56 protein-coding genes (2 of these 56 only partly in view) are annotated in these 54,616 nt (G+C 67.2%); 27 read left to right on the top strand and 29 right to left on the bottom strand.

Annotated features, from left to right (window positions below; translation table 11 throughout):
• Both D2V04_RS15925 and D2V04_RS15920 read right to left on the bottom strand, forming a co-directional pair.
• Window positions 1-129, bottom strand: the 5' end (the start) of a protein-coding gene (locus D2V04_RS15925; RefSeq protein WP_182849793.1) for an acyl-CoA thioesterase. The gene continues 270 nt to the left of window position 1, outside the view; only the first 129 of its 399 coding nucleotides appear in the window; its start codon is at window positions 127-129; the stop codon falls past the left edge of the window.
• Window positions 126-2,249, bottom strand: a complete 2,124-nt coding sequence (locus D2V04_RS15920; protein WP_119514686.1) for a S9 family peptidase — start codon at window positions 2,247-2,249, stop codon at window positions 126-128. The genes D2V04_RS15925 and D2V04_RS15920 overlap by 4 nt, the downstream gene beginning before the upstream one ends.
• Before the next feature lie 37 nt (window positions 2,250-2,286).
• Between D2V04_RS15920 and D2V04_RS15915 the strand changes: the two genes are divergently transcribed.
• From D2V04_RS15915 to D2V04_RS15890, 6 genes are all read left to right on the top strand, one after another.
• Window positions 2,287-4,104: an aminopeptidase P family protein gene (locus D2V04_RS15915; protein ID WP_119514918.1), complete on the top strand. Its 1,818-nt coding sequence runs from the start codon at window positions 2,287-2,289 to the stop codon at window positions 4,102-4,104.
• 71 nt (window positions 4,105-4,175) lie between these two features.
• Window positions 4,176-4,571 (top strand): VOC family protein, encoded by a 396-nt coding sequence (locus tag D2V04_RS15910; RefSeq protein ID WP_119514685.1) that lies wholly within the window; start codon window positions 4,176-4,178, stop codon window positions 4,569-4,571.
• Window positions 4,568-4,963, top strand: coding sequence for a cupin domain-containing protein (locus D2V04_RS15905; protein WP_119514684.1), 396 nt, complete (start codon window positions 4,568-4,570; stop codon window positions 4,961-4,963). The genes D2V04_RS15910 and D2V04_RS15905 overlap by 4 nt, the downstream gene beginning before the upstream one ends.
• A 201-nt stretch (window positions 4,964-5,164) precedes the next feature.
• The gene (locus D2V04_RS15900) at window positions 5,165-5,860 is read left to right on the top strand and encodes an EF-hand domain-containing protein (RefSeq protein WP_119514683.1); all 696 of its coding nucleotides are present in this window, start codon (window positions 5,165-5,167) and stop codon (window positions 5,858-5,860) included.
• A 48-nt stretch (window positions 5,861-5,908) separates the two neighbouring features.
• Entirely contained in the window at window positions 5,909-6,643 is a 735-nt protein-coding gene (locus tag D2V04_RS15895; RefSeq protein ID WP_119514682.1) for a response regulator, read from the top strand.
• 2 nt (window positions 6,644-6,645) lie between these two features.
• Window positions 6,646-8,076 carry a sensor histidine kinase gene (locus D2V04_RS15890; RefSeq protein ID WP_119514681.1) on the top strand — a complete coding sequence of 477 codons (1,431 nt, stop codon included), beginning with the start codon at window positions 6,646-6,648 and terminating at the stop codon, window positions 8,074-8,076.
• 44 nt (window positions 8,077-8,120) lie between these two features.
• Here D2V04_RS15890 and D2V04_RS15885 read toward each other — a convergent pair whose 3' ends face one another.
• The gene (locus D2V04_RS15885; RefSeq protein ID WP_119514680.1) at window positions 8,121-9,638 is read right to left on the bottom strand and encodes a sensor histidine kinase; all 1,518 of its coding nucleotides are present in this window, start codon (window positions 9,636-9,638) and stop codon (window positions 8,121-8,123) included.
• Between the two features lie 147 nt (window positions 9,639-9,785).
• On the opposite strand from D2V04_RS15885, the gene D2V04_RS15880 reads away from it, so the two are divergent.
• The 5 genes from D2V04_RS15880 (at window position 9,786) to D2V04_RS15860 (ending at window position 14,307) form a co-directional block, all read left to right on the top strand.
• Window positions 9,786-10,952 (top strand): isovaleryl-CoA dehydrogenase, encoded by a 1,167-nt coding sequence (locus D2V04_RS15880; protein WP_119514917.1) that lies wholly within the window; start codon window positions 9,786-9,788, stop codon window positions 10,950-10,952.
• Window positions 10,949-11,374: a hypothetical protein gene (locus tag D2V04_RS15875; RefSeq protein WP_119514679.1), complete on the top strand. Its 426-nt coding sequence runs from the start codon at window positions 10,949-10,951 to the stop codon at window positions 11,372-11,374. The genes D2V04_RS15880 and D2V04_RS15875 overlap by 4 nt, the downstream gene beginning before the upstream one ends.
• On the top strand, window positions 11,371-12,978 hold the full coding sequence (locus D2V04_RS15870; RefSeq protein ID WP_119514678.1) for a carboxyl transferase domain-containing protein: 1,608 nt from the start codon (window positions 11,371-11,373) through the stop codon (window positions 12,976-12,978). The genes D2V04_RS15875 and D2V04_RS15870 overlap by 4 nt, the downstream gene beginning before the upstream one ends.
• An 88-nt stretch (window positions 12,979-13,066) precedes the next feature.
• Window positions 13,067-13,585, top strand: coding sequence for a hypothetical protein (locus tag D2V04_RS15865; protein WP_119514677.1), 519 nt, complete (start codon window positions 13,067-13,069; stop codon window positions 13,583-13,585).
• 89 nt (window positions 13,586-13,674) lie between these two features.
• The gene (locus D2V04_RS15860) at window positions 13,675-14,307 is read left to right on the top strand and encodes a TetR/AcrR family transcriptional regulator (RefSeq protein WP_119514676.1); all 633 of its coding nucleotides are present in this window, start codon (window positions 13,675-13,677) and stop codon (window positions 14,305-14,307) included.
• A gap of 9 nt (window positions 14,308-14,316) precedes the next feature.
• Here the strand turns inward: D2V04_RS15860 and D2V04_RS15855 are convergent, their stop codons facing one another.
• On the bottom strand, window positions 14,317-16,053 hold the full coding sequence (locus tag D2V04_RS15855; RefSeq protein ID WP_119514675.1) for a bifunctional metallophosphatase/5'-nucleotidase: 1,737 nt from the start codon (window positions 16,051-16,053) through the stop codon (window positions 14,317-14,319).
• Between the two features lie 188 nt (window positions 16,054-16,241).
• Between D2V04_RS15855 and D2V04_RS15850 the strand changes: the two genes are divergently transcribed.
• On the top strand, window positions 16,242-16,742 hold the full coding sequence (locus D2V04_RS15850; RefSeq protein ID WP_119514674.1) for a hypothetical protein: 501 nt from the start codon (window positions 16,242-16,244) through the stop codon (window positions 16,740-16,742).
• A 6-nt stretch (window positions 16,743-16,748) separates the two neighbouring features.
• Here D2V04_RS15850 and gyrB read toward each other — a convergent pair whose 3' ends face one another.
• Window positions 16,749-19,289, bottom strand: coding sequence for a DNA topoisomerase (ATP-hydrolyzing) subunit B (gene gyrB, locus D2V04_RS15845; protein WP_228766492.1), 2,541 nt, complete (start codon window positions 19,287-19,289; stop codon window positions 16,749-16,751).
• 110 nt (window positions 19,290-19,399) lie between these two features.
• Here gyrB and D2V04_RS18240 point away from each other — a divergent pair, with 110 nt between their 5' ends.
• The 7 genes from D2V04_RS18240 to D2V04_RS15810 all read left to right on the top strand — a co-directional run bounded on the left by D2V04_RS18240 (window position 19,400) and on the right by D2V04_RS15810 (window position 26,538).
• On the top strand, window positions 19,400-19,858 hold the full coding sequence (locus D2V04_RS18240) for a hypothetical protein (RefSeq protein WP_119514673.1): 459 nt from the start codon (window positions 19,400-19,402) through the stop codon (window positions 19,856-19,858).
• The gene (locus D2V04_RS15835; protein ID WP_119514672.1) at window positions 19,855-20,781 is read left to right on the top strand and encodes a cation diffusion facilitator family transporter; all 927 of its coding nucleotides are present in this window, start codon (window positions 19,855-19,857) and stop codon (window positions 20,779-20,781) included. Before D2V04_RS18240 ends, D2V04_RS15835 begins: the two co-directional genes overlap by 4 nt.
• Window positions 20,782-20,836: 55 nt before the next feature.
• Window positions 20,837-22,393 carry a class I adenylate-forming enzyme family protein gene (locus D2V04_RS15830; RefSeq protein WP_119514671.1) on the top strand — a complete coding sequence of 519 codons (1,557 nt, stop codon included), beginning with the start codon at window positions 20,837-20,839 and terminating at the stop codon, window positions 22,391-22,393.
• A gap of 486 nt (window positions 22,394-22,879) precedes the next feature.
• Window positions 22,880-24,454 (top strand): glutamine-hydrolyzing GMP synthase, encoded by a 1,575-nt coding sequence (gene guaA, locus D2V04_RS15825; RefSeq protein ID WP_119514670.1) that lies wholly within the window; start codon window positions 22,880-22,882, stop codon window positions 24,452-24,454.
• 32 nt (window positions 24,455-24,486) lie between these two features.
• Window positions 24,487-25,215, top strand: a complete 729-nt coding sequence (locus D2V04_RS15820) for an endonuclease III domain-containing protein (RefSeq protein WP_119514669.1) — start codon at window positions 24,487-24,489, stop codon at window positions 25,213-25,215.
• Window positions 25,216-25,238: 23 nt separating this feature from the next.
• Window positions 25,239-26,222, top strand: a complete 984-nt coding sequence (locus tag D2V04_RS15815; RefSeq protein WP_119514668.1) for a right-handed parallel beta-helix repeat-containing protein — start codon at window positions 25,239-25,241, stop codon at window positions 26,220-26,222.
• A 52-nt stretch (window positions 26,223-26,274) separates the two neighbouring features.
• Window positions 26,275-26,538 carry a DksA/TraR family C4-type zinc finger protein gene (locus tag D2V04_RS15810; RefSeq protein ID WP_119514667.1) on the top strand — a complete coding sequence of 88 codons (264 nt, stop codon included), beginning with the start codon at window positions 26,275-26,277 and terminating at the stop codon, window positions 26,536-26,538.
• 161 nt (window positions 26,539-26,699) lie between these two features.
• Here the strand turns inward: D2V04_RS15810 and D2V04_RS15805 are convergent, their stop codons facing one another.
• The 9 genes from D2V04_RS15805 to pabB form a co-directional block, all read right to left on the bottom strand.
• The gene (locus tag D2V04_RS15805) at window positions 26,700-26,990 is read right to left on the bottom strand and encodes a hypothetical protein (RefSeq protein ID WP_119514666.1); all 291 of its coding nucleotides are present in this window, start codon (window positions 26,988-26,990) and stop codon (window positions 26,700-26,702) included.
• 88 nt (window positions 26,991-27,078) lie between these two features.
• Window positions 27,079-27,576: a GNAT family N-acetyltransferase gene (locus tag D2V04_RS15800; RefSeq protein ID WP_228766491.1), complete on the bottom strand. Its 498-nt coding sequence runs from the start codon at window positions 27,574-27,576 to the stop codon at window positions 27,079-27,081.
• Window positions 27,573-28,565: a GTP cyclohydrolase II gene (gene ribA / locus D2V04_RS15795; RefSeq protein WP_228766490.1), complete on the bottom strand. Its 993-nt coding sequence runs from the start codon at window positions 28,563-28,565 to the stop codon at window positions 27,573-27,575. The genes D2V04_RS15800 and ribA overlap by 4 nt, the downstream gene beginning before the upstream one ends.
• Window positions 28,566-28,639: 74 nt before the next feature.
• Entirely contained in the window at window positions 28,640-29,431 is a 792-nt protein-coding gene (locus tag D2V04_RS18235; RefSeq protein WP_228766489.1) for an exodeoxyribonuclease III, read from the bottom strand.
• Window positions 29,432-29,695: 264 nt separating this feature from the next.
• A complete protein-coding gene (locus D2V04_RS15785) occupies window positions 29,696-30,358 on the bottom strand; it encodes a LolA family protein (protein ID WP_119514662.1) in 663 nt (220 codons plus the stop codon).
• Window positions 30,359-30,422: 64 nt separating this feature from the next.
• Window positions 30,423-30,590 (bottom strand): 50S ribosomal protein L33, encoded by a 168-nt coding sequence (gene rpmG / locus D2V04_RS15780; protein WP_067682697.1) that lies wholly within the window; start codon window positions 30,588-30,590, stop codon window positions 30,423-30,425.
• 128 nt (window positions 30,591-30,718) lie between these two features.
• Window positions 30,719-31,135 (bottom strand): alternative ribosome rescue aminoacyl-tRNA hydrolase ArfB, encoded by a 417-nt coding sequence (arfB, locus tag D2V04_RS15775; protein ID WP_119514661.1) that lies wholly within the window; start codon window positions 31,133-31,135, stop codon window positions 30,719-30,721.
• Window positions 31,128-31,784, bottom strand: coding sequence for an RluA family pseudouridine synthase (locus D2V04_RS15770; protein WP_119514660.1), 657 nt, complete (start codon window positions 31,782-31,784; stop codon window positions 31,128-31,130). Before D2V04_RS15770 ends, arfB begins: the two co-directional genes overlap by 8 nt.
• A 116-nt stretch (window positions 31,785-31,900) precedes the next feature.
• A complete protein-coding gene (gene pabB / locus D2V04_RS15765; RefSeq protein WP_119514659.1) occupies window positions 31,901-33,712 on the bottom strand; it encodes an aminodeoxychorismate synthase component I in 1,812 nt (603 codons plus the stop codon).
• A gap of 103 nt (window positions 33,713-33,815) precedes the next feature.
• Here pabB and D2V04_RS15760 point away from each other — a divergent pair, with 103 nt between their 5' ends.
• Window positions 33,816-35,390, top strand: a complete 1,575-nt coding sequence (locus D2V04_RS15760) for a helicase HerA-like domain-containing protein (RefSeq protein ID WP_119514658.1) — start codon at window positions 33,816-33,818, stop codon at window positions 35,388-35,390.
• A gap of 5 nt (window positions 35,391-35,395) precedes the next feature.
• Here the strand turns inward: D2V04_RS15760 and D2V04_RS15755 are convergent, their stop codons facing one another.
• Window positions 35,396-35,863, bottom strand: coding sequence for a cupin domain-containing protein (locus D2V04_RS15755; protein ID WP_119514657.1), 468 nt, complete (start codon window positions 35,861-35,863; stop codon window positions 35,396-35,398).
• Between the two features lie 53 nt (window positions 35,864-35,916).
• On the opposite strand from D2V04_RS15755, the gene dapE reads away from it, so the two are divergent.
• Together dapE and D2V04_RS15745 are read left to right on the top strand one after the other, a co-directional pair.
• Window positions 35,917-37,044 (top strand): succinyl-diaminopimelate desuccinylase, encoded by a 1,128-nt coding sequence (gene dapE, locus D2V04_RS15750; protein WP_119514656.1) that lies wholly within the window; start codon window positions 35,917-35,919, stop codon window positions 37,042-37,044.
• Window positions 37,045-37,069: 25 nt separating this feature from the next.
• Entirely contained in the window at window positions 37,070-38,401 is a 1,332-nt protein-coding gene (locus D2V04_RS15745) for a dicarboxylate/amino acid:cation symporter (RefSeq protein WP_119514655.1), read from the top strand.
• On the opposite strand, the gene nth is transcribed toward D2V04_RS15745, so the two are convergent.
• Both nth and dapB read right to left on the bottom strand, forming a co-directional pair.
• Window positions 38,349-39,014 (bottom strand): endonuclease III, encoded by a 666-nt coding sequence (nth, locus tag D2V04_RS15740; RefSeq protein ID WP_119514654.1) that lies wholly within the window; start codon window positions 39,012-39,014, stop codon window positions 38,349-38,351. The genes D2V04_RS15745 and nth overlap by 53 nt on opposite strands.
• On the bottom strand, window positions 39,011-39,748 hold the full coding sequence (gene dapB / locus D2V04_RS15735; RefSeq protein WP_119514653.1) for a 4-hydroxy-tetrahydrodipicolinate reductase: 738 nt from the start codon (window positions 39,746-39,748) through the stop codon (window positions 39,011-39,013). Before dapB ends, nth begins: the two co-directional genes overlap by 4 nt.
• Before the next feature lie 35 nt (window positions 39,749-39,783).
• Here dapB and D2V04_RS15730 point away from each other — a divergent pair, with 35 nt between their 5' ends.
• Window positions 39,784-40,485, top strand: a complete 702-nt coding sequence (locus D2V04_RS15730; RefSeq protein ID WP_119514915.1) for an NAD-dependent deacylase — start codon at window positions 39,784-39,786, stop codon at window positions 40,483-40,485.
• A gap of 2 nt (window positions 40,486-40,487) precedes the next feature.
• Here D2V04_RS15730 and D2V04_RS15725 read toward each other — a convergent pair whose 3' ends face one another.
• The 5 genes from D2V04_RS15725 to mutM form a co-directional block, all read right to left on the bottom strand.
• Window positions 40,488-41,267 carry a HesA/MoeB/ThiF family protein gene (locus D2V04_RS15725; RefSeq protein WP_182849791.1) on the bottom strand — a complete coding sequence of 260 codons (780 nt, stop codon included), beginning with the start codon at window positions 41,265-41,267 and terminating at the stop codon, window positions 40,488-40,490.
• Between the two features lie 131 nt (window positions 41,268-41,398).
• Entirely contained in the window at window positions 41,399-42,865 is a 1,467-nt protein-coding gene (gene dnaA, locus D2V04_RS15720) for a chromosomal replication initiator protein DnaA (RefSeq protein ID WP_119514652.1), read from the bottom strand.
• A 429-nt stretch (window positions 42,866-43,294) separates the two neighbouring features.
• Window positions 43,295-43,555 (bottom strand): 30S ribosomal protein S20, encoded by a 261-nt coding sequence (gene rpsT / locus D2V04_RS15715; RefSeq protein WP_119514651.1) that lies wholly within the window; start codon window positions 43,553-43,555, stop codon window positions 43,295-43,297.
• Window positions 43,556-43,712: 157 nt separating this feature from the next.
• Entirely contained in the window at window positions 43,713-44,138 is a 426-nt protein-coding gene (locus D2V04_RS15710) for a GFA family protein (RefSeq protein WP_119514650.1), read from the bottom strand.
• An 82-nt stretch (window positions 44,139-44,220) separates the two neighbouring features.
• Window positions 44,221-45,036 (bottom strand): bifunctional DNA-formamidopyrimidine glycosylase/DNA-(apurinic or apyrimidinic site) lyase, encoded by an 816-nt coding sequence (gene mutM / locus D2V04_RS15705; protein WP_119514649.1) that lies wholly within the window; start codon window positions 45,034-45,036, stop codon window positions 44,221-44,223.
• 55 nt (window positions 45,037-45,091) lie between these two features.
• On the opposite strand from mutM, the gene D2V04_RS15700 reads away from it, so the two are divergent.
• A complete protein-coding gene (locus D2V04_RS15700) occupies window positions 45,092-45,823 on the top strand; it encodes a class I SAM-dependent methyltransferase (protein WP_119514648.1) in 732 nt (243 codons plus the stop codon).
• A gap of 103 nt (window positions 45,824-45,926) precedes the next feature.
• Window positions 45,927-47,483, top strand: coding sequence for a 2-polyprenylphenol 6-hydroxylase (ubiB, locus tag D2V04_RS15695; RefSeq protein ID WP_119514647.1), 1,557 nt, complete (start codon window positions 45,927-45,929; stop codon window positions 47,481-47,483).
• 7 nt (window positions 47,484-47,490) lie between these two features.
• Here the strand turns inward: ubiB and D2V04_RS15690 are convergent, their stop codons facing one another.
• Window positions 47,491-47,874, bottom strand: coding sequence for a DUF4345 family protein (locus tag D2V04_RS15690; RefSeq protein ID WP_119514646.1), 384 nt, complete (start codon window positions 47,872-47,874; stop codon window positions 47,491-47,493).
• A gap of 149 nt (window positions 47,875-48,023) precedes the next feature.
• Here D2V04_RS15690 and D2V04_RS15685 point away from each other — a divergent pair, with 149 nt between their 5' ends.
• Both D2V04_RS15685 and dut read left to right on the top strand, forming a co-directional pair.
• Window positions 48,024-49,310: a bifunctional phosphopantothenoylcysteine decarboxylase/phosphopantothenate synthase gene (locus D2V04_RS15685; protein ID WP_119514645.1), complete on the top strand. Its 1,287-nt coding sequence runs from the start codon at window positions 48,024-48,026 to the stop codon at window positions 49,308-49,310.
• Entirely contained in the window at window positions 49,307-49,768 is a 462-nt protein-coding gene (dut, locus tag D2V04_RS15680; RefSeq protein WP_119514644.1) for a dUTP diphosphatase, read from the top strand. The genes D2V04_RS15685 and dut overlap by 4 nt, the downstream gene beginning before the upstream one ends.
• A 51-nt stretch (window positions 49,769-49,819) precedes the next feature.
• Here dut and D2V04_RS15675 read toward each other — a convergent pair whose 3' ends face one another.
• From D2V04_RS15675 to secB, 6 genes are all read right to left on the bottom strand, one after another.
• A complete protein-coding gene (locus D2V04_RS15675; protein ID WP_147391850.1) occupies window positions 49,820-50,122 on the bottom strand; it encodes a hypothetical protein in 303 nt (100 codons plus the stop codon).
• A 55-nt stretch (window positions 50,123-50,177) separates the two neighbouring features.
• A complete protein-coding gene (locus tag D2V04_RS15670; RefSeq protein WP_119514642.1) occupies window positions 50,178-50,543 on the bottom strand; it encodes a hypothetical protein in 366 nt (121 codons plus the stop codon).
• A gap of 126 nt (window positions 50,544-50,669) precedes the next feature.
• Window positions 50,670-51,380, bottom strand: coding sequence for a DUF4136 domain-containing protein (locus D2V04_RS15665; RefSeq protein WP_119514641.1), 711 nt, complete (start codon window positions 51,378-51,380; stop codon window positions 50,670-50,672).
• A 194-nt stretch (window positions 51,381-51,574) separates the two neighbouring features.
• Window positions 51,575-52,591, bottom strand: a complete 1,017-nt coding sequence (gene trpS / locus D2V04_RS15660; protein WP_119514640.1) for a tryptophan--tRNA ligase — start codon at window positions 52,589-52,591, stop codon at window positions 51,575-51,577.
• Window positions 52,592-52,649: 58 nt separating this feature from the next.
• Entirely contained in the window at window positions 52,650-54,221 is a 1,572-nt protein-coding gene (murJ, locus tag D2V04_RS15655; RefSeq protein ID WP_119514639.1) for a murein biosynthesis integral membrane protein MurJ, read from the bottom strand.
• A gap of 48 nt (window positions 54,222-54,269) precedes the next feature.
• On the bottom strand, window positions 54,270-54,616 hold the 3' portion of the coding sequence (gene secB, locus D2V04_RS15650) for a protein-export chaperone SecB (protein WP_119514638.1). It continues 184 nt past the right edge of the window; 347 of the gene's 531 nt are visible here — the last part of the coding sequence; its start codon lies beyond the right edge, outside the window; it ends in the stop codon at window positions 54,270-54,272.

Here is a 54,616-nt window from a genome sequence, read left to right as displayed (position 1 = left end):
GGCGGCCGCTTCCCAGTGCGCGCCGGCGAGATCCTGCACCCACTGCACCCAGACCGCGTTGTTGACGTGGCCCATGACATCGATGTGCTCGGGCCGGGCGGTGAAAGTGCGATGGAATCGGGAGTTCACGTTCTCTGTCCTGCCGCTTCGCTGCTCGAGGGCGTGGTCGCCATGCCCATCTGCCACAGGATGAACGCAAACTCCTCGGCGGTTTCCTCGAGGCTCTCGAACCGCCCGGACTTGCCGCCGTGGCCCGCGCCCATGTTGGTCTTGAGCAACAGCTCGTTGTCGTCGGTCTTGAGCTCGCGCAGCCGGGCGACCCATTTGGCCGGCTCCCAGTAAGTCACGCGCGGATCGTTGAGCCCGGCGGTCACGAGCATCGGCGGATAGGCCTGCGCGCGCACGTTCTCGTAGGGGCTGTAGCTGCGGATCAGCTCGAACGCCGCCTTGTCTTCGACCGGGTTGCCCCATTCGGGCCACTCGCCGGGCGTCAGCGGCAGGCTTGCGTCGAGCATGGTGTTGAGCACGTCGACGAACGGCACGTGGGCAACCACCGCGCCCCAGAGCTCGGGATCGGAATTGATCACCGCGCCCATCAGTTCGCCGCCGGCCGAACCGCCCGAGATGCTGATCTGGCCGGCCGCGGTAAAGCCGCGCGCGATCAGCCCCTTCGCCGCGTCGACGAAGTCGGTGAACGTGTTGACCCGCCGTTCGAGCTTGCCGGCCTTGTACCAGGCGCGGCCCAGATCGTCGCCGCCGCGGATATGCGCGATGGCATAAGCGAAGCCCCGGTCGACCAGGCTGAACCGCGTGGTCGAAAAGCCCGGCGGAATGGCGATCCCGTAGGCGCCGTAGCCGTAGAGGTGCAGCGGCCCCGCGCCTTCCGTCAAGTTATTGGCGCGGTCGGCGCGGTAGACGATCGAGACCGGGATCGGCGTACCGTCGCGCGCCGGGATCTCGATCCGCTCGGTGCGGTAGAGCGACGCGTCGTAGCCGGACGGGATCTCCTGCACTTTCAGCGTCTCGAGCCGCCGCTCCGCCACATGGTAGTCGTAAACGGTCGAGGGGCTGACCATGCTCTCGTAGGACAGCCGCAGCGCGTGGGTCGCGAACTCGGGATTGTTGCCGAGCCCGGCGGTGTAGCTCTCCTCCGGGAAAGCGATCGGCTCCACCCGCTCGGGGTCGCCGTAGTATCGCACCTCGATCGTATCGAGGCCCGCCTGCCGCCCTTCGACGACGTAGAAGTCGCGGAACAGCGCGAAGCCGGTGAGGTAGAATTCGTCCGAACCCTCGATCAGCGTCGTCCAGTCGGAGGGTTCGGCGAGCGGCGCGGTCGCGAGGCGGAAGTTCTCGTGCGTGTCGTTGGCGTGGATGAACAGCGTCTCGCCGTTCGTGTCGACGTCGTATTCCACGCCCTTGCGGCGCGCGCGGACCAGCAGCGGCTCGGCGAGCGGATCGGCGGCCGGGATCAGTCGGACCTCGCTCGTCTCGTGGTCGCTGGTGCCGACGATCAGCCACTTGTCGTCCGCCGAGAGCGTCGAGCCGACGCGGAAGCCCTCGTCGTCCTCGTGGTAGAGCTCGACGTCCTCCTCGAGCGGCTTGCCAAGCCAGTGGAGCCGCGCATTGTCGGTCCGCCACTGCTCGTTGGCGAGCGAGTAGACGATGCCCCTGTCCCCCGCGACCCAGACCAGCGCGGAGAGCGTGCCGGGAATCTCGTCGGGCAGCATCTCGCCTGTCGTCAGGTCCTTGATGCGCACGGTGAAGCGTTCGGAGCCGTTGTCGTCGATCGAATAGGCCAGCTTGCTGCCGTCCTGGCTGACCGACAGCGCGCCGACGCGGAAGTAGTCCTTGCCCTCGGCCAGCGCGGGTTCGTCGAGGATGAGCTGGTCGGCGCTGCCGTCGTCGGGCGCGCCGACCGGGCGGCGCCACCATTTCTTGTATTCGGCGCCTTCCTCGAACTCGATCCAGTAGAGCCAGTCGCCGTCCTTCTGCGGGACCGACTTGTCCGCTTCCTTGATCCGCGCGCGCATCTCCTTGAACAGCGTGTCGACCAGCGGGCGGTAGGGCTTCATCCGCGCTTCGAACCAGGCGTTCTCCGCGGCGAGGTGCGCCAGAACCTCGGTATCGTCGACCACCGGGTAGCTCGCGTCGCGCAGCCAGGCGTAGTCGTCGGAAATCTCCAGCCCGTGGTACGTTGCTTTCACGGGCCGCTTCGCCGCGATCGGCGGCTTGATGGTGGCATGATCCATCCCGCGCCTCTATGTGGGCCACGAAAGGACCGCAACCATGCTGATGCAAACCCACGAAGCCCGTCTCTCCGCCCTGCGCGAGGAACTGAAGCGACGAGGGCTGGACGGTTTCGTCGTTCCGATCTCCGACGAGCACATGAGCGAGTACATCGGCGGCTATGCCCAGCGCCTCGCCTGGCTGACCGGTTTCGGCGGCTCGGCCGGCAGCGCGGTGGTGCTGAAGGATCGCGCGGCCATGTTCGTAGACGGCCGCTACACGATCCAGGTGCGCGAGCAGGTCGACGGCAAGCTCTACGACTACTGCCTGGTGCCCCAGGTCTCGATGGGCAAATGGATCGCCGACAACGCGCCCGAAGGCGCGAAGATCGGGTTCGACCCCTGGCTCCACACCAAGGGCTGGGCCGACCAGGTCGGCAAGGCGCTGACCAAGAAGGGCAGCGAGCTGGTCGCGGTCGAGAGCAATCCCGTCGACGCCGTATGGGCCGACCGGCCCGAGCCTTCGACGGCTGCCGCACTGGTCCATGCGGACGAGCACGCCGGCCGTTCGAGCGCGGAGAAGCGCGCCGAAGTCGCCGACTGGCTCAAGGACGAAGGCTACGACGCCGCGGTCGTCTCGGCGCTCGATTCGATCGCCTGGCTGCTCAACATTCGCGGGGCAGACGTCGAGCGGACGCCGGTCGCGCTGTCCTACCTCATCGCGCATGACGACGGCACGGCAGAGCTGTTCATCGCACCCGAGAAAGTCACGCCCGAGCTGGAAAAACACCTCGGCAACGCGGTGACGATCCGCGCGCGCAGCGAATTCGAGAGCGCGCTGTCGGGCATGAAGGGCAAGACCGTCTCGGTCGATCCCGACTACGGCGTGGCGGCGATCTTCCGCTTGCTCGAGGATGCCGGCGCGAAGCCGGTCGCCGAGCGCGATCCCGTGATCCTGCCCAAGGCGATCAAGAACTCGGTCGAGCAGGAAGGCCATCGCCGGGCGCAGGAGCGCGACGGCGCGGCTGTCGCGCGGTATCTCCACTGGCTTTCGGTCGCGGCGCCCAAGGGCGGCGAGACCGAGCTTTCGGCCGCGGCCAAGCTGCAGGAATTCCGCCTCGCCACCGGTGCCCTCAAGGACAACAGCTTCGACACGATCTCCGCCGCCGGGCCGCACGCCGCGATCCCGCACTACCGGGTCGACGAGGAATCGAACCTGCCGATCGAGCCGGGCAGCGTCTTCCTGTGCGACTCGGGCGGGCAGTACCTCGACGGCACGACCGATATCACCCGCACGGTCTGGATCGCCGCGTCCGACGGTTCCGCAGAGCCGACGGCCGAGCAGAAGGACCGCTTCACACGCGTGCTCAAGGGCCATATCGCGATCGACCGCGCGACTTTCCCGCAGGGCACCAACGGGAGCCAGCTCGACGCCTTTGCGCGCCAGTTCCTGTGGCAGGCGGGGGTCGACTACGGCCACGGCACGGGTCACGGCGTCGGCAGCTATCTAGGCGTGCACGAGGGGCCGCAGCGCATCGCCAAGGCGAGCGGTGGACAGGCCGGCACGGGGCAGGAGCTCCACGCCGGGATGATCCTCTCGAATGAGCCGGGCTACTACAAGGGCGGCGAATACGGCATCCGGATTGAGAACCTGATCCTGACCGTGAAGCGCGAGATTCCAGGCGGCGAGGGTGAGTGGCTCGGTTTCGAAACGCTCACCTTCGTGCCGATCGACCGCACGCTGGTCGAGCGCTCGCTGCTGACCGAGGAGGAGATCGCCTGGTGGAACGATTACCACGCGAAGACTCGCGAAATCCTCGCGCCGCAGCTCGATGGCGAGGCGCTCGCCTGGCTCGAGGAGGCCTGCCGGCCGCTCTGAAAGGTCTTTCCTACACGATCATGTTCCTGTAATGTTCCATCCGATCGCGAGTCGCTGATGGGAGAGATGCGATGATCGGGTACGTAACGCTGGGAACGAATGACCTGCAGAGCAGTGCCGGGTTCTACGATGCCATCGCGAAGGAGATGGGCGTCGGGCGGATGATGGATTTCGACACGTTCATCGCCTGGGGCGCATGGGATGGTGGCGCGGGCATTGCGCTGACCAAGCCTTACGACGGGAAGGCCGCGAGCGTGGGCAACGGCACGATGGTCGCGCTTCAGGCGAAGGATTCCGAGCAGGTGAGGCGGCTGCACGAGATCGCGCTCGCCAACGGCGGGAGCGACGAGGGTGCACCGGGGCCGCGGGGCGAGCCGGACGCGCAGGGCAATACGTTCTACGCCGCCTATTTCCGCGACCGCGAGGGCAACAAGCTCAACGCCTTCTGCATGGTGCGGGACCAATGAGCGGGACGTCGATCGAGCGGTTCCCGATCCACCTCGGGCTCGGCGCCGCGGCGGTGCGCGAACCCGAGTTCACCGGCATGGAATGGTACGGCGACTATGTCGCGCGCCATGCCGCCGACGGGAAGGAAGGGCGGCTGGTGAGCTTCCACCGCTTCACCGAGCCGTGGGATAGCTGGGAGATGCATCCGGCGGGCGACGAAGTCGTGCTGTGCCTCGAAGGCACGCTGACGCTGCACCAGGAACATGCCGACGGCTCGGCTGCGACGGTGACTCTCGGGGTCGGCGAATACGCGATCAATCCGCCGGGGACCTGGCACACGGCAGATGTCGAAGGCGAAGCGGCGGCGCTGTTCATCACCGCGGGTGAAGGGACCGAGCACCGCCCTCGCTAGCCGCATCGCGGTCTCGATCCTTGCGCGTTCTTGAACGCTGCGAGGGTATTGCGACAATCCGCGACACTTTGGCCCATCGGTGGGATAATCGTGCGACAATCGCGGGCTAGAAAGGCACTCTGAGCTGCGGGAGCCGCCTTCAACCTCCCCCCTTCCGGGCGGCCTCGCAGTTCAACCTTTCCCCCGAACGGAGGTTCGACGATGAACAAGATCGCCCTTTCCCTTTCCGCAGCCGCGCTCGTGCTGGGCGGCGCCGCCGCGGCTCTCGCGCAGCATGGCGGCAGTCGCCACGGCCCCGACGCGGACCGCGACGGCAATGTGACCCGCGCCGAGATGACCGCGCATGCGGGCACCATGTTCGCCCGGCTCGACGCCAATGGCGACGGCAGGCTCGACGCCGCCGATCGCGAAGCCCGCAAGGCCCAGCGCTTCGCCCGCCTCGATACCGACGGCGATGGCGAGGTGACGCAGGCCGAGATGGACGCGCATCGCGCCGAGCGCCGCGCAAAAATGGCCGAGCGGCGTGCAGAGCGCGCCGAAAAGCGCGAAGAGCGCCGCACCGAGCGCTTCGCCCGGCTCGATACCGACGGCAGTGGCGGCGTATCCCAGGCCGAGATGCAGGCGGCACGCGAGGCCCGCAGCGAAGCGCGCGGCGAACGCAGGATGTCTCATGGCCGCCGCGGCGGCCGCATGATGGGCATGGCAATGCTGCGCGGGGCCGACGCCGATGGCGACAAGGCGATCACGCGCGCCGAATTCGACGCGGCGCTCGAACGGCGTTTCGCCCGCTCGGATGCCGATGGCGACGGCACGATCACCGCAGCCGAACGCCAGGCCGCCCGTGAAGCCATGCGCGAGCGGATGAAGGAACGCCGCGCCGCGCGTCAGAGCGGCTGAACGCAGCTCGCTTGATCGCCGGCAGGCCGAAGGCCTAGGCGGGAGACAATGGACGAAACCGCGCCCACACGCCTGCTGCTGGTCGACGACGAGGCCAGCCTGCGCGAACCCCTGGCGGAGTATCTGGCCCGCCAGGGGTTCGTCGTGCGGCAGGCACCCAGCGCCGCGGCGGCGCGCAGCGCGCTGCTCGACGAGGTCCCCGATCTCGTGCTGCTCGACATCATGATGCCGGGCGAGGACGGCCTGTCGCTCTGCCGCCATCTGGTCGAATCGCGCGATCTGCCGGTGATTTTCCTGACCGCGAAAGGCGAGGCGATGGACCGCATCATCGGGCTGGAGATCGGGGCGGACGACTACGTCGTGAAGCCGTTCGAGCCGCGCGAACTGGTCGCCCGCATCCGCTCGGTCCTGCGCCGGGCGGGGCGTGCCGCCGCGCCGGCCGAGAGCGACGCGCACTACCTGTTCGAAGGCTGGCGGCTCGACCCGCTCAAGCGCAAGCTGACCGATCCCGAAGGCGCCATCGTGCCGATCTCGACCGCAGAGTTCCGTCTGCTGCGCGCCTTCCTCGACCACGCGCGACAGGTGCTCGACCGCGACAAGCTGCTCGACATGGTCCAGGGGCGCGAGGCGCATCTGTTCGACCGGGCGGTCGACAACCAGGTCAGCCGCCTGCGCCGCAAGATCGAGGAAGACAGCCGCAGCCCGCATTTCATCCAGACCGTGCGCGGCGGCGGCTACCGCTTCGCCGCCGACGTGCGCCGCGCCGCGCCGGAACCTCGCTGACCATGCGCTTGTGGCCCCGAAGCCTCCTCGGCCAGATGCTGCTGGCGGTCGCGGCCGTGCTGCTGATTGCGCAGGCGATCTCCGCCGCGCTCCTGTGGCAGGCCGCCGAAGCGCGGCGCGAGGCTTCGGTCCTCAACGCCGCGGCGTTCGCCTTCATCGTGCGCGGAGAGCCGCGCAGCGAGGGCGACGGACGATGGCGGGGAGAGGGACGTCGCCGGCATCTGATCGACCGCTTCACGCGTCCGCTGCGGATCGCGCGGACCGACAGCTTCGCGCCACTGCCAGGCGACGAGATCGACCCCGAACGTGCCGAGGCGCTGCGCGCGGTGGTCGAGGATCAGGGCATGGCCGTGGCCGAACTGATCGTGGTCGAGCGGCCGATAGCGCGCGACCCCTACATCCTCGATCGCCCTCGTCTGTACAGGCGGCTGGTGGCCGGTGACGGCGAGCCGCGACGGGTACTTGTCGCCGCACTTAAGCGGAGCGATGGCGAGGGGTGGATGATCGCGCGGGTTCCCATTCCTCCGCGCCAGCGGGGGGTGATCGGATCGATCCTGCTACAGACGCTGGTGATCTACATTCTGCTGGTCGGCCTGCATTTCCTGCTGTTGCGGCGGATCACACGTCCGCTCGCCGCGCTGACCGAGCGGACCGAGGCGTTCGCGCGCACGCAAAGCCCGGACGGGCAGCTCACCCCGGACGGGCCGCACGACGTGCGGCGCCTGATCGCCGCGCATAACGCGATGGAGGCGCGCATCGCGGCGTTGCTCGACGAGAAGGACGTCATGCTCGGCGCGATCGGACACGATCTCAAGACTCCGCTCTCGGCGCTGCGCGTGCGGATCGAATCGGTCGAGGACGAAGGCGAGCGCGCCAAGATGGCCGCCACGATCGAGGATATCACCCGCTCGCTCGACGACATTCTCTCGCTCGCCCGCGTCGGCCGCGCGAGCGAGCCGCCCGAGCGCGTCGATCTCGCCGCCCTGGCCGCCGCCGTGGTCGAGGAGTTCGAGGACATGGGCGATCCGGTCACGCTCGGCCAGACGACGCGCATGGCCCTGCCGGTGCACATCACCTGGCTGCGCCGCGCCCTGCGCAATCTGATTGCCAACGCGGTGCGCTATGCCGGTGGAGCCGAAGTCGCGCTGCTGCGCGAAGGCGACCGGGCGATTCTGCGGGTCGACGACAAGGGACCTGGGATTCCCGAAGGACGCATTGCGGAGATGACCGAGCCTTTCACTCGCGGCGAGGCATCGCGCAACCGGGAGACCGGCGGCGCGGGCCTGGGCCTCACGCTCGCCCGCGCGATCGCCGAACAGCATGGCGGTGAGCTCGCCCTCGCCAACCGTGCGGCCGGCGGGTTGCGAGCCGAAATCCGGCTACCGCTCGCTGCCGGTACGATGCCGGGTGCGGACCGGAAGGACGCCGCCTAGGGTTCGATCCGCCGGGCTGGGCCGCTGCGGCCCGGGACCCGGGATCAGTTGGCGAGCTTCTCGCGCGAGAGGCGCAGCGTGACGGCAAGGCCTTCCTTGCGCCAGTCACGCTCGACCTTGCCGTCGAGCTGCGCGGTCACGCTCATGTCGATCAGCCGCGTGCCGAACCCGCGCCCTTCGTTCACCACCACTGGCTCGGGCCCCCCGGCTTCGACCCAGTGGACCACCATGTCCTCGTCCTCGGCCTGCAGCGTGATGGCGACGCGCCCGGTCTCCACCGACAGTGCGCCGTACTTGACCGAATTGGTCGCCAGTTCGTGCAGCACCAGCGCGAGCGGCGTGGCCGATCGCGAGCCGATCGGGGCCGTGTCCCCCTCTACCGAGATATGCGCCGAGTCTTCGCCGGAGAACGGATCGAGCAGCCCCTGGACCAGCCCGCGCAGGTCGCCCGACCCTTCAGCGCCCGAAACCCGGACGAAATCCTGTGCCTTGGCCAAGGCGGCGATCGTGCCGACGAGGTTCTCACCGAAGTCGCGCAGCTCCTCGTGACCCCGCGTGCGGACCGAGACCAGGCCGGAGATCAGCGCGAATATGTTCTTGATCCGGTGCACCATCTCATGCGCGACAGCCCCGCTGCTGTCGGCCTGACGCCGCTTCTCGTCGATATCGGTGAGCGTGCCGAACCACCGCATGACCGCGCCGCTCTCGTTCTTGACCGGGAGCGCGCGCGCCATCGTCCAGCGCCAGCCGCCGTCGGTCTGGGAAAGGCGGTATTCGGCCTCGTAAGTATCGCCGCGTGCCGAACAATCGGTCCAGCCGGCATAGGTCGCATCCCAATCGTCCGGATGGATGAACGGCTGCCAGCCTTCGATATCGCGCGGAGGTTTGCGCCCGGTCACCTTCTCCCACCGGCCGCTGAAGTAATCGAACCGGCCCTCGCCGTCGGACGACCATATGATGTCTGGCAGCCAGTCCCCGAGCGTCCGGAACTGGGCATTGCGCCGGGCATGCTCCGCCTCGCTCTCGCGCGATTCGCGGCGCGCCTGGATGCGGCGCTTGACCGTCTGCGCCAGCACCGTGAGCCCGTGCCGCTGCAGGTCGGTCAGTCCGTCCGGCCGCGGCGCGGTATCGATCACGCACAGCGCGCCGATCGGCGCACCTTCGGCCGAGGCGAGCGGCGCGCCGGCGTAGAAGCGCAGCCCGAACTCGCCGGTCACCAGTTCGAAATCGGCGAAGCGCGGGTCTTGGGTCGCGTCGGGCACGACGAGCAGCCCGCCCCCCATCATCGCATGGGCGCAGAGGCTGGTCGAACGCGGCGTCTCGTCGATGTCGACGCCGGTGCGCGCGAGGAACCGTTGCCGCTCGGCCTCGACCAGAGTGACCAACGCAACCGGCGCGTCGCACAGTTGCGCGGCGAACCGGGCGATCTCCGCCAGTTCGGGGTCGTCGCGCAGCGAGTTGAAGCCATGCGCGGCGAGCACCTTTGCGCGCTGGCCGTCCCCGCAGAACGCCGGGGCGGGCGCCGCGCGATGCGGCCAGAGAGTCGAGTCGTTCGGTTGCATTTCGATCCTCGGGCACGATAGTAAAAAATGGCCGGAATCCCAGATACTTTTGCGATGGGGCTTAACATCTGCGTGTTTCGCCTGGCGCGCATGTTTGCCGCCATTCGCGCGCTCGGCTATGCGCCGTGGCCGCAAACAGGAGTTCTCATGCGCGCCACCCCAGACTTCGATTTCCAGCTCGGCGAAACCGCGGAAATGATCCGCGAAAGCGCGAGCCGCTTCGCCGACGAGCAGATCGCTCCGCTGGCCGAGAAGGCCGACCGCGAGGACTGGTTCCCGCGCGAGCTGTGGCCCGCGATGGGCGCGCTCGGGCTGCACGGGATCACGGTGGAGGAGGAGTTCGGCGGGCTCGGGCTCGGCTATCTCGAACACGTGATTGCGGTCGAGGAAGTCAGCCGCGCCTCGGCCTCGATCGGCCTCTCCTACGGTGCGCATTCCAACCTCTGCATCAACCAAATTCGCCGCTGGGGCAGCGACGAGCAGAAGACGAAGTATCTGCCGAAGCTTATCTCGGGCGAACACGTCGGCTCTCTGGCGATGAGCGAGGCGCAGGCCGGCTCCGACGTCGTCTCGATGAAGCTCAAGGCCGACGCCGTCGAGGGCGGCTTCCGGCTCAACGGCACCAAGTTCTGGATCACCAACGCGACCCATGCGGACACGCTGGTGGTCTATGCCAAGACCGATCCCGAGGGCGGCAGCCGGGGGATCACCGCCTTCATCATCGAGAAGGACATGCCCGGCTTCGCGATCGGGCAGAAGATCGACAAAATGGGGATGCGCGGCAGCCCGACGGCCGAGCTGGTGTTCGACGATTGCTTCGTTCCCGAGGAGAACGTGATGGGCCCGCTGCACGGCGGCGTCGGCGTGCTTATGAGCGGACTCGACTACGAGCGCGTGGTGCTCGCGGGCCTCCAGCTCGGCATCATGCAGGCCTGCCTGGACTGCGTGATTCCCTACGTCCGCGAGCGCAAGCAGTTCGGTAAGCCGATCGGGGCGTTCCAGCTCATCCAGGCCAAAGTCGCCGACATGTACGTCGCGCTGCAGTCGGCACGCGCGTACACCTATGCCGTGGCGAAGAGCTGCGACGCGGGCCAGACCACGCGCTTCGACGCCGCGGGCGCGATCCTGCTCGCCAGCGAGAACGCTTTCCGCGTCGCCGGCGAGGCGGTGCAGGCGCTGGGCGGCGCGGGCTACACCAAGGACTGGCCGGTCGAGCGTTACCTGCGCGACGCCAAGCTGCTCGACATCGGTGCGGGAACGAATGAGATCCGCCGCATGCTGATCGGCCGCGAGCTCATCGGGGCCGCCGGGTGAGCAACCCGTCTCCGGCCAGGGAGGAACGGTTCGGCGCCGAACGGAAGCCGATCCCGCAGATCGCGATGCTGATCTGGACCGTCGGCTTCCTGCTCGGCGCGGCGAGCCATGCCGCTGACGTCGTCACTTACGGTTGGCTGCCGTACGAGTTCATGCCGCTGGGCTTCAATGCCTACTGGACCAGCCTATTGTTCCTGGACCCGATCGCGGCCCTGCTGATCTGGTGGCGGCCCGCGCCGGCCCTGGTCCTCGGCTGCCTGATCATGGCGTCTGACGTGCTGGTGAATGCCTGGACGGCCTTCGTCGCCGGCTACACCGAGCTGCTGCCCGGTCTCGCGCTGCAGAGCGCCTTCGCCGCCTTTGTCTTTTACCTTGCGATACGCCAGAAGCGCTCGTCGCAACGCCATTCGGATACCCCATGACCGCACCCGTTCTTACCACCAAGCTCGATCGCGAGAGTCCCGAGGCCAAGGCCCGCTTTGCGCACAACAAGGCGCTGGCGGACGAGCTGCGCGCCCGCGTGGCGGAGGCGGCGCTGGGCGGGCCCGAGAAGCACCGGGAGCGGCATGTCAGTCGCGGCAAGCTGCTGCCGCGCGAGCGGGTCGAACGCCTGCTCGATCCGGGCTCGCCATTCCTCGAGGTCGGCCAGCTTGCGGCGAACGGGATGTACGAGGGTGACGTCAACGGTGCCTCGATGATCGCCGGCGTCGGGCGCGTTTCCGGACGGCAGGTGATGATCGCCTGCAACGATCCGACCGTGAAGGGTGGCAGCTACTACCCGATGACGGTCAAGAAGCACCTGCGCGCGCAGGAGATTGCGCAGGAGAACCGCCTGCCCTGCATCTATCTGGTCGACAGCGGCGGGGCGAACTTGCCCTATCAGGCAGAGGTGTTCCCCGACCGTGACCACTTCGGCCGGATCTTCTTCAACCAGGCGAACATGAGCGCGCTCGGCATCCCGCAGATCGCCTGCGTCATGGGCTCGTGCACCGCGGGCGGCGCCTATGTGCCGGCCATGAGCGACGAGACGGTCATCGTCCGCAATCAGGGCACGATCTTCCTTGCCGGCCCGCCGCTGGTGAAGGCGGCGACGGGCGAGGAGATCAGCGCCGAGGATCTCGGCGGCGGCGACCTCCATGCTAAGAAATCCGGCGTGGTCGATCACCTCGCCGAGAACGACGAGCACGCACTGACGATCGTGCGCGATATCGTCAGCCATCTCGGCGAGAACCCGAAGAGCGCCGAGAGCGTGCAGCTGCGCGAGCCACGTCCGCCGAAGTTCGACGCGGAAGACCTCTACGCGCTCGTGCCCGAGGACGTGCGCGCGCCCTATGACGTGCATGAGGTAATCGGGCGGATCGTCGACGGCAGCGAGTTCCACGAGTTCAAGCAGCATTACGGCTCCACGCTCGTGTGCGGCTTCGCGCATATCTGGGGCATGCCGGTGGCGATCCTCGCCAATAACGGCGTGCTGTTTTCCGAAAGCGCGCAGAAGGGCGCGCATTTCATCGAGCTCGCCTGCCAGCGGCGCATTCCGCTGCTGTTCCTGCAGAACATTTCCGGCTTCATGGTCGGCGGCAAGTACGAGGCGGAAGGGATCGCCAAGCACGGGGCGAAGCTTGTCACCGCCGTCGCCACCGCGACGGTGCCCAAGATCACCGTGGTGATCGGCGGCAGCTTCGGCGCCGGCAACTACGGCATGTGCGGCCGCGCCTACCAGCCGCGCTTCCTTTTCACTTGGCCCAACGCGCGCATCAGCGTGATGGGTGGGGAGCAGGCCGCGAGCGTGCTCGCCACCGTCCACCGCGACGCGGATAGCTGGAGCGCGGAACAGGCCGAGGCGTTCAAGGTCCCGATCCGCCAGAAGTATGAGGACGAGGGCAACCCCTACTACGCCACCGCGCGGCTGTGGGACGACGGCGTGATCGATCCGGTTCAGACGCGCGACGTCCTCGGCCTCGCTTTCGCCGCGGCGCTCGAGGCACCGATACCCGAACGGCCCACGTTCGGCGTGTTCCGGATGTAAAGAACCACGGCGCCCGGCCTGCGGACTTTCTCGAAACCCCGCCCGGGGTTCGCGCATTGAACGGGCGAAGCTTACGGAGGAGAGAACCATGAACACGCCTGCCCGCCTCGCTCTGGCTATCCCCCTCGCTCTGGCGCTCGCCGCGTGCGGCGACACCACCGAAGTCGACGACCGCGTGGTCGAAACAGACGATGTCGAGGCACCGGTTGACGTGACTTTGCCCAAAGTGGACGTCGAATATCCCGAAGTGCCGCTCGATGCGCGCAGTACGGTCCAGTACGCAGGCACCTACGAGTTGCACAACAGGGACGGCCAGATCGACCGGATCACGCTCGGCGACGACGGCACGTACACCTGGATCGCGCCCGACGGCACGGAGGACACTGGCGAGTTCACCTGGGGCGAGGACAACAGCCGCATCCTGATCACCCGCGATGGCGAGACCAATGCCTTCGCCGTGGCCGAGGGCGTGCTTTATCGCCTCCCGGAAGAGAGCGCGCCGCTTGCCGGCGAGCGCTCCGAGGAGACGACCTGGCGCCGCAGCCATCCGACGCCGACCGACGGAAATCAGGCGGACGGAAATCAGGCCGACCGTCCGAGCGAGTAGCGGCCTACGTGAAATTCGCGCCGCACGGGCTTTAACCGGCGAAGAGCCGTCCCTAGATTGCGAAAAATCTAGCGGACGGATCTTTGCCCATGACCTCGCCCAGCGATGCGGACAGCGAACGCGACCGACTCGTCACCCTCGCGATGCGCGTGATCGAGCGCACGGGCGAGAACATCACGCGCACCACGCTCGCCAAGGAAGCGCGCATGCCGCGCGCACGGGTCGATGCGATCTTCGGCAGCGAAGACGCACTGTTCGATGCGATCTTGGAGAAGTGGTACGCGCCGGACATCGCGATCATGGAGGAAGTCGTTGCCTCCGATCTGCCGATCCGCCGCAAGTTCTATGAATTCTTCGCCCGCCGCTTCGTTCGCCAGCGCGCGCGTTTCCGCAAGGACCCGGCCGCCTTTGCCGTCTATTGCGAGGTCGGGAGCGACAATTTCGAGAACGTGAGCGGCTATATCGACCTGGCCGATCACTATCTCGCCGAGTTGATCGCCCAGGCCCAGGAAGAGGGATACTTCGCCGGCCTCGGGATCAACCAGGTGCTTTCGCTGATAAATCAGATGGTGGTCTGCTACACTCTGCCGCAGATGCTGACGATCCTGGTCGAGGACAAGCTCGAGGAAGGCAAGCTCGCGACGATCATCGACACGCTGTTCGACGGTCTGTCGGGCAAAGCGCGCGGCGCCGCTCCCGTTGCGGGCCTGCGGATCGCCTGATTTCTCCGCTCAGCGCTGCGTGACGTCGGTGACTCGTCCCGTCGGGGGGAGTTGCCGCATTTCCGCAGCTCCGAGGTATTCCTCCATCGCGTCGAGATCGTTCGGGCCTGTCACCGCATCGGTTCCCTCGGCGAACACGGTGAAGGTGTCGCCACCGGCGGCGAGAAAGCTGTTCATCGTCACGCGGTAGCTTGCGGCAGGATCGATCGGCTCGCCTTCCAATGTCGCCGAGACCACGCGGCTCCCTGTCGGGCGACCCAAGTCGTAGGAGAAGGCGAAACCTTCGGAGACCGAGAAGGTCTGGACGAAGCCGTCCTCGTCGAACTGCTGTTCGAGCAGCGCGAGAAGCTGCGCGCCGGTGTAGGTCTTGGTCACGAGCGCGTTGCCGAACGGCTGTGCGGCATAGATGTCGCCGAATGTCACCGTCCCGTCCTCAGCCGGCACGATCGGCGCGCGCACGCCGGAATTGTTCATCAGCGCTATCTGCGCACCCGCATCGCGCGTGGCGAAGAGCTGCGCGTCGGCGATCAGGTTGCCGAGAGCTGTCTCCTCCGTCGCCGGGCCGGGATCCGGGGCGGGGCCGGAGATCCGGCCGACCGGGCGCATCTCGGCCTGCTGCGCAGCCTGCGCATAGCGCGTGACGTATGCGGCAAGTTCGGGGTCCGGCTGGAACACTTCGAACGAGGGATCGGGTGCCACGCCGTCGAGGGCGGCGTTCTGGACCACCACATTGCGCGCGGTGGTTTCGGTTACCCCGCCCGCTGCCGGATCGATGGTCAGCGTGATGTCGGTCAGCAGCGTACCGCCGTATCCCGCGCTGCTGACGGTGAATGCGCGTGCAGGATCGACGGTGGCAAAGTCGCAGACGTAAGTCCGGTGCGTGTGACCGGAAATCACCAGATCCACGCGAGGGTCGAGCCGCTCTAGGATTGCACGCAGCGGCCCGGCGATCGCGCCGCAGCCGGAGAACGGCGTACCGGGTTCGGGCTGGAGCCCCTGATGGATCGCAACCACGATCGCGTCGGCGCCCTGCCGCTCGATCTCGGGCACAAGCGCGTTGATCGCTTCGGCCTCGTCGCCGAAGGTGAGGCCCGCCACACCGCCGGGAGTGACGAGCGTCGGCGTTTCCTTGAGCGTCAGGCCGATCACGCCGACGGCGACTTCGCGCGCGCCAGTGCCGAAGCGGCGAATGGCATAGCCGGGGAACAGCGTCTCGCCGCCCTCGGTGAGCACATTGGCGGCGAGGAAGGAGAAATCGGCGCCGCCGAAGTCCGGCTCGACCGCGCAGGGATCGCGCAGGCCATGCTTCTCGCAGCCGCCATCCTGCATGCGCCGGAGTTCACGCCAGCCGCGGTCGAACTCGTGATTGCCGACCGCGTTGAAGTCGAGCCCCATGCGGTTCATTGCGCCGATCGCTGGTTCGTCGAGGAACAGCGAGGAGACAAGCGGGCTGCCACCGATAAGGTCGCCCGCGGCAATGACCAGCGAATGATCACCGCCCCTGCGATATTGCGCGATGGCCGAGGCGAGATAGGCCGCGCCGCCGGCCGCGACTTCGTGCTGCTTGCCAGCCTCGTCGGTCACGCCGATCGGGCGAGAAAGCGGCTCCAGGTTGCCATGGAAATCGTTGAGCCCGACGATCTTCACCGTCACCGGCGCTACCGGAGCGCGGGGCACCTGGGGCACGCTGACGCAGGCGCCGAGCGCGGCGGCCGCGGCAAGAGGGAGGAGGTTGCGAAGATTCATGGCTCGGCCCTTGGCTGAAGCGGATGTCCGGCAGATGACAGACACGTCGCCGTCTCCGTGGCGGGGGCGGGCACGAGACTCAACTCGAAATCGTGCGAGACGACACGCAGGGGGCGGGGCGCTTTTCCGAAATCTGTCATCTAACCGTCGTAACCGGCTCGCAGCACGAATCGACAGGAGCCGATGCAATGTACTGCAACCATGCCGCGATCGCCTTCATCCTTGCCGCCCCGCTCGCACTGGCCGCCTGTGGCGAGCAACCGAAGGGCGAGAATGCGGAGGACTTCGCTGCGCGTGTCAACGGTGGCGGCGCTACGGCGGAGCAGACGGCGCGGGGCCGCCCGCAGCCGGACGGTCCGCGCGATCCCTCGCTGCCGCGCGTGGCGGCGGATGGGAGCAAGGCGCTGCAACAGACTGCCGCCTATACCCGGCCGAATCCCGATGGCACGGCCGACAGCCTGTTGATCGCGAACGATGGCAACTTCACGTTGGTCGAAGGGGGCCGCACGCAGACCGGCACCTGGGAATGGCTGCCCGACGGCAAGCGCCTGCGTCTCCAAGGCGTCGTACGCCAGCCGATCGTGCTCGTCGCCGACGGCGCGCTCTATCGCATGCAGAACGAGAACGTTCCGTTCGACGACGTCACGCCCGACCGTACCTACCGGCTCGCGCCGTCCGCCGCGGAATAGCTCCGATCAGATATCGAGGTTGGCGACGTTCAGGGCGTTGTCCTGGATGAACTCACGGCGCGGTTCGACGATGTCGCCCATCAGGCGGGTGAAGATTTCGTCCGTCACGTCGGCGTCCTCGACCTTGACCTGCAGCAGCGCGCGGTTCTCCGGATCGAGCGTGGTCTCCCACAACTGCTCGGCATTCATCTCGCCCAGCCCCTTGTAGCGCTGGACCGAGAGCCCCTTGCGTCCGGCGGCGAGCACCGCGTCGAGCAGCTCGGTCGGCCGCGTGATCGCCGCGTCCGGCGAAACGACGACTTCCGTCTCCTCGTTGTCGCCTTCACCGCTCTCCTCTTCCTCGGCCGCGTCGCTTTCCGCCCCGAGACGCGCCAGCCGCGTGGGCCGGGCATAGACGTCGGCATTCTCGCTCGCGAGACTGTGCAGCTTGCGCGCTTCCGCGCTGGCGAGGAAGGCCGCCTCGATATCGTGAACGTCGGTCACCCCGCGCCACAGCCGCTCGAACCGCACGCTGCCGTCGGCGCGCAGTTCCGCGCTCCATTCCGCTTCCGGATCGGACATGCCGAGCCGCTCGGCGGCGAGGGCGAGCGCCTGCCGCCGCGTTCCGCTGTCCAGCGCAGGGTCGAACACGCCAGAGAGCGCCATCTGCTCGACGATCGCGGCATCGTACTTGCGCGGGATGAAGGCCATCAGGTTGCGGATGCGCAGGCCATGCTCGACGAGATTGCGCAAGTCGGCGCCGCCGCGCGTACCGCCTACCGTTTCGAGCATCCGGCCCTGCAGTCCGGCGTCGACGAGGTAGCGGTCGAGGGCGGCCTGGTCCTTCAGATAGACCTCGCTGCGCCCCTTGCTCACCTTGTAGAGCGGCGGTTGGGCGATGAAAAGGTGCCCGGCCTTGATGATCTCGGGCATCTGCCGGTGGAAGAAGGTCAGCAGCAGCGTGCGGATATGAGCGCCGTCGACGTCGGCGTCGGTCATGATCACGATCTTGTGATAGCGCAGCTTCTCGAGATTGAAGTCGTCGCGGATGCCGGTGCCCATCGCCTGGATCAGCGTGCCGACTTCCTTCGATCCGATGATCCGGTCGAACCGCGCGCGTTCGACGTTGAGAATCTTGCCCTTGAGCGGCAGGATCGCCTGCGTCTTGCGGTCGCGGCCCTGCTTGGCCGAACCGCCGGCGGAGTCGCCCTCGACCAGGAACAGTTCGCTCTTGGCCGGATCGCGCTCCTGGCAGTCGGCCAGCTTGCCGGGCAGGCTGGCGACGCTCATGGCGCCCTTGCGGCTCATCTCGCGCGCCCTGCGCGCCGCTTCGCGCGCGGCCGCCGCATCCACGACCTTCTGGATGATCGACTTCGCGTCGGCCGGGTTTTCCTCCAGCCATTCGGTCATCTTCTCGCTCATCAGGCTTTCGAGCGGCTGACGCACTTCGGAGCTGACCAGCTTGTCTTTGGTCTGCGAACCGAACTTCGGGTCGGGCAGCTTGACGCTGACGATCGCGGTCAGCCCTTCGCGCATGTCCTCGCCCGTTAGCGAGACCTTTTCCTTCTTCATCAGGCCCGAGGCGGAGGCGTAGTTGTTGAGCGTGCGCGTCAGCGCGGCGCGGAACGCAGCCAAGTGCGTGCCGCCGTCGCGCTGCGGGATGTTGTTGGTGAAGCAGAGCACGTTTTCGTAGTACGAATCGTTCCATTCGAGCGCGACGTCGATCCCTATGCCGTCCTTCTCGGCGGAGACCGAGATCGGTTCGGCAACCAGTGCCTGCTTGTTCCGGTCGAGGTACTTCACGAATGCGGCGATCCCGCCTTCGTAGAAGAGATCATGTTCAGTCGTCTCCTCGTGGCGCAGATCGCGCAGCAGGATGCGCACGCCCGAATTGAGAAAGGCCAGCTCGCGGTAGCGGTGCTCGAGCTTCTCGAAGTCGAACTCGGTCACGTTCTTGAACGTGTCGGTCGAGGGGAGGAAGGTGACCCGCGTGCCTTTCTTCAGGCCGTTCTCGTCGCCGTTCGATGCGACCGGCGGCGCATCGCCGACCACTTTCAGCGCTGAGACCGCGTCGCCGTGTTCGAAACGCATCCAGTGTTCCTGGCCATCACGCCAGATCGTCAGCTCGAGCCATTCGGACAGCGCATTGACCACCGAAACGCCGACGCCGTGGAGACCGCCCGAAACCTTGTAGGCATTGTCGTCGCTGGTGTTCTCGAACTTACCGCCGGCGTGAAGCTGGGTCATGATGACTTCGGCCGCCGACACGCCTTCTTCCTTGTGCATGTCGACCGGAATGCCGCGCCCGTTGTCCTCGACCGAGACCGAGCCGTCGGCGTTGAGTTCGATCAGCACCAGATCGCAGTGGCCCGCCAGGGCCTCGTCGATCGCGTTGTCGGACACCTCGAACACCATGTGGTGGAGGCCCGATCCGTCGTCGGTATCGCCGATGTACATGCCCGGCCGCTTGCGCACCGCATCGAGGCCTTTGAGGACCTTGATCGAATCCGCGCCGTAGCCGTTCGTCTTCGCCGCTGCGGGCGGGGTGTTTTCAGGGGTCTCGTCCATGGACATCATATAGGCACGAAGGGCGGGTTTCGGAAGGCGAGAACACCCTTTCCATCCACAGGCGAATCGCAGGCGGGGAACGCCGCGCCGCCCTGCGGCGTTGCTCCGCCATGGGCACCAAGGGGAACGCGTTCCTGCGCCCCGCAGGAACGATCGTATCAGCCGCAATCCTGATCGCTGGGCTCGCCGCATGTGCGGAGCTCCCGCGCGACCCCGAAGGAACCACCGAGCGCATCCGCCGCACCCACGAAATCGTACTGGGCGACATCGCCGGCGCTCCGCCCTCGCCCCATGCCCAGCGAGTGCTTGATCGCGTTGCCGCTCGGCTGGGAGCGCATGTCACGCGGGTGGACGGGCATGGCGAGGATCTGCTGAACCGGCTCGAGAAGGGCAAAGTGGATCTGGTCTATGGGCACTTCGCGAAAGCGTCGCCATGGGCGGGGAAAGTCCACTTCGGCGGCCCGCTCGGACGGAGGCGAAGCGTGGGCGAGGAAGAGCACGTGCCGCGTTTCGCCTTCCGGAATGGCGAAAACGGCTGGATCGCACTGGTCGAAAGCGAAGCGCGGTGAACCGCCTGCCCGAGCAGATTCGCGGTGATTTCGCCCGCGCCAAGCGGCTCGAATGGCAGACGCTGTTCTGGATGAGCACCGTCGTCGCGGTGATGTTCGTGACGATGGGGGGCAGTCAGGCGATGCGCTCCGCCCTGATCGAGGACGTACTGAGCCTCGTGCCGGCGATAACGTTCCTCATCGCGGCCCGGTTCGAGCCGAAGGATCCGACCCGGAAATACCCGTTCGGCTTCGTTCGCGTGAACAGCCTCGCGTTCCTCGTCGCCGCGGTTGCGCTGACCGCGGTCGGCGGATTTCTGATGTACGAGAGCGCGTTGACCTTGCTCATGGCCGAACATCCCACGGTCGCTCCGGTCGAGGTCTTCGGGCATTCGGTCTGGCTCGGCTGGCTGATGATCGCCGCGCTGGGCTGGTCGGTGGTCGTGCCGATGATTCTCGGGCGGATAAAGTTGCCGGTGGCCGAAAGGTTGCGCGACAAAGTGCTGCACACCGATGCGCTGATGCAGAAGGCCGACTGGCAGACCGGTCTCGCCGGGATCGCCGGCATTCTCGGCATCTACTTCGGTTACTGGTGGGCGGATAGCGCCGCGGCGCTGTTCATCGCCTTCTCGATCCTGCGCGACGGGTTGTCGAGCATGGGCATCGCAGCGGCGGAGCTGCTCGACGGCGCGCCGCGCGAACTCGACAGTTCGGATATCGCAGCAGAGGCGCAGCGGCTGCAGTCCCGGCTCGAGGAGCTCTGGCCCCAGGGCGAAGTAAGGCTTCGCGAATCGGGCCGCTATATCGTGGGTACCATCGAAGGTGTGCATTCACCGGCCGATCTGCCGAAACTGGACGAGCTGATGGGCGACGACCCCGCCTGGCGCCTTGTGCGCCTGTCGTTCTCGCCGCCGGAGGCCCTGCGCCGCGAGGACGTAGGCTGACCTCTTTCTCCGCGAGTCTCTCGACAAGTCCGCCGGGGCAAATAGAAAGGCGGGTATGCCGATTACCGATCCCGCCGCCGCGCTCGCCGAACCTTACGGTTCGTTCTCCGACATTCTCGCCGCCTGGGCTGTTTGCCAACCCGACGCCGTGGCGCTGCGCGACGAACGGGGCACGCTGACCTGGGGCGAGTTGGCCGACCGGGTCGAGCGGATCGCGGCCCGTCTCCAGGCCGATGGGTTGAAGCGCGGCCAGTCGGTCGCGATTCTCGGGCTTTCGAGCATTCCTTACGCGCTGGTCTTCCTCGCCGCGGTGCGTGCGGGCGGAGTCGCAGCCCCGCTGACGACCAGTGCCAGCCGCGAACAGCTCGAGGGCATGGCGCGCGACAGCGGCACCTGCCACCTGTTCGTCGACCGGGCCCGGCTGACCGAGCTTGGCGACGACTTCCTGCCGCACCTCGAACGGATCGTGCTCGATGAAGACCTCGATGCTTGGATGGCCGCATCGGGAACCCGCGCCGGCCCGTTCGCCCCCGAGCCGAGCGAGCCGTTCAACATCATCTATTCCAGCGGCACGACGGGCATTCCCAAGGGGATCGTCCATTCGCACCAGATGCGCTGGCGGCAGTTCGCCGCCATGGCCGCATCCTATCGCGCGAGCGGGAACGAAGTGCGCTCGCTGGCCTCGACCCCGCTCTATTCGAATACGACGATGGTCGCCTTCCTCCCTGCCTTGCTGGCGGGCGGCAGCGTGCGGGTCATGGGCAAGTTCTCGACCCTCGGCTGGCTCGAAGGTGCCGAGGCGGATCGCGCGACCATGACCATGCTCGTGCCCGTGCAATATCAGCGCTTGATGGACGAGCCGCGCTTCGGCGACTTCGATCTTTCGTCGCTGGCGATGAAATACTGCACCTCCGCCCCTTTCCCCGCGCCCCTCAAGCGGGAAGTTCTGCAGCGGATGCCGGGCGCGCTGATCGAGATCTATTCGATGACCGAGGGCGGGGTCGTCTGCATGCTCGCCTGCCACGAGTTTCCGGACAAGCTTCATACCGTGGGCCGCCCGACGCCGGGAGGCGAGCTCAAGGTCCTGGACGACGACGACAACGAAGTGCCGCCCGGAACCGCCGGCAACCTAGTGGGGCGGAGCCCGACGATGATGAGCGGCTACAAGAATCAGCCCGACAAGACTCGCGAAGGGTACTGGACCGATCCTGCCACGGGCGAGGTGTGGCAGCGGATGGGCGACATCGGGCGGATCGACGCCGACGGTTTCGTCGAACTCGTCGGGCGCGCGAAGGACATGATCATCTCGGGCGGGTTCAACATCTACCCCACCGACCTCGAGGCGGAGCTGGAGAAGGAACCGGCTGTCGCCGAGGCGGCCGTAGTGGGCGTGCCGAGCAGGCGCTGGGGCGAAACGCCGGTCGGCTTCGTCCGGCTTGCAGGCGAGGCAACCTCGACCGGCAACATCCTCGCGGCGGTCAACGCGCGGCTCGGCAAGACACAGCGCCTCGCCGCGCTTCATGCCGTAGACGAGATGCCTCGCAGCCACATAGGCAAGCTGCTGAAGACCGATCTTCGGGCGATTGCGGAAGAAATGGGCGGCATCGACTGATCCGCCTCAAGCGAGCGGTTGAGACGCGGCCACCAAGGGGGGGAGAGGACTGAGTGGCGGCCGCGTCTCGTTCGCTGCCTTTCGGCTCAGGCGATCGCTGCGCCGAGCATGAGGCTGCTGATCGAAGCAGCCACGACGAAGGCAAGGAAATGCGAAGCTGTGGTGCGCATGGCCTGTCTCCTGTCTAAGAAGCCGGGGGAAGGGGGAGAGAGGAGAGAGGACCTTCCGCCCGGCTCGAGGTGGGAAATAATCTTTCGTCGGACTTTTCACAAATGAGAAAACTGCGCTAGCAGTTGCAAAATACGCAACAAATGCGTGACGAAAGCCCTCGTTTCACCCAAAGTTTGCACGTTGGCCGATGCAAAACATGCAGCAGCAGGTGATCTATGGAGTTTGACCCGGCGCCAAGCCCCCCACCGGGCCGCCCACCACAACTTCAACCGCCCGCTGGACAGCCCGCCGCACTCGCGCCTAACGGAGCTTGCCATGGACCCGCAGCATCTTCCCGATTCCATCCTCATCGTCGATTTCGGCAGCCAGGTGACCCAGTTGATTGCACGCCGGGTGCGCGAGGCGGGCGTCTATTCCGAGATCGCACCCTTTACCCAGGCGGAAGAAGCCTTTGAGCGGCTGAAGCCCAAGGGCGTGATCCTATCCGGCGGCCCGGCCAGCGTTCCCGACGAGGGAAGCCCGCGTGCCCCGCAAGTACTGTTCGACAGCGGCGTGCCGATCCTCGGCATCTGCTACGGCCAGCAGGTCATGACGCAGCAGCTCGGCGGGGAAGTCCGGCCCGGGCACGAGACTGGCGAAGGCGGCGAATTCGGCCGCGCCTACTGCACCGTGAGCGAGGAATGCGTGCTGTTCGACGGGCTGTGGCAGCAGGGCGAACGGCACCAGGTCTGGATGAGCCACGGGGACAAGGTGACCCAGCTCGCGCCAGGCTTTCGCATCGTGGCGGTCAGCGACGGCGCCCCCTTCGCGCTGATCGCGGACGACGAGCGCCGCTACTACGGCACCCAGTTTCACCCGGAGGTCGTCCACACGCCCGATGGCGCGCGCCTGCTCGCCAACTTCGTGCGCCACGTCTGCGGCCTCGCCGGCGACTGGACCATGGCCGAGTTCCGCAAGACCAAGATCGAGGAAATCCGCGCCCAGGTCGGCGACGGCAAGGTCATCTGCGGCCTTTCCGGCGGCGTCGACAGCGCGGTGGCCGCGGTCCTGATCCACGAGGCGATCGGCGAGCAGCTCACCTGCGTCTTCGTCGATCACGGCCTGATGCGGATGAACGAGGCCGAGCAGGTCGTCACGCTGTTCCGCGACCACTACAATATCCCGCTGGTCCACGTCGACGCGGAAGAAATGTTCCTAGCGGGCCTCGCCGGCGTCACCGACCCCGAAGCCAAGCGCAAGTTCATCGGCAAGGCCTTCATCGACCTGTTCGAGGCCGAGGCGAAGAAGATCGGCGGCGCCGATTTTCTCGCCCAAGGGACTCTCTATCCGGACGTGATCGAAAGCGTCAGCTTCACCGGCGGGCCCTCGGTCACGATCAAGAGCCACCACAACGTCGGCGGTCTGCCTGAGCGGATGAACATGGCGTTGGTCGAGCCGCTGCGCGAACTGTTCAAGGACGAAGTGCGCGCGTTGGGCCGCGAGCTCGGCTTGCCCGAAGTCTTCGTCGGCCGGCACCCCTTCCCCGGGCCGGGCCTCGCGATCCGCATTCCGGGTGAAGTGACCAAGGAACGCTGCGATATCCTGCGCAAGGCCGATGCGGTCTATCTGGAGGAAATCCGCGCTGCCGGCCTCTACGACGCGATCTGGCAGGCCTTCGCCGTGTTGCTGCCGGTCAAGACCGTGGGCGTCATGGGCGATGGCCGCACTTACGACAGCGTCTGTGGCCTGCGCGCAGTGACCAGCACCGACGGCATGACCGCCGACGTCTACCCGTTCGACGCCAGTTTCCTCACCCGCGTCGCCACCCGCATCGTCAACGAAGTGAAGGGCATCAACCGCGTGGTTTACGACTATACGTCGAAGCCCCCCGGCACGATCGAGTGGGAGTGACGGTCTTCGATCAGGAAGCCGGGTAGGAGAACGTGCAGCTCCCCCTCGGCCCCGACCCGCGCACCGACGTGCTGCGCAGGATGCAGGCGGCTCTGATCGCGCGGTTCGGGCGGATCGTGCGGCCGCCGGAGAAGCGGCGCGACGCGGTCTGGGTACTGGTACAGGGCGTGATCGGCGCGCGGACCAAGACACGTGTGTCGAACGAGGCGACCGATCGTCTGCTGGCCGACTTCGGAACCTGGGAAGCGATCGCGCAGGCTCCGATCGAGGCGCTGGAGACTCGCCTCGCCAACCAGACCTTTCCCGACATCGCAGCCATGCGGCTGAAGGACTCCCTCCTCGCCGTGATCGACCGGCGCGGTGCGGTGAATCTCGAGCAACTCGCCGACCTGCCCACTGCCGAGGCGATGGCCTGGCTCGAAACGCTGCCCGGCGTCGCGCGCAAGATCAGCGCCGGGGTGATGAACGCCTCGCATTTCGAGCGCCGCGCGCTGGTGATCGACAGCCATCATCGCCGCATCATTCAGCGCATGGGGCTCGTGCCGCCGAATGCCGACACCGCCCGAGCCTACGACGCCCTGATGCCGGTTCTGCCGGAGGAGTGGTCCGCCGCCGATATCGATGAGCACCATCTGCTGGTGAAGCGGCTCGGCCAGACGCTCTGCCGGCCGAGGCGTCCGCAGTGCGCCGACTGCCCCATACGCAGCGATTGCCGAACGGGCCGGGCCAAGAGGGATCGCGACGCTTTAGCTCACCGTTAATCCCTTCGGGCTAACCCGGCGCCATGGATACTTGCGCCCGCACCACGCCCGCCCGCCTTTCGCTCAAGACCGCCGCGGTTGTCGCCGCGCTGGCGGCGGGGGCGATCCCTGCAGCCGCGCTCATCGCGCAGCCGGCCAGATCGCCGTTTACGGTAGTCGAGACCGGCGAGAGCTATGCCTCACTCCAGCAGGCAGTCGACGCCATCGGCGAGGGCGAAGGCAGCATCGCGATCGCCAGCGGCACCTACCGCGAATGCGCGGTGCAGGAAGGCGGTGCGGTCTCGTACCTCGCTGCCGAGCCGGGCAAGGCGGTGTTCGACGGCGTTACCTGTGAAGGCAAGGCGGCGCTGGTGTTGCGCGGGCGCGCAGCAAAGGTGTCCGGCCTCGTCTTCCGCCGCATGGCGGTGCCCGACGACAACGGCGCAGGTATTCGGCTGGAGCAGGGCGACCTTATGGTTGCGCAGAGCTGGTTCGCCGACAGCCAGCAGGGCATCCTGACCGCCGACGATCCATCGAGCCGCATCGTCATCGACAAGTCGACCTTCTCCGGCCTCGGGACCTGCGAGGGCTCGGGCGGCTGTGCGCATTCGATCTATATCGGCGACTATGGCCACCTGCGCGTGACCCGCAGCCGCTTCGAGCGCGGCACCGGCGGGCACTACGTCAAGGCGCGCGCGGCGCGGGTCGAGATCGCCGCATCGAGCTTCGACGATTCGGCCGGGCGCGGCACGAACTACATGATCGACCTGCCTGCAGGCGCGACCGGGCAGATCACAAACAACTGGTTCGTCCAGGGCCGTGACAAGGAGAACTACTCCGCCTTCATCGCGGTCGGCGCGGAGGACATCCGTCACAGTTCCGACGGGCTGCAGATCGCGGGCAACGATGCTCGTTTCGTCCCCGCGCTCAGCCGCAGTTCGGCCTTTGTCGCCGACTGGACCGGCGCTAAGCTTGCCATCGGCGAGAACAACCTCGGCGCCGGGATCAAGCGCTACGAGAAGCGCTGACACGGAACTCTCCCGCGCATGAGCGTGTTGATCGCGGGAAGGAGCACTTCGCATGGCAGGCGGCTGGACCCGCGACGGGGCCGTTCAGGATCAGATCGACGACACCGTGAACGACGCGGTACAAGCGGCGCGCACCCGCATGCCGCGCGGCGAGAGCGCTGAATTCTGCGACGTCTGCGGCGAGGAAATCCCCGAGAAACGCCGCCAGGCCCTGCCCGGCGTCCGCACCTGCGTCACCTGCCAGTCGGAACGTGACGCCGCGGTGAGGTCCACCGGCATCAACCGCCGCGGCAGCAAGGACAGCCAGTTGCGGTAGGGGTGCGAGGGGGGCGTGTCATAAATGCGAACGGGTTTTGGAGAGTGGTGCTGATTTATGGCACGCCGCTCTAGGCGGGGGATGAATTCCAACTGCTGGCGAGTCGCTTGCATGGCCAGTCGAGATCAAATGTCTGGAATTGGGTGAGAAGCGGTCATCGCCTAGAGGCAATCTCCAGTCGTGCAAATGGCGACAAGTCCGATCCACGGCATCGCGAATGCTAACACAGTCCCATATGCAGCGAAGGCGATCAATTTTGTGAAGATCGGCCAGCGACTGAACGGCGAGTCGAGTATCAGCACTCCGATACTACCTGCCACCATAGCGATCCCTAAAGTCACAGCTTCGCGCCACTCACGATCTGCGTCAAAATCACGGAAGAAATGGGCGTAAATGAGCCAGACCAACAACGGGCCGACAAGCATTAGGGAAAATGCGAGAAAGTTGCGCATCCATCGATAGGTCGCACACAAACTGTGCGCCCGCAATTGGGCCGTATTCTGTTTGACCGAATTTCTCCGCGCTGCCGAGGCCCGCAGATCAGCCGAATCCACGCGCGTAGGTCACCGCGCCGCTCGTCCTCGAGGCGCCGATGAGGAGGCGCTGGAAATATTCGGGCGGAGGGCCGGGATAGGTGAGCGCTTGGTCGTGCGCGAAGCCGAACCGTCCGTAGTAGGCCGGGTCGCCGAGTACCACGCAGCCTGCGGCGTCGCGCTCGCGCAGCAGTGTCAGGCCGCGCTCTATCAGCGCTGCGCCGATGCCCTCGCGCTGGCGTTCCGGCATGACGGCGACCGGGCCGAGGCCGAACCAGTCCTCACTGCCGTCGGAGATCGTGACGGGCGAGAATGCGACGTGGCCCACGATCTCTCCCCCGTTCTCCGCCACTAGCGAGACCGTGAGGTCGCCGTCGGCGCGCAGGCGGTCGACGATGGCCGGTTCGCTGCCGTCGCTGTGCGGGTGGCCGTCGAAGGCCGCGTGCACGACGTCGTGGATCGCGCGCTCGTCGCCCGCGCGTTCGGGGCGGATCGCCACGCTCACGTCAGCAGGTGGCCCGAGCGGTCGCGCTTGGTCGAGAGATAGTGCGTGTTGTGCGGGTTGGCGGGGAGCTGGTGCGGAACGCGCTCGGCCACGGCGATGCCGCTGGCTACCAGCGCCTCGACCTTGGCCGGGTTGTTGGTCATCAGCCGCACGTCGCTCACACCGAGCAGTTCGAGCATGCGGGCGGCTACCGGAAAATCGCGCGCCTCGTCAGGCAGGCCCAGGCGGCGGTTGGCGTCGACCGTGTCGAAGCCCTGGTCCTGCAGGCGGTAGGCGCGCAGCTTGTTGACGAGGCCGATCCCGCGCCCCTCCTGCCGCAGATAGAGCAGCACGCCCCACCCGCCGCGCGCCGCCTCGTCCGCCATCGCATGGAGCGCGGCGTCGAGCTGCGGGCCGCAGTCGCATTTCAGGCTGCCGAGGATGTCGCCGGTCAGGCATTCGGAATGGAGCCGCACGAGCGGCGCAACGTCCGACCGCTGCTCGCCGATCACGAGCGCCACGTGTTCGCGCAAGTCGTCGGCGCTGCGGAAGGCGACGATCTCGGCATCCTCGCTGGCCGAGACGGGCAGACGCGCGCGGGTGGCGATCGAAAGCGCGGTGGCATCGGCCCAGGCTGCGAGATCGGACACGGCGATCGGCTGCGTTTCGCCCGCATCGGTGGGATCGACGAGAAAGGCGGGCAGGATTCCGGCGATCCGCGCCAGTTCGAGCGCCGCCGCGGCCTGCTCCGCCCAGCCGATCGTCTCGGCCCGGAATGGCCCCTTGAGCGGGGCGGCGAGATCGAGCGCGGGATCGGCCACGGGCAGCGCTGCGGCGAGGTCGAACGGCTCAGCGCCGTGGATCAGCACCGGCGCGTGCGGCTCGGCCGCCTCACGCTGGTTGGCGAGCTTGAGCGTTTCCGCGCGCGCGGCGGAGATCAGCATGCGCTCGGCACTCGCCTGCCGCGCCACCGCCGTCTCGACCGGAAGCAGCACCGGGCCGCCGTCCATCGCCAGCGGCCAGCCGTGGCGCAGGGCATCGATCGCCTGCGCCGCGCGGCGGGCCGGGGATGGGCCGGAGCCCGTCAGAGCTCGAACTCCGTCACCAGCGGCACGTGGTCGCTCGGGCTTTCCCAGCGCCGGGTTTCCTCCACGAAGCGATGGCTCGTCGCCTGCTTGGCGAGATCGGGGCTGGCCCACATATGGTCGAGCCGCCGGCCCTGATCCTTCTGCCGCCAGAAACTGCGGTAGGACCACCAGGAATAGTTGCGCTCCGGCGCGGGAATGAATTCCCGGCCGAGGTCGACCCAGCCGTGCGCATCGCGGAAGCGGCCGAGCGTCTCGACCTCGATCGGCGTATGGCTTACGACCTTGAGCAGCGCCTTGTGGTCGTAAACGTCGCATTCGAGCGGCGCGACGTTGAAATCGCCGACGATCAGCGTCGGCCGGTCGAGCGCTTCGGCCCAGCGGGTCATCCGCTCGAGGAAGTCGAGCTTCTGGCCGAACTTCAGGTTGACCTCGCGGTCCGGCACATCGCCGCCGGCGGGGATATAGACGTTCTCCAGAACCATGCCCTGTCCGGGGCCGAGCAGTTCGACGCCGACATGGCGCGCCTCGCCATTGTCCTGCCAGTCGTGGCGGGAGAACTCGCGGAAGGGGATGCGGCTGACGGTGGCAACGCCGTGATAACCCTTCTGCCCATGAACCGCCTGATGGACATAGCCCATCTCCGCCAGGGCCTTGGCCGGGAACTGGCTCTCCTGGCACTTGATCTCCTGCAGACAGAGCACGTCGGGCGATTGTTCGCGCAGGACGCGTTCGACCTGGGAAAGACGCAGGCGGACGGAATTGATGTTCCAGGTGGCGACAGAGAGCATGGAGGCGGGATAGGGAGCGCCGCAGGGCGCCGCAAGCCGACGTGCAACAAAAAACCCTCGTGCCGGGGGCATTGGCACGAGGGTTCCATGTTAGCGTTCGTCACGCTTGTACAAGGCGACATTCTCTTGCGAGGTCAGGGCAACAGGGGGGAAACCCGCCTCGCGCCGCCTTGTGCCTTGCAAGATAAGACGGGCGGCCTTGCTTGCCAATGAACGACCCGCAGCGCCTCGTCGCAATCGCCCCACGCGCTGCCGCCGAAACGTTTATCCCGGGCGACGGGTGGATCGGCGCGGATCCTTGTAGGTGAACGCGCTGTCGGGCACCGAGACGCCGTAACGGTGATTGCGCAGCCGCACGGTGGTGCGATTGTTCTGCGCATCGAGCGCGACCCAGTTGGCCAGCTCCAGCCCACCCGGCGCCGCGGAATTGCGGGTGAAGATCAGGGTGATCACGCCGAACTGCGGCTTGTTGGGATCGCGAACCTCGACGCTGACGACGTCGGGATGGCCCGTCGAGACCAGCTTGCCGTACTTCTTCACGTCGCGGTTGGGATCGAGCAGCGCGCCGAGCGGCGATTCGGAGATCGGCCAGCGTTCGACCTGATTCACTTCGTAGTCGATCATCGTGAACGACTTGCCGTTCGACACCAGCAGCAGCGGTACGCCATCTTCGTACTGGAAGCGGATTTTGCCGGGCCGCTTCAGCGTCATCTCGCCGGAAACGGTCTGGCCCTTGCGGTCGGTCTGGGTGAAGTTGGCCTTCATCGTCGAGATGCCGCGTAGCGCAGCGACCGCGCGGTCGAGGTCACCCTCGGCCGCGGCGACCGGCGTGGGTATCGCGAGGAACGCCGCAGGCGCGGCAACGGCCAGCGCGCCGGCGATCGCGGCACGCAGCGGGGTGACGGTAAGCTTGTGCACTATGGTCATGCTCCGTTGACTAGGATCGGAGCATTGAACCGATGCTGAATTCATCCGGTTCCGGAAATTCAGCTTACTTGATCTTCGCTTCCTTGAACTCGACGTGCTTGCGCGCGACGGGATCGTACTTGCGGAAGGTCATCTTCTCGGTGATGTTCCGGGGATTCTTCTTGGTCACGTAATAGAAGCCCGTGTCGGCAGTCGAGACGAGCTTGATCTTGACGGTTGCGGGCTTCGCCATGGCGTGTTCCTAAGATCGTTCTGAGGCCCCAAACACCAGTGCAAGGGGCCGAAAAAATACAGGCGGCGCGCGCGGCACCGCCATTCCGGCGCGGCCATTGAGTGATTCACGGGGAAAAGTCAAGCACGCTACCAGTCGACCTTGCCCCGGTTGGCCTTCACCGCGCCGCGCGATTTCTTGGCTTTCAGGCGTTTCACCTTGCCGACGCGATTGACGCGGCTCTTGGCGCGCTTCTTCGGTTGCTTGTGGGCCTCCTCGATCAGCTCGACGAGGCGGCTCCGCGCTTCCTCGCGATTCGCCTCCTGCATGCGATGGGTGCGCGCGGTGAGGACGATCTCGCCCCTGGCGGTCATCCGGCTGCCGGCGAGCGTCTTGAGCCGCGTGAAGACCGGCGGGGGCAGGCGCAGCGCGAATACGTCGAGCCGCAACTGCACGGCGGTCGCGACCTTGTTGACGTTCTGCCCGCCAGGGCCGGAGGAAGCGATGAAGCTTTCCTCCGCCAGCGCCAGTGCGCGCTCCACGGGAGAGGGCGGCTCCTCATCCATCGGCGAATCCGAGGGCGGCGAAATCGGCGGGGAGAGGCGCCGCGGCCTCGATCGGCGGCTTGCCCGCGCGCGGCACGACGAGCCCGGCCGCGTGGAGCATGGTGCGCGCAGCCCCCTTGCCGTTGCCATAGACCGGATCGCCGAGCAGCGGCACGCCGAGCCCGCTGGCGGCATGGACGCGGATCTGGTGCGTACGCCCGGTCTCGGGCCGAAACTCGACCAGCGTGCGGCCTTGTTGCCGCGCGACGACGCGCCAGTGCGTGACCGAGGGCTTGCCTTTCTTCGCAGGGATCATCCGCCAGCCTTTTTCCGCGCTGCTGATCTTGCTCAGCGACAGCGCGATCGTGCCTTCGGCCTCCGGCAGCTCACCGTCGAGAATACCGAGGTAGCGCTTTTCGACCACGCGCTCCTCGAACGCCATCGCAAACCGCTTCAAAGCCTTGGGATTGCGCGCAAGCAGCAGGCAGCCGGAGGTGTCGGTGTCGAGCCGGTGGACCGGCATCGGCGCGCGCTGGAAGCCGAGCTTCAGGTCGTCGAGATGATCCTCCAGCGACCGGCCGCCCTTGCGCGGGCGTTCGATCGGCAGCCCGCCGGGTTTGTCGATGACCAGCGCTTCGCCGTCTTCGAAGAGGATATGCAGAGCGCTCATTGCCGACCTTCTTTTCGCCCCAAGCTTGTCGAAGGGCCGTTCCTGTGTCCAGCATGCGCGCTAGAGGAAAGGCCGGGCGTTGGCCAAGGCTCTCTTCGGGTTCGACGCGCCTGACCCTAGAGCGCGAGTTCCGCCCGCATCAGGCCGCGCAGGGCGTTGCCGATCAGGAAGCCGTCTTCCAGGTCGGCCAGCGTCAGCTCGGCCTCGCGCGCCCGGCCCTGTTCGAGCAGGATCCGCCGCCCGATCCCCGGCAGCAGGCCGAGCCGCGCGGACGGGGTCAGCAGCACGCCATCGCGCTCCAGATAGATGTTGGTGAAACTGCCCTCCGTCACGAGCCCGTCGTCGCGCACGAACAGCGCTTCGGCTGCGCCGATTTCGCGGGCCGCCGCCAGCGCGTCCTCGTAGAAGCCGCGGTCGCTGGTCTTGTGCCGCAGGCGCCAGTCGCCGGAATCGACCGGCAGCGGCAGCGCGGTGCAGCGCACCGGCTCGCCCAGCGGAGGGGACAGGTCGCCTGCCTCGACCGCGATCTCACCGCTACGAGCGCAAAGCAGGCGCACGCGAGCGGGTCGCTCGAGCTCGAAACAGAGCGCGTGGATGCGATTGCGTGCGACGTGGCGGTCGAAGGCGAAGCCGAGCTCGGCGGCGCTCGTTTTCATCCGCTCCAGGTGCCCTTCGATCAGCGCTATGCCCTCTTCGGGCGTGAAGCGCATGGTTTCGATCAGGTCGAACGCGGGCGTCGTGTGAGCGGGTGAGCTCCGCCGGGCGAAGCCGCCCTTCAGCACGGCCTCGCGCCACTCGGCCAGCGGCTCGCTGTCGGCGACGATCGCCGAGCCGACGCCGAGCACTGCCGTCCCCTGTGCATTCTCGATCGGAGTCAACCGCAGCGTGCGAATCGCGACGTTGAAGGCCGCGTCGCCATCAGGGCCGATCCGGCCGATGGCGCCGCAATAGGGACCGCGGGCATCGCGTTCGACTTCGGCGATCAGTTCCATCGCGCGGATCTTGGGCGCGCCGGTGATCGAACCGCAGGGGAAGATCGCGCGCACGAGATCCGCCGCGCCTTTCCCTTCGGCCAGCGTTGCGCGCACGGTCGAGACCATCTGGTGGACGGTCGGATAACTCTCGACCGCGAACGGTGCGTCGACACGCACGCTGCCAGGTTCGGCCACGCGCGACAGGTCGTTGCGCATAAGATCGACGATCATCAGATTCTCGGCCTTGTCCTTGACCGAGGCGGCGAGATCGGCCGTCAGCGCGCGGTCCTCGGCCGGATCGTCCGACCGGGGCCGCGTGCCCTTCATCGGCTTGGCTTTCGCCTCGCGTCCCTTGAGCGATACGAACAGCTCGGGGGAGAGGCTGAGCAGCCAGTGCGTGCCATCGAACACCATCCCGCCGTAGCCCGCCTGCGCCGCCGGGCGCAGCGCCGCGTAGAGTGCAAGCGGATCGCCGCGGTACGAGCCGGCGAGCGGGAAGGTGAGATTGGCCTGATAGATGTCGCCGCCGCGGATCGCCTCCTGAAGTCGGGCGAAAGCCTCGCCATAGGCACCAGGCGAGACTTGCGGATCGAGCGGCCCAAGCGAGGCTTCGCCCTCGGCACGCGCGGCGAGCCAGGCGGGCATGTCCGCGGCGGGAATGACAGTTTCCGTCTCGAACAGGCCGAGCCAGACGAGTGGCCCCGCTGCCCCGGTCCTTGTCTCCGCCAGCGCGTGTAGCCTGGGTTCGAGCGCCAGCCCTGCCTCGTAGGCGAGGAAGCCCGCGAGCCAGCCACCGCGTTCGGCCCGCGCCGCATCGGCGGCGGCAAGCACGGCCTCGACCTCGCCGGGCTGGCGCGCGACGAAGATCTCCACCGGGTTCTCGTAGAAATGCGCGTCGGCGGCGCTCTCGGCGCGCGCATCGTCGAGCAGCACGAAGGGTGTTCGCTCTCCCATCGCCCCCGCCTTAGGGTCCGGAACCCTATCCGCCAAGCCGGGAACTTGCGGTGCGCGAAGGCCTGCGCCATGCCTGATCCCGATCACGGCGGGAGAATCACACGTGAGTGAAATCTTTCTCGGGCTTGCCGGCAACGGCGAGAAGCAGTTCCTCAACCTCGGGCGCGCCAATCGCCACGGGCTGATCGCCGGCGCAACCGGTACCGGCAAGACGGTGACGCTCCAGGGCCTGGCGGAGAGCTTTTCCGCGCGGGGCGTGCCGGTCTTCGTCGCCGACGTGAAGGGCGATCTCTCGGGCATCGCCATGGCCGGCTCCCCGACTTTCAAGAACGCCGACAAGCTGGAGGCGCGCGCGAAGGAACTGGGCATGGACGACTATGCCTATTCCGACAATCCGGCGATTTTCTGGGACCTCTACGGCGAGCAGGGGCATCCGATCCGCACCACCATTTCGGAGATGGGGCCGCTGTTGCTCGCCCGGCTGCTCGACCTCAACGAGACGCAGGAGGGCGTGCTGCAGATCGTCTTCCGTCACGCCGACGATCACGGGCTGCTGGTGCTCGATCTCGGCGACTTGCAGGCGATGCTCGCCTGGTGTGCGGAGAATTCGAAGGAGCTGAGCGCCAAGTACGGCAATATCACCAAGGCCAGCGTCGGCACGATCCAGCGCCAGCTCCTGAGCTTCGAAAGCCAGGGCGCGGACCGGTTCTTCGGTGAGCCGGCGCTGGAGATCGACGATTTCCTGAAGACCGACGAGCAGGGCCGCGGCTACATCAACGTGCTCGCCGCGGACAAGCTGATGCGCAGCCCGAAGCTCTACGCGACCTTCCTGCTCTGGCTGCTGGCCGAAATGTTCGAAAGCCTGCCCGAAGTCGGCGACCCCGAGAAGCCCAAGCTGGTGTTCTTCTTCGACGAGGCACACCTGCTGTTCGACGATGCGCCCAAGGCCCTGCAGGACAAGGTCGAGCAGGTCGTGCGCCTGATCCGCTCGAAGGGCGTGGGCGTCTATTTCGTGACCCAGAACCCGATCGACATCCCGGAGGAAGTCGCCGGGCAGCTCGGCAACCGGGTGCAGCACGCGCTGCGCGCCTTCACGCCGCGCGACCAGCGGGCGATCCGCGCCGCAGCCGAGACCTTTCGCATCAACCCCGAGCTCGATGTCGAGACGGCGATCACGGAGCTCAAGGTGGGCGAGGCGCTCGTCTCCACCCTGCTCGAGGACGGCGCACCCTCGATCGTTCAGCGCACGCTGATCAAGCCCCCGTGCAGCCGCCTCGGTCCGGTGACCGAGAAGGAGCGGGCGATCGTCCAGTCGGTCAGCCCGGTGGCCGGCAAATACGACACGGCGGTTGATCGCGAGAGCGCGGAAGAAGTGCTCGCGCAGAAAGCCGCCGATGCCGCCGCGACGGCGGAGGAGGTCGAGGAGAAGGGACGCGACGAGGTCGAGAAGCGCCCGCGCAAGAGCACCTCGATCTGGGGCAAGGCATTGAAGCGCGCGGTGGGCGCGGCGACCGGTTCGGGCGCGTCGATCGCCGCAAGCACGATCACCGGGCGCAAGTCGCGCGCGAACCCGATGAAAACCGCGGCGACTTCGGGTCTCGGCTCGCTCGCGACCGACCTGGCGGGCCCGCTCGCGGGCCGCTTCGTGCGCAATCTGATCGGTGGGCTGATGCGCTAGGGCGCCTAGGGTATCCGCTTCGTCGGATAGGGCGTGCCATCCTTGTGGAGATAGCCGTCGGGTCCGAACTTCATGTCGATATCGGGGTACTCGCCGTAATCGGTCGAGCTGTCGCCCGCGCTGATCGCGACGAACACGCAGTCGCTTCCGCTGCGGTTCTGCAAGTGGTGCCCCTCGCGCACACCTTTCGGCCATGCGGCAACGTCGCCGGCGCGGAGCACCGTTTCGCCGCCGTTTTCGACCAGCACCGCCTCGCCCGCGATCATCACCAGCAACTCGTCCTGTCCGCCGTGCCAGTGGCGCTGCGACGACCATCCGCCCGGCTTCAGCACGACATGGCTCGCACCCATTTCGGTAAGCCCCCCTTCGGGTGCGAGGCGGCGGTACCAGCGGCCCTCCACCTCGCGATCGTAGGGCGCAGGGTAGCCGGTGGCGTTGGTCTGCGGGAGGCTGTCGAGATCGAGCTTGGGCATGGAGCGACTCCGATGGGTGGTAAGCGGCGAATTGCTCGTCTAACCCCCGCGCGATGACCGACGCCAGCCTGTTTGCCGAAAAGCTGATCGCCGCGCCGAGCGTGACTCCGGCGACCGGCGAAGTGTTCGACGTACTGGAGGCTATGCTGTCGCCGCTCGGCTTCGAGGTTCACCGCTTCGCGTGCGGTGAGGCGCCGGACGGGCCGGTCGAGAATCTGTTCGCGATCCGGCGCGGGCCCGAAGGCTCGAAGCACTTCGCGTTCGCCGGCCATGTCGACGTCGTCCCTCCCGGAGACGGCTGGACCAGCGCGCCATTCGCGCCCGAGCGCCGCGGCGAGCTGCTCTACGGCCGCGGCGCGGTCGACATGAAGGGGGCGATCGCGGCGATGATCGCCGCCGTGGCCGAAGTTCCGCGCGATGCGGGGACGATCAGCTTCATCGTCACCGGCGACGAGGAAGGTCCGGCTGTCCACGGCACCCGCGCGCTGATCGACTTCATGCGGGAGCACGGCCATCGGCCCGACTTGTGCCTCGTGGGGGAGCCGACCAGCGTCCACCGGCTCGGCGACATGATGAAGATCGGGCGCCGCGGCTCGGTGAATATCTGGCTCGAGGTCGAAGGCACCCAGGGCCACGTCGCCTATCCGCACAATGCCGACAATCCGATCCCCAAGCTGGTAGCTATCCTGGCGGAACTCGACGCGCTGGTGCTCGACGAGGGGACCGAGTGGTTCCAGCCGTCGAACCTGGAGATTACCGATCTCGACGTCGGCAACCCGGCGCATAACGTGATTCCGGCCAAGGCCACTGCGCGCATCTCGATCCGCTTCAACGACCGGCACACGGGCGCATCGCTGTCCGAGAAAGTCGGCGCGATCGCCGCAAAGCACGGCGGAACCGCGCTTCCGATCATTTCCGGCGAGCCGTTCCTGACGCCGCCGGGCGAATTCTCGCAGATGATCGCCGATGCGGTCGAGGCCGAGACCGGCCTCGTGCCCGAAGCCTCGACCAGCGGAGGAACGTCCGATGCGCGGTTTCTGCGCGCCGTATGTCCGGTCATCGAGTTCGGGCTATGCAACGCGACCATGCACAAGCGCGACGAGGCGGTGGCGCTGGCGGACCTCGATGCGCTAGGCCGCATCTATGCGCGCATCGCCGCAGCGGCGCTGGGCAAACGATAAGACGATACCGGAGGGGAAGCGAGAGATGGCAAGCCAGGACGCAGCGGAGATCGCCGCAGGCGCCGCACCGACGGGACACGGCAAGCTGCAATGGCGGATCCTAATCGGGTTCGTGGGCGGCCTCGTCGCCGGCCTCCTCGCCTATACCTTCGCGCGCGACGCGGCATGGATCGAAACGATCGTGACGTACGTCACCAATCCGATCGGGCAGATATTCCTCCGCCTGCTGTTCATGCTGGTCATCCCGCTGCTGTTCAGCGCGCTGGTGGTCGGGATCGCGGAGATGGGCGAGGTCAAGTCGCTGGGGAAGGTGGGCCTCAGGACCTTGCTCTACACGGTGGTCGTGTCGTCGATCGCGGTGGCAATCTCGATCACGCTGGTCAATCTGATCAAGCCGGGCGAGGGAATCGACCCGGCGGCGGCCGCCGAACTGCTGGCCGAGGGTGCGGAGGGAGCCTCCAGCATCGTCCGCGCGAGCGCCGAGAGTCAGGCGGGCGTCAACCAGGTTATCGCCATCGTGCCGAGCAACGTCATCGCCGCGATGTCGTCCAACGACATTCTCGCGGTGATGTTCTTCGCGCTGTTCTTCGGTATCGGCCTGCTGCTGGTCCAGACGCGGCGGACCGAGACGCTCAAGGATGCGATCGAGGGCGTGTTCGAAGTGGCGATGAAGCTAATCGGCTTCGTCATCCAGCTCGCGCCGATCGCGATCTTCTGCTTCATGTTCAACCTGACCGCGCAGTTCGGTTGGGACCTGCTGTTCAAGCTCGCTGCGTTTGTGGGCGTCGTGCTCCTGGCGCTCGGCATCCAGATGTTCGGGGTCTTCCCCGCGATCCTGAAGTTCGTCGCCAGGAAGAGCCCGGTCGCCTTCTTCAGCGAGACCCGCGAGGCGAGCGTCATGGCATTCTCCACCGCCAGCTCGAATGCAACGCTGCCGACCGCCCTGCGTGTAGCCGATGCAGAACTGGGCCTGCCCCGCCGCATCGCACGCTTCGTGCTGACCATCGGCGCGACCGCCAACCAGAACGGTACCGCCATGTTCGAAGGGGTGACCGTGCTGTTCCTCGCCCAGTTCTTCGGGGTCGATCTGTCGCTGATGGATCAGGCCTTCGTCATGCTGATCTGCATTCTCGCCGGTATCGGCACCGCGGGCGTACCGGGCGGCTCGCTGCCGGTGATCGCGCTGATCCTCGCCGGCGTGGGCGTCGACCCCGCGGGCATCGGCCTGATCCTCGGCGTCGACCGCTTCCTCGACATGTGCCGAACGACGCTCAACGTGGTCGGCGACCTCGTCGCGGCGCAGACTATTTCGGCGCTTTCGCCCGACTTGCCGGAGGTTGAAGCACCTTCTGCTTGAAGGCGCACAGATCGACGACAGGGCAGCGCCAGCATTCGGGCACGCGTGCCTTGCAGATGTAGCGGCCGTGCAGGATCAGCCAGTGGTGCGCGTGCAGGCGGAAGGGCTGGGGAACGCGCTTTTCCAGCTTCGCCTCGACTTGCTCGGGCGTCTTGCCCCGGGCCAGGCCGGTGCGGTTGCCGACGCGGAAGATATGCGTGTCGACCGCGAAGGTCTCCTGCCCGAACCAGCAGTTGAGCACGACGTTCGCGGTCTTGCGGCCGACGCCGGGGAGCTTGACGAGCGCGTCGCGGGTGTCAGGCACTTCGCCGCCGAACTCGTCGATCAGCATCTGCGAGAGCGCGATGACGTTCTTGGCCTTCGAGTTGAACAAGCCGATCGTCTTGATGTGCTCCTTCAGCCCCTCTTCACCCAGGGCGATCATCTGCTCGGGCGTCTCGACTTCGGCGAAGAGCTTGCGCGTCGCCTTGTTGACGCCGACGTCGGTTGCCTGCGCCGACAGTGCGACCGCGACGACGAGCTGATAGGCATTGCCGTATTCGAGCTCGGTCTCGGGCGCCGGGTTGTCTTCCGCCAGGCGGCGGAAGAACTCGAATATCTCGTCCTTGGTCATCGCGCGGCGGGGTCGAGCACGTCGTCCATCGTGTAGCGCCCCGGGGCGCGGCCGATCAGCCATTCGGCGGCCCTGACTGCGCCGCGCGCGAAGATCATCCGGTTCTCGGCGCCATGCGAGAGGACGAGGCGCTCCTCCTCGCCGGCCAGGATCACGCTGTGCTCGCCCGCAACCGTGCCGCCGCGCAAGGCGGCAAAGCCGATAGCGCCGGGTTGGCGCTCGCCGGTGTGGCCGTCGCGCCCGCTCTCGCGGTTGGTAGCGAGCTCGATCCCGCGCCCCTGCGCCGCCGCTTCGCCTAGCAGCAGCGCGGTGCCCGACGGGGCGTCGACCTTGCGCCGGTGGTGCATCTCGACGATCTCGATGTCCCAGTCAGGCCCGAGCCGCGCCGCGGCCTCGCGCACGAGCTGTGCGAGCACGGTCACGCCCAGCGAGGTGTTGCCGGTTTGCAGAACGGCAATGGCGCGCGCGACATTGTCGATCGCGGTGTGGTGGCGTTCCTCGAGCCCTGTGGTGCCGATAACGATCGGAATGCCGGCGCCGATCGCCGCGTGGACATTCCCTTCGAGTGCGACCGGGGCCGAGAAGTCGACCAGCACGTCGCTCCGGTCGGCCAGCGCAGCCGGGTCGCCCCCGCGGTCGACGCCGCCGGCGTACTCGTGCCCCGCGTCGGCAACCGCGCGGGCAAGCGCCTGTCCCATCCGTCCCTCGCTGCCGATGATGCCGATGCGTGCCATTGCGCTTCCCCGATTGGCCATGCTTCATGGCGGCCATGGCAGACATTCGCAACATCGTCATCCTCACCGGCGCGGGTGTGAGTGCCGAAAGCGGCATCGACACCTTCCGTGACGCCGGCGGGCTGTGGGAACAGCACCGGGTCGAGGATGTCGCTACGCCCGAGGCGTTCGCGCGCGACCCCGATCTCGTGCTGCGCTTCTACGATATGCGTCGTGCCGCGATTCAGGAAAAGCAGCCGAACCCCGCGCACGAGGCGCTTGGGCGGCTCGACCGCGAATGGCTCGGCGAATTTCTGATCGTCACGCAGAACGTCGACGATCTGCACGAACGCGGGGGCGCTCGGCGGGTGCTGCACATGCACGGCACGCATCTCAACGCCTGGTGCACGGCCTGCGATGTGCGTTCGCGCTGGACGGCGCCGCTGATCGACCGCCCGCCCTGCCCCGGCTGCGGCGAGCGAGCGCTGCGACCCGACGTCGTCTGGTTCGGTGAGATGCCCTACGAGATGGAGCGCATCTACGCCGCGCTGCGGCAGGCCGATCTGTTTGTCTCGATCGGCACCTCGGGCGCGGTCTATCCCGCCGCCGGCCTCGTGCGCGACGCCCGCGACCTCGGCGTACGGACGCTAGAGCTCAATCTCGACCGAAGCCAAGGCTCTGCCTGGTTCCACGAATCGCGGCTCGGCCCCGCAAGCGCGCTGGTACCGGCTTGGGTGAACGAGATACTAGAGCGGTAGGATCAACCGGTTACGTTCGACCCACACGCGCGGCAGGCGGGGTCCTTCGCGATGTGGAAGCTGCGCATTTCGGCCTTGAGGCCGTCGAGCAGGTGGACACGGCCCCATTGGGGGTCGCCGAACGCCGCCTTGCCGGAGAGGAGGACGCGGATCGCGTGCATCGCGGCGAAGGTGCCGGTCCAGCCCGACATGGCGCCGAGCATGCCGTCCTCGGCGCAGGTATCGCAATCGTCGGCATCGAAGGCGTCGCCGACGAAGCAGCGGTAGCAGGCCTCGTCCGGCAAGTGCCCCGCAAAGGCGCCGACCTGGCCCTGAAAGCGACCGACGGCGGCCGAGAGGAGCGGGATGCCGGACGCAACGCAGGCGTCCGACACCGCGAGGCGGGTCGCGAAGTTGTCGGTCCCGTCGAGCACCAGGTCCGCGCCCGCGATCGCGTCCCCGGCATTGTCGCGAGTCAGGCGCCGGTCGACCAGCTCGACCGCGATCTCGCCGTCGAAGTTCGCCAGCCAGCGCCGCGCCGACACTGCCTTGCCGTGCCCCACGTCCCGTTCGGAATAGATCGTCTGACGCTGGAGGTTGGAGAGCTCGACCCGTCCGTCGTCGATCAGCGTGAATCGCCCCACGCCGGCGCCGGCGAGGTATTGCAGCGCCGGGCTGCCGATTCCGCCCAGCCCGACCAGCGCGACATGTGCTACGGCAAGCGCCACCTGCCCCGCGCCGCCAATCTCGGGCAGGACGATATGGCGCGCGAAGCGGTCGATGCGGTCTGGGGGCAGGGCCATGGACACGCTGTTGGCAGGCTGTGCGCGGAGTGTCGATATCCTGTGAGTTCCCACGGAGGCGGGGACCTCAACTCACGGATGACCAAGAGGGCCGAGGCCCCCGCCTGCGCGGGGGAGCTCGGATCAGGCAATCAGCTCTCGAGCTGCCGCAGCAGGCTGCGCACGTCGCCGTCCATGTCGGCGTCGCGCTGGCGCAGGTCCTCGATCAGGCGCACCGCGTGGATCACGGTCGAATGGTCGCGCCCACCGAACTTGCGCCCGATCTCGGGGTAGGAGCGCGGGGTCAGCACCTTGGAGAGATACATCGCGACCTGCCGCGGGCGGACGACGGCTCGCGCGCGGCGCTTGCTCGACATTTCCGCGCGATCGATGCGGTAGAACTGGCACACCGTGCGCTGGATTTCGTCGATCGTGATCCGGCGGCGGTTGGCCGAGAGGATATCGGTCAGCTGCTCTTCGGCGAGCTGGAGCGAGACTTCCTGGCCCGTGAGCTGGGCATAGGCGATCAGCTTGTTCAGCCCGCCGACGAGCTCGCGCACGTTGCGCGTGATCGTGCGGGCGAGGAAGTCGATCACGTCCTCGGGCACGGAAAGCGGCGCGAACCGGGTCAGCTTCGATTCGAGGATTGAGCGGCGCAGCTCGATGTCGGCCGCGGCGATGTCGGCGACGAGGCCCATCGACAGGCGGCTGAGCAGCCGCGGTTCCACTCCGTCGAGCGCCTGCGGGGCGCGGTCGGCGGCGAAGACCAGTCGTTTGCCTTCGGCCAGCAGTGCGTCGATCGTGTAGAGCAATTCCTCCTGCGCGCTGGCCTTGCCGATGATGAACTGGATGTCGTCGACCAGCAGCAGGTCGAAGCTGCGCAGGCGCGCCTTGAACTCGATCATCTGGTTCTGCTTCAGCGCCTGGACGAATTCGACCATGAAACGCTCGGCACTGCAGTAGAAGATCCGCGCGCGCGGGTGGCTCGCGAGATAGGCGTGGCCGATCGCGTGCAGCAGGTGCGTCTTGCCCTGCCCGGTCGCGGCCTTGAGGTAGAGCGGCGAGAACTGCGGCGTCTCGGTCGCGGCCATGCGCTGCGCCGCGTTGCAGGCGAGTACGTTCGATTCGCCGGTGACGAAAGCCGCGAAGGTCAGCGAGGGATCGAGACCCACCGAGGAGGTGAAGCCCTGTTCGCCGATCGTGCCGGCGGCGACCGCGATCATCGAGGAATCGGCATCGTTGGCCGGACGGCGTCCGTCGCCGGCCAGGCTCAGTTCGGGCAGCTTGCGGCGGCCCGGATGGACCGAGACGCGCACGTTGCGCACTTCGCTGCGTGCGATCTTCCAGGCGAGCGAGAGCCGGTCGACGAAGCGGTCCTGCACCCAGTTCGCCGAGAACTCGGTCGGCAGATAGAGCTCCAGCGTGCCGGTTTCCTTGCAGAACCCACCGAGCTGGATCGGTTTGATCCACTGGCTGTGGAGCTGATGCCCCAGATCCTTTCGCAGGCCCTGGCTGATGTCCGCCCAATCCGCAGCCAGGTTTACCGCTTCCAGATCTTCCATCGATTCCTCTTGCCCTTTGCCCAGTGCCGCGCGTGCTTCGCCGTTCCTGCTTTTCATTTTCGAACCGCTCCCATCGCGCCCGGTCTGCCCCCGGACACCCTCATGAACCCCACAGACGGCACGCACAGCTCCGTCCTGCCCGGAATCGGGGATTCCAGACCGAACGCGACCGTCCAATTTTCAGGAGCACCAGCCGTCCCGCCTCGTGCTGTGAACCTTTTAAGAAGCGCTTCGCTTGAGTCGCAAGGGGCCTGCCTGCAAAAAAACTGAAATAAAGGATATTGACTCGTCGCAACCCCGCAGCCGCCCGTTCAAGTCGTTGTTTGTATGAGGAAATCCCATACCGTGCGATGCGAATCGCGGAACTTCCTCGCTTTTCTCAAATCGCGTCGGACGAAGGGTGGCAAAACGAAACGGGCCAGCGCTCCTCGCGCCGGCCCGTTCGGCATTTCAATGTTGCTGTGGCCCCGATCAGGGGCCCGCGAATCAGAGCGCCGCGACTCGCTTGGAGAGGCGCGACATCTTGCGCGCTGCGGTGTTCTTGTGAAGCACACCGCGTGCGACGCCGCGAGCGAGCTCGGGCTGCGCGGTCTTGAGCGCTTCGGCAGCGGCCGTCTTGTCGCCGCCGGCGATCGCAGTTTCGACCTTCTTCAGGAAGCTGCGGATGCGGCTGATGCGCGCACCGTTGATCTCGGCGCGGTTGGCGTTGCGACGGATGCGCTTCTTGGCTTGCGGCGTATTGGCCATGTTCGTCCTTGTCTCGGGCCGTCTTGCGAACGGCCGGATTTCGTTCGTAAACCTGCAGAAAACGGCGGCATGCCCGCCGGAAAGCGCGCGCCTTAGCGGCGGGGGGCCGAATCGTCAAGCACGGCGAGCGGTGAGGCGGCGGCGGGAGTGCCGCCCGCTATTCAGGTGGGATAGGCCGGACGGGATTCCGTGCATGAGAAGGCAGGTCGGCCGGAAGCGGCAGCCAGTGATGCTTCTCTTCGGTCCAGACGGCCTGCTCCGGCCTCGGGAAATCGGGATCGGCGAACGACCCCGCCGCCACGCCCACGAGGTCCGGAAGGCGATCGGCTTCCCACCAGAGATTCGAGCCGCATTCCGGGCAGAAGTGAAACGTCACGTCTTGGCCGCTGGCGGACGGACGGCGAAAGGCTGCCGCCTGACCGGTCCTGAGCTCCACGCTCGCCCGCGGATAGAAGGCGGCCACGCTGAACAGCGAGCCGGTCCGCCGCTGGCAATCGAAGCAGTGACAGAGAGAGACCTTGGAAGGTTCGCCGCTGCAACGGAGCGTCATCTTTCCGCAGTGGCATCGCGCTTCCCGGATCATGACGCGGGATTGAACCTTTGCCTTGCGATCCGCAAGGACGAGGTGGTCGACCCGGCCCCATCTGGAGCTGTGACGCCGCCGCTCACCGCTGGCAGCGCGGGCAGAACCAGGTGCTGCGCCCACCCTGCGCGACGCGGCGGATCGTGCCACCGTCATCGCGCCGGCAGGGCTCACCTTCCCGGCCGTACACGTCGAAGCGTGTCGCGAAATAGCCGAGCTCGCCGTCGGGCCGCGCGTAGTCGCGTAAGGTTGAGCCGCCGTCGGCGATCGATTGCTCCAGCACTTCGCGGATCGCGGGAACCAGCCGCGCGAGCGCCGCGCGCGAGACGCTGCCGCCTGCCTTGCGCGGATCGATCCGCGCGCGGAACAAGGCCTCGCAGACGTAGATGTTGCCGAGCCCGGCGACGATCCGCTGGTCGAGCAGGAGGAGTTTGATCGCCTGCTTGCGGCCTTTCAGCGCAGTGTGGAGATGCGCGACGGTGAGATCGTCGCCCAGCGGCTCGGGCCCCATGCCCGCAAACGAGGGCCACGCGTCGAGGCTCTCGGTCGGCACGAGATCGACCCAGCCGAACCGCCGCGGGTCGCATAGCGCGAAGCGGTGCTCCTCGGTCTCGATGACGAGGTGGTCGTGCCGGTCGTCCGTCGCTGGATCGATCCGCCAGCGCCCGCTCATGCCGAGGTGGAACACCAGCGTCTGCCCGCGGTCCGTATGGATCAGCCCGAACTTTGCCCGCCGCCCGAGCCCGGTCACGCGGGCGCCCGTCAGCATCTGCACCAGGCCGGGCGGGAAGGGCCGGCGCATGTCGGGCCGGTTCACACGGGCACGAACCAGGCGTTTCCCTTCAAGGAAGCGGGCGAGGCCGCGTACGGTGGTTTCGACTTCTGGGAGCTCGGGCATGCCTCGCCGTCTAACACCCTTTGCCGGGGCGGCAATTCCTCCTAAGGCCCGGCGCATGAGCGAGAAGGTTTCATTCGGCTACGAGGACGTGGCTCCCGAAGAGAAGACCGAGCGCGTGGGCGCGGTATTCTCCAATGTCGCGGCGAAGTACGACGTGATGAACGACGCCATGTCGGGCGGGCTCCACCGGCTATGGAAGGACCGCTTCGTCCGCCGGGTGAAGCCGCAGCCGGGCGAGGCGATCCTCGACATGGCCGGGGGTACCGGAGACATCGCCTTCCGCATGGCCGCGCGCGGGGCCGAAGTGACGGTGGCGGACATCAACCAGGATATGCTCGACGTCGGGGTCGAGCGTGCGGTCGAGCGGGGGATTACCGGCCTTACCTGGTCGTGCCAGAACGCCGAGGAACTCGGCTATCCGCGCCGCATGTTCGACGCCTATACGATCGCCTTCGGCATCCGCAACGTGACCCGGATCGACAAGGCGCTGGCCGAGGCGCACCGGGTGCTCAAGCACGGCGGGCGCTTCTTCTGCCTGGAGTTCTCGACCACCGAATGGCCGGGCTTCAAGGAAATCTACGACCTCTATTCGCACAAGCTCGTGCCGCAGATCGGCAAGGCGATCGCGGGGGATGAGGCGAGCTATCGCTATCTCGTCGAATCGATCCGCCGCTTCCCGCCGATGCCCGAGTTCGAGGGGATGATCCGCCAGGCGGGCTTCTCGAACACGCGCGTCGAGCCGATCATGGGCGGGCTCGTGGCGATCCATTCGGGATGGAAGGTGTGAGCATCGCCTTGCAATCCCCCTCCCGCTTGCGGGAGGGGTTAGGGGTGGGCATGGGCCGCGAGGCCCATCCCCAGCGGCTCCCACAAGCGGGACGGGAGAGCGAATGACCCAGCCCGCTACGCACATCTTCCGCCTGCTCAAGTGGGGCCGCACGCTCGCGCGGCACGGGGCGCTGCGCGGGATCGAACGCGACCCCAACACGCCGGGTCCGGTGAAGCGGCTCGCGCGGATCGCGCGCTTTGGCACGTTTCAGCCGGCGCAGCCCGACTATGCCGGCGCGTTCCAGGAGATCGGCCCGGCGGCGATCAAGCTCGGCCAGTCGCTCGCGACCCGGCCCGACCTGGTCGGCGAAGACGCGGCGCGCAACCTGCTGTCGCTGCAGGACAGCCTGCCGCCGGTCGCCTATCCGGAGATCGAGCGGGCGATTGAGGCAAGCTTCGGCCAGCCGGTCGATACGCTGTTCGCTGAAATAGATTCGGTCCCCGTCGGCGCGGCCTCGATCGCACAGGTGCACCGCGCGGTGACGACCGACGGGCGGCAAGTCGCGATCAAGGTGCTGCGGCCGGGCATTCGCGAGCGCTTCGCGCGCGACATCGCGACCTACGAATGGGCGGCGGCGCATCTCGAGGCACTGGGCGGCGAGGCCGCGCGGCTGCGCCCACGGCTGACGATCGCCAACTTCAAACGCTGGACCAATCGCGAGCTCGACCTGCGGCGCGAGGCGGCCTCGGCCAGCGAACTGGCGGACGCCATGCGCGGGGTCGAGCGGTACTGCATCCCCTCGATCGACTGGGACCGGACCAATGGCCGGGTGATGACGATCGAATGGATCGACGGCATCAAGATTTCGGACCGCGAGGCGCTCGTCGCCGCCGGACACGACCTGCCCGAGCTGGCGCGGCGGCTGGTGCTCGCGTTTCTGCGCCAGGCGATCAGCGCCGGGTTCTTCCACGCCGACATGCACCAGGGAAACCTGTTCGTGCAGGCCGACGGAACCATCGTTGCGATCGACTTCGGCATCATGGGCCGGATCGACCGCCAGGCGCGGCAATGGCTGGCCGAAATCCTCTACGGCCTCACCACCGGCAATTACCGCCGCGTGGCCGAGATCCATTTCGAGGCGCAGTACGTCCCGAGCTACCATTCGGTGGACGAGTTCGCGACCGCCCTGCGCGCGGTCGGCGAGCCGATGCGCGGCAAGCCGGTGAGCGAGTTGTCGGTCGGCCAGATGCTCGACGGTCTGTTCGCGATCACCCGCGACTTTGACATGCAGACCCAGCCGCACCTGCTACTGCTGCAGAAGACCATGGTCATGGTGGAGGGGATCGCGACCCAGCTCGATCCAGAGATCAACATGTGGGACGTATCGGCGCCGTACGTGCGAAGCTGGATCCGTGACGAGCTCGGCCCCGAGGCGGCGCTCGCCGGTCGCCTGCGCGAGGATACCGAGACCCTGCTGCGCATCCCGGCGCTGATCCGGCGCCTGGAAGAGAAGTTCCCGCCCCGCGGCGGCGCACCGGAGCCGCCGCCGTTGCCGAAGATCGAGCTGATGTGGCAGCGCCGCAATCGGAAACGGCGCGACTGGCCGGGCTACCTTCTCGCCGGGCTGATCGGCGGCGGCGCGGTGGCGGCGGCCACGTTGCTCGACTGGATCGGCTGAGCGCCGCTCAGGTCGTCGGGTGCGGCAGGACGCGGCTGGCGACGAGGAGCACGATCACGGTGACGGCCTCGATCACCATCGGCATCCAGAAACCGGGCTCGGTCCCGTCCGCCGCGATGCTGACGAATCGGCCCACCAGCGCGATACCGAACAGGCCGGCAGGGACCAGCAGGATGTCGCCGTTGCGGCGCCAGGCGCCGACCAGCATGCATATCGCGGCGATGACGAAGAACGCGGTCATGTCCGCGCGCATCGTCGCCAGGCCGTCGGCGTCGATCGCGCGCAGGCCGAACGTCTCGCCCGAATTCACCGGATCGGCCAGGAAGCCCATCCCGGTCACCAAAAAGAACAGCCCGCCTACGAAAATGAGCGCCGTCAGTATGATCCGCATCGGTCCCCCTCCTCCATTTCTGCGTCCCGACCGGTCTACAGGCGGGGACGGGTGCACGGCCAGCCGAATCTTTACATCGCCCGGCAGGGCTGGCACGCGGCGGCGCGCCGGGCTAGGCTCGCGCGCAGTGAAAACGGGGACGATCAACCATGACCGTTGACAGCCGCTCGGGCGCTCCCCGCATTCTGCTCATCGTCGGCGGCGGCATCGCGGCCTACAAGGCGTGCGAGCTGGTGCGGTTGATCCGCAAGGCGGGCGGATCGGTCACTTGCGTGATCACCGAAGGCGGGCAGCAGTTCGTTACCCCGATGACTTTGGCGGCGCTGTCGGAAAATCCCGTCTACACCACATTATGGGATCTCAAGGATGAGGCCGAGATGGGCCACATCCAGCTCAGCCGCGAGGCGGATCTGGTGGTCGTGTGTCCGGCGACGGCGGATCTGCTGGCGAAGATGACCGCCGGCTTGGCCGACGATCTCGCGACCACGCTGCTCCTTGCGACCGACAAACCGGTCCTTGCGGTGCCCGCGATGAATGTGCGCATGTGGCAGCACGCGGCGACGCAGCGCAATATCGCATGGCTGCGGGAATCGGGTGTCGAGGTGATGGAGCCCGATGAAGGGCCGATGGCTTGCGGCGAATATGGACCGGGCCGCCTGCCCGAGCCGGAGACGATCTGGACGGCAATCGCCGCGCGGCTCGCACTCGTCGCACCGCTTGAGGCCGATCCGCTTTCCGGTCAACCCGACTTCGATGCGGAGCCGGCGCATCGCCCGCTCTACGGCCGCCATGTGCTCGTCACCGCCGGACCGACGCACGAGCCGATCGATCCGGTGCGCTACATCGCCAACCGGTCGAGCGGGAAGCAGGGCTTCGCGATCGCCGCCGCGGCGGCCGCGGCAGGGGCTCGGGTGACGCTGATCGCGGGGCCGGTCACGCTCGAAACACCGTCCGGCGTGGAGCGGATCGACGTCGAATCGGCGCGCGAGATGGCCGATGCGGTGAACGGCGCGTTGCCTGCCGATGTGGCCGTGATGGTGGCTGCTGTTGCCGACTGGCGCAGCAAGGACTTCGCCGCACAGAAGATGAAGAAGCGCGGCACTGCCCCGCCGGCGCTGCTTCTTGCCGAAAACCCCGACATCCTCGCCGGTCTCGCCGTCGCCCGCCAACGTCCGCGTCTGCTGATCGGTTTCGCAGCGGAAACCGAGAACGTGATCGCGAACGCCAAGGCGAAGCGCGAACGCAAGGGGGCCGACTGGATCGTCGCCAACGATGTCTCCGGCCCGAGAGAAGACAGCGTGATGGGCGGCGAGAGCAATGCGGTGCATGTGATTACGGCCGGGGGTGTGGAAACGCTCGAGCAGATGCCGAAGAGCGCGGTCGCGCGCGCGCTGGTCGAGCGGATCGCGAGAGAATTGGAGCCGAAAGACGAATGACTGATGCGATACCCGTCCGGGTCAAGCGCCTGCCGCATGGCGAGGGGCTCGATCTTCCGCGTTACGCCACCGAAGGCGCAGCGGGCATGGATGTGCTGTCTGCCGAGGACGTGACGATCGCGCCCGGCGCACGGCATGCGGTGGCGACCGGCCTCGCGGTGGCCATTCCAGCGGGTTACGAGATTCAGGTCCGTCCGCGGTCGGGCCTCGCGCTCAAGCACGGGATCAGCGCGCCCAATGCGCCGGGAACGATCGACTCGGATTATCGCGGCGAGCTCAAGGTGATTTTGATCAACCACGGCGCTGAACCCTTCGCGATTGCGCGCGGCGACCGGGTGGCACAGCTCGTGCTCGCGCCGGTGACGCGAGCGGCGTGGGAGGAAGTCGCGGACCTCGACGAAACCGCGCGCGGGGCGGGCGGTTTTGGATCCACCGGCGGGCACGCGCAGCTCGCATGATTCGGGTCAGTCGGGCGGAGCGGCTCGCTATGGGGCCGCTCCGCCCGGTGGTCAGAGCATGATTGCCAGGGCCGCGAGCCCTCCGATCAGCAGGGCGCCCACCGCGCCGGCGATACCCTTCTCGAGCGCGGACAGGCGGTCGAGATGGTCCTTGCGGAACTGCTGGTAGGGGCCGCCGAGGTGTTCGTCGCCGGCGAGCATCGCGGTTTCGAGCGCTGTCGCCTCTTTGCCGAACCAGCGGCGGAGGTCGTCGATCTCGCTCTGCGAGAGGTCGGGATAGCGCGCGAGCAGGGCTTCGGCCTGCGCGCGCCGGTCGTCGCCGGGCGAAGCGGCCCGGCTGGTCTGCATTGTCATGATTCACCTGGAATAGTTCGTTGTCGTCGTCGGCGCGCGGCCGAGGCGGGAACAGTCAGGCGAAAGGCGGCGCGCGCGGCGCCAGCGAAAGGCTGGTGAGCTCGCGAGCCGGTGACGGCGGACCGGTCGATGCCGGCAACCTGACTCGTGCATAAACCGCCGTTGGTGCGGCCGCTGGAGAGGCGGCGCGTATCGCAGGAACCGGCGGAGGCGGCACCGGCGGTTCGAACCGCTCGACCTCGCCTCCGCTCGCCGTGCGCAGCGCGGCCGGGATCGTGACGTCGACCGAGGAAATATCGAAGGCGGAGCCATGATGCCGGTCGATACCGACCGGGTGCGAAGGCACGGCCTGAAGGCCGATGATCGCCAGCAGGAGGGCCGCAAGCGTGCGAATCGCAAGGAGGTTCGGTGACAAGATCATGGTTTCAGCGCCGGATGTAGCGCTCAAGGTCGGAGCGGCAAGATGGGCGCGCGCGGCGCCCAACAAAAAGGGCGGACCCGCTCGCGCAGGTCCGCCCCCTTGGTGATCGCTTGGTGTGCGGTCGGATCAGTCGATCCGGCGCACCGTCGTCTCGCCCTCGGGCTTGATCGAGATGCGCACCGTCTCGCCCGAGTTGCCGGGGAAATCGGTGAACATGGCGTCGACCAGATTGGGGACGAGATATTGCAGCCGATCCGACGTCGAGACGGCCTCGGCCGTGCCTTCGAACAGCCGCTCGCCGTCCGCCGCGCGGTCGATCTTCAGTTCGATGCCGCTGGTGTAGACGGTGTAGCTGCGAATATCGGGCCCGCCGAACCACGGATCATGGAAACCGTAGCCCCACGAACCGGTCGGCACGTAGGCGACGCGGTAGCCATCGCGCGTGCGCACGTAGACCGGGCGGCGCGAAAAGCCGTACCACGGGTCGTAGAACGGATCGCGGAAGCCGGGTGTCGAGCGGATCCGCTCGCGCCCGTTGTCGACGCCGTAGTCGAACCGGACCAGCAGCGTGGCGTTCTCGGGCGAAGCCTGAGTGTAGCCTAGCTGCTCCATCTCCGCCTCGACATAGTCGGCATAGCGCGCGAATTCGAGACCGCCGGCGAGCGCCGGATCGTCCGCCACGACGGCGAACGTCTGGCCCTGCGGCGCAGGCAACTGCGATTGGAAGCGCGACACATCGGCCTTGAACGGCGTGGCGCAGGCGGCCAGGCCGGCAAGCAGCACCGGCACGGCGGCGAGCTTGAGGGTGCGGCCCCAACCTTTCTTGCGGGTGTTCATCGTATCATCCCCTTAGGAAGCAGTAACGCATAGCGCGACCGTCCCTCACGCCGGCTCTACGCTGTCATCGATAGGGCGTGTTGTAAAGAAGGCGGGCTGAATGAGGATTGAATGAGAACATAGAGAAAACACAATAAAATCAGTTATGTCTGCTCATGCTGATCTCGTTCTTCGATGGGCGCAGGATACTCCCGTCACCCCCGCACGAGACCCAGTGCTTCGTAGGTCGCAGCGAGCGTCGGTGCGCCGCGCTCGCGCGCCTTGGCCGCGCCCTTGGCGAGAATCGCGTCGAGTGCCTCGCGGTCTTCCAGCAGCGCGCGGAACCGTCCGGTGATCGGTGCGATCACCTGGACCATCAACTCGCCCAGCGCCGGCTTGAACGCGCCGAATCCCTGTCCGCCGAACTCGGCCAGCACCGCGTCGATCGAGGTTCCGGCCAGCGCACCGTAAATCGAGACGAGATTGTAAGCCTCGGGCCGTCCGCCCAGTCCGGCAGCGTCGGACGGCAGCGGTTCGGCGTCGGTCTTGGCTTTCTTGACCTTCTTCATGATCGTGTCCGCATCGTCGGTCAGGTTGATGCGGCTCATCTCGCTCGGGTCGGACTTGCTCATCTTTGCGGTCCCGTCGCGCAGGCTCATGATCCGCGCCGCGTCGGGCGGGGTGATCGGATCAGGCAAGGTGAACACGGGTGTTGCTTCGCTGGCAAAGTCGTTGTTGAACTTCTGCGCGATGTCGCGGGCGAGCTCCAGGTGCTGTTTCTGGTCCTCGCCCACCGGCACATGGGTCGCCTGGTAGAGCAGCACGTCGGCCGCCTGCAGCACCGGATAGGTAAACAGCGCGGCGCTGGCGCCCTCGCGGTTCTTGCCGCTCTTGTCCTTGAACTGCGTCATGCGGTTCAGCCAGCCCATGCGGGCGGTGCCGTTCAGTAGCCATTGCAGCTCGGCATGGGCTGGGACCTGCGCCTGGTTGAACAGGATCGAGCGATCGGGATCGATCCCGCAGGCGACCAGCGCGGCGGCCATCTCCAGCGTCGCGCGGCGGAGTTCCGCCGGGTCGTGCGGCATCGAGATCGCGTGCAGGTCGGCCAGGAAAAACAGGCACTCGCTGCCGTCTTCCAGCTCGTCCTGCATGCGCACCCAGTTGCGAATCGCCCCAAGGTAGTTGCCGAGGTGGAGATTGCCTGTGGGCTGGATGCCGGAAACGACGCGCATGACGGTCCTGTTGTTTGGATGAAAGAGGGGGAGCGCTTCCGGCTCCGGCCCCGCGATGTCAACCCTCGCGGCGCATCAGCCGGGCGATGGCGGCACGGTCGAGCACGCCGAGCAGCGCTGCGAGTATGAAGTAGATCACCCCGCCGATCGCGACCAGCGCGGCGATCGATCCGATCCGCTCGAGCACGCCGCCGGCATAGAACTCCGCGCCCCAGGGCATCGCGAACCACAGCGCCGCGCCCATCAGCGCCGCGGCGAGCGCGATCCGCGCGATGCGCCAGGCGACTCGCCCTGTCATGTGGAAGTGCCCCTTGCGCGCCAGCAGCGCGTAGAGCAGCGCGACGTTGGTCCATGCCCCGGCGGATCCCGCCAGCGCGAGCCCGACGACGCCGAAGCGGGGCACGAGGACGAAGTTGAGCGCGACGTTGAGCGCGAGCCCGGCCATCGCGGTATAGACGGGCGTGCGCGTGTCCTTGCGTGCGAAATAGTTGGGCACCAGTACCTTGATCAACACGTAGGCGGGCAGGCCCACCACGAGCGCGGAGGTCACCGCGCCGGTCGCCATCGCATCGGACAGGGTGAACGCGCCGCCGGTATAGAACGCGCGGGTGAAGGCGCTGCCGGTGACGAACAGCGCAACCGCGGCCGGCACGGTGAGCAGCATGGCGAGCTCGATCGCGTTCGACTGCAGGCGCTGGGCCGCGTCATGGTCGGCGCCCGCGATATGGCGCGAGAGCGAGGGCAGGATCGCAGTGCCGAGCGCGATGCCGACGATCCCGAGCGGCAATTGGTTCAGCCGATCGCCCATCGCGAGGAAGGTGTAGGCGCCGTCGGGCAGGGTCGAGAGAAAGAACAGGTCGATGAAGCGGCTGATCTGATAGACGCCCGCGCCGAACACGGCCGGGAGGATGAGGATGCCGAGCTCCTTCACCCCGTGCGTAATGCGCGGACGGCCCAGTCGCATACGGAAACCCGCCTTCCGTGCCCAGGCCCACAGCCAGACGAGCTGAAGCAGCCCCGACACGGTGACCGCGATCGCGAGTAGCTCGCCGGTCGCGCGGCGTGCCTCTACCCCGTCGCCCAGCGTCATGCCGGCGATCAGTGCCGCGATCATGCATAGGTTGAGCAGGATCGGCGCAGCGGCGGCGGCGGCGAAACGCGAGAGCGAGTTGAGAATAGCGGCGAACAGCGTCGCGAGGCTCATGAATGCGAGATAGGGAAAGGTGATCCGCGCCATCAGCACGGCGAGGTCGAACAGCTCGGGGTCGCCCTCGACCCCTTCGTTGGCAAACAGACCGGCGATCCACGGCATCGCGATCAGCGCCAGCGCGCCGAACACGATCAGCACCGGGATCAGGAACGCGAGCACCTCCTCGGCGAAGCGGCGCGCTTCGGAGAGGTCGTCGCGGCCTGCCATGCGCCGGTTGAACAGCGGCACGAAGGCGCTGGCGAAGGCGCCCTCCGCGAACAGGCGGCGGAAGATGTTGGGGAGCTGGAAGGCGAGCTGCCAGGCGTCCGCCACGCCGCCGGCGCCGAGAGCGCGGGCGAGCAGCATGTCGCGCGCGAAGCCGAACAGGCGGCTGACCATGGTCAGCCCGCCGATCGTCCCGACGTTCTTGAGCAGGCTCATGCTACCCGTACCCTTCCCGCTAGCGCTGTGTGGGAGGGGCGCGGAAGCTCAGGCCTCGCCCGCCGGCGTGCCACCCGCAGCGGCCTCTTCCTGCTGCTTCTGCTGCAGGCGCTGCGTGTAGAGGCCGTTGAAGTCGATCGGATCGATCATCAACGGCTGCTGGCCCGCGTCGCGGCTCGCATCGGCGAGGATGCGGCGGGCGAAGGGGAACAGCAGGCGCGGCGCTTCCGAATAGAGGAAGGCGTGCGCCTGATCCTCGGGCAGGTTGCGCATGCCCAGAAGGCCGCAATAGGCGACCTCGACCAGGAACACGTTGCCCTTCTCCGCCTTGGCGGTGGCGTTGATCTTGAGTTCGACCTCGTGCACCTCGTCGCTGATCTGGCGGGCGGCGATGT

The sequence above is a fragment of the Pelagerythrobacter aerophilus genome (assembly GCF_003581645.1).
In the GTDB taxonomy this organism is placed as follows: Bacteria; Pseudomonadota; Alphaproteobacteria; order Sphingomonadales; family Sphingomonadaceae; genus Pelagerythrobacter; species Pelagerythrobacter aerophilus.
Note: the sequence above shows the minus strand (reverse complement) of the source record. Positions and strands in the feature narration are given on the sequence as shown.

What these genes read in the sequence shown, in the direction of transcription:
- D2V04_RS15915 (WP_119514918.1), top strand. Translation starts at nt 2,287, where the DNA reads ATGCTGATGCAAACCCACGAAGCCCGTCTCTCCGCCCTGCGCGAGGAA.
- dut (WP_119514644.1), top strand. Translation starts at nt 49,307, where the DNA reads ATGACTGATGCGATACCCGTCCGGGTCAAGCGCCTGCCGCATGGCGAG.
- D2V04_RS15710 (WP_119514650.1), bottom strand. Translation starts at nt 44,138, where the DNA reads ATGATCCGGGAAGCGCGATGCCACTGCGGAAAGATGACGCTCCGTTGC.
- D2V04_RS15815 (WP_119514668.1), top strand. Translation starts at nt 25,239, where the DNA reads ATGGATACTTGCGCCCGCACCACGCCCGCCCGCCTTTCGCTCAAGACC.
- D2V04_RS15900 (WP_119514683.1), top strand. Translation starts at nt 5,165, where the DNA reads ATGAACAAGATCGCCCTTTCCCTTTCCGCAGCCGCGCTCGTGCTGGGC.
- D2V04_RS15675 (WP_147391850.1), bottom strand. Translation starts at nt 50,122, where the DNA reads ATGACAATGCAGACCAGCCGGGCCGCTTCGCCCGGCGACGACCGGCGC.
- dapE (WP_119514656.1), top strand. Translation starts at nt 35,917, where the DNA reads ATGACCGACGCCAGCCTGTTTGCCGAAAAGCTGATCGCCGCGCCGAGC.
- D2V04_RS15665 (WP_119514641.1), bottom strand. Translation starts at nt 51,380, where the DNA reads ATGAACACCCGCAAGAAAGGTTGGGGCCGCACCCTCAAGCTCGCCGCC.
- arfB (WP_119514661.1), bottom strand. Translation starts at nt 31,135, where the DNA reads ATGGATGAGGAGCCGCCCTCTCCCGTGGAGCGCGCACTGGCGCTGGCG.
- D2V04_RS15810 (WP_119514667.1), top strand. Translation starts at nt 26,275, where the DNA reads ATGGCAGGCGGCTGGACCCGCGACGGGGCCGTTCAGGATCAGATCGAC.
- D2V04_RS15685 (WP_119514645.1), top strand. Translation starts at nt 48,024, where the DNA reads ATGACCGTTGACAGCCGCTCGGGCGCTCCCCGCATTCTGCTCATCGTC.
- mutM (WP_119514649.1), bottom strand. Translation starts at nt 45,036, where the DNA reads ATGCCCGAGCTCCCAGAAGTCGAAACCACCGTACGCGGCCTCGCCCGC.
- gyrB (WP_228766492.1), bottom strand. Translation starts at nt 19,289, where the DNA reads ATGGACGAGACCCCTGAAAACACCCCGCCCGCAGCGGCGAAGACGAAC.
- D2V04_RS15745 (WP_119514655.1), top strand. Translation starts at nt 37,070, where the DNA reads ATGGCAAGCCAGGACGCAGCGGAGATCGCCGCAGGCGCCGCACCGACG.
- pabB (WP_119514659.1), bottom strand. Translation starts at nt 33,712, where the DNA reads ATGGGAGAGCGAACACCCTTCGTGCTGCTCGACGATGCGCGCGCCGAG.
- D2V04_RS15885 (WP_119514680.1), bottom strand. Translation starts at nt 9,638, where the DNA reads ATGCAACCGAACGACTCGACTCTCTGGCCGCATCGCGCGGCGCCCGCC.
- D2V04_RS15895 (WP_119514682.1), top strand. Translation starts at nt 5,909, where the DNA reads ATGGACGAAACCGCGCCCACACGCCTGCTGCTGGTCGACGACGAGGCC.
- murJ (WP_119514639.1), bottom strand. Translation starts at nt 54,221, where the DNA reads ATGAGCCTGCTCAAGAACGTCGGGACGATCGGCGGGCTGACCATGGTC.
- guaA (WP_119514670.1), top strand. Translation starts at nt 22,880, where the DNA reads ATGGACCCGCAGCATCTTCCCGATTCCATCCTCATCGTCGATTTCGGC.
- D2V04_RS15870 (WP_119514678.1), top strand. Translation starts at nt 11,371, where the DNA reads ATGACCGCACCCGTTCTTACCACCAAGCTCGATCGCGAGAGTCCCGAG.
- D2V04_RS15805 (WP_119514666.1), bottom strand. Translation starts at nt 26,990, where the DNA reads ATGCGCAACTTTCTCGCATTTTCCCTAATGCTTGTCGGCCCGTTGTTG.
- D2V04_RS15890 (WP_119514681.1), top strand. Translation starts at nt 6,646, where the DNA reads ATGCGCTTGTGGCCCCGAAGCCTCCTCGGCCAGATGCTGCTGGCGGTC.
- trpS (WP_119514640.1), bottom strand. Translation starts at nt 52,591, where the DNA reads ATGCGCGTCGTTTCCGGCATCCAGCCCACAGGCAATCTCCACCTCGGC.
- D2V04_RS18240 (WP_119514673.1), top strand. Translation starts at nt 19,400, where the DNA reads ATGGGCACCAAGGGGAACGCGTTCCTGCGCCCCGCAGGAACGATCGTA.
- D2V04_RS15880 (WP_119514917.1), top strand. Translation starts at nt 9,786, where the DNA reads ATGCGCGCCACCCCAGACTTCGATTTCCAGCTCGGCGAAACCGCGGAA.
- D2V04_RS15860 (WP_119514676.1), top strand. Translation starts at nt 13,675, where the DNA reads ATGACCTCGCCCAGCGATGCGGACAGCGAACGCGACCGACTCGTCACC.
- dnaA (WP_119514652.1), bottom strand. Translation starts at nt 42,865, where the DNA reads ATGAAAAGCAGGAACGGCGAAGCACGCGCGGCACTGGGCAAAGGGCAA.
- D2V04_RS15855 (WP_119514675.1), bottom strand. Translation starts at nt 16,053, where the DNA reads ATGAATCTTCGCAACCTCCTCCCTCTTGCCGCGGCCGCCGCGCTCGGC.
- D2V04_RS15670 (WP_119514642.1), bottom strand. Translation starts at nt 50,543, where the DNA reads ATGATCTTGTCACCGAACCTCCTTGCGATTCGCACGCTTGCGGCCCTC.
- ubiB (WP_119514647.1), top strand. Translation starts at nt 45,927, where the DNA reads ATGACCCAGCCCGCTACGCACATCTTCCGCCTGCTCAAGTGGGGCCGC.
- D2V04_RS15910 (WP_119514685.1), top strand. Translation starts at nt 4,176, where the DNA reads ATGATCGGGTACGTAACGCTGGGAACGAATGACCTGCAGAGCAGTGCC.
- D2V04_RS15865 (WP_119514677.1), top strand. Translation starts at nt 13,067, where the DNA reads ATGAACACGCCTGCCCGCCTCGCTCTGGCTATCCCCCTCGCTCTGGCG.
- D2V04_RS15690 (WP_119514646.1), bottom strand. Translation starts at nt 47,874, where the DNA reads ATGCGGATCATACTGACGGCGCTCATTTTCGTAGGCGGGCTGTTCTTT.
- D2V04_RS15770 (WP_119514660.1), bottom strand. Translation starts at nt 31,784, where the DNA reads ATGAGCGCTCTGCATATCCTCTTCGAAGACGGCGAAGCGCTGGTCATC.
- rpmG (WP_067682697.1), bottom strand. Translation starts at nt 30,590, where the DNA reads ATGGCGAAGCCCGCAACCGTCAAGATCAAGCTCGTCTCGACTGCCGAC.
- D2V04_RS15850 (WP_119514674.1), top strand. Translation starts at nt 16,242, where the DNA reads ATGTACTGCAACCATGCCGCGATCGCCTTCATCCTTGCCGCCCCGCTC.
- rpsT (WP_119514651.1), bottom strand. Translation starts at nt 43,555, where the DNA reads ATGGCCAATACGCCGCAAGCCAAGAAGCGCATCCGTCGCAACGCCAAC.
- D2V04_RS15830 (WP_119514671.1), top strand. Translation starts at nt 20,837, where the DNA reads ATGCCGATTACCGATCCCGCCGCCGCGCTCGCCGAACCTTACGGTTCG.
- dapB (WP_119514653.1), bottom strand. Translation starts at nt 39,748, where the DNA reads ATGGCACGCATCGGCATCATCGGCAGCGAGGGACGGATGGGACAGGCG.
- D2V04_RS15755 (WP_119514657.1), bottom strand. Translation starts at nt 35,863, where the DNA reads ATGCCCAAGCTCGATCTCGACAGCCTCCCGCAGACCAACGCCACCGGC.
- D2V04_RS15905 (WP_119514684.1), top strand. Translation starts at nt 4,568, where the DNA reads ATGAGCGGGACGTCGATCGAGCGGTTCCCGATCCACCTCGGGCTCGGC.
- D2V04_RS18235 (WP_228766489.1), bottom strand. Translation starts at nt 29,431, where the DNA reads ATGCTCTCTGTCGCCACCTGGAACATCAATTCCGTCCGCCTGCGTCTT.
- D2V04_RS15730 (WP_119514915.1), top strand. Translation starts at nt 39,784, where the DNA reads ATGGCAGACATTCGCAACATCGTCATCCTCACCGGCGCGGGTGTGAGT.
- D2V04_RS15785 (WP_119514662.1), bottom strand. Translation starts at nt 30,358, where the DNA reads ATGACCATAGTGCACAAGCTTACCGTCACCCCGCTGCGTGCCGCGATC.
- D2V04_RS15700 (WP_119514648.1), top strand. Translation starts at nt 45,092, where the DNA reads ATGAGCGAGAAGGTTTCATTCGGCTACGAGGACGTGGCTCCCGAAGAG.
- D2V04_RS15920 (WP_119514686.1), bottom strand. Translation starts at nt 2,249, where the DNA reads ATGGATCATGCCACCATCAAGCCGCCGATCGCGGCGAAGCGGCCCGTG.
- D2V04_RS15725 (WP_182849791.1), bottom strand. Translation starts at nt 41,267, where the DNA reads ATGGCCCTGCCCCCAGACCGCATCGACCGCTTCGCGCGCCATATCGTC.
- ribA (WP_228766490.1), bottom strand. Translation starts at nt 28,565, where the DNA reads ATGGACGGCGGCCCGGTGCTGCTTCCGGTCGAGACGGCGGTGGCGCGG.
- nth (WP_119514654.1), bottom strand. Translation starts at nt 39,014, where the DNA reads ATGACCAAGGACGAGATATTCGAGTTCTTCCGCCGCCTGGCGGAAGAC.